At 62.2% G+C, this 55,980-nt stretch carries 53 protein-coding genes, 1 tRNA gene and 2 pseudogenes (2 of these 56 only partly in view); 27 read left to right on the forward strand and 29 right to left on the reverse strand.

Features of this window, described 5'->3' with window-relative positions:
* Positions 1-37, reverse strand: partial view of a recombinase family protein gene (locus tag QEG70_RS02845; RefSeq protein ID WP_308719265.1) — the start only. Its footprint begins 524 nt before the window's first position; 37 of the gene's 561 nt are visible here — the first part of the coding sequence; its start codon is at positions 35-37; its stop codon lies beyond the left edge, outside the window.
* 260 nt (positions 38-297) lie between these two features.
* Here QEG70_RS02845 and QEG70_RS02850 point away from each other — a divergent pair, with 260 nt between their 5' ends.
* From QEG70_RS02850 to QEG70_RS02865, 4 genes are all read left to right on the forward strand, one after another.
* On the forward strand, positions 298-987 hold the full coding sequence (locus QEG70_RS02850) for a hypothetical protein (RefSeq protein WP_308719266.1): 690 nt from the start codon (positions 298-300) through the stop codon (positions 985-987).
* A complete protein-coding gene (locus QEG70_RS02855; protein ID WP_308719267.1) occupies positions 987-3,647 on the forward strand; it encodes an EAL domain-containing protein in 2,661 nt (886 codons plus the stop codon). Before QEG70_RS02850 ends, QEG70_RS02855 begins: the two co-directional genes overlap by 1 nt.
* A gap of 48 nt (positions 3,648-3,695) precedes the next feature.
* Complete coding sequence (locus QEG70_RS02860) at positions 3,696-4,310, forward strand: hypothetical protein (RefSeq protein WP_308719268.1); 615 nt, start codon at positions 3,696-3,698, stop codon at positions 4,308-4,310.
* An 86-nt stretch (positions 4,311-4,396) separates the two neighbouring features.
* Positions 4,397-5,218 carry a 2OG-Fe(II) oxygenase gene (locus QEG70_RS02865; RefSeq protein WP_308719269.1) on the forward strand — a complete coding sequence of 274 codons (822 nt, stop codon included), beginning with the start codon at positions 4,397-4,399 and terminating at the stop codon, positions 5,216-5,218.
* A 708-nt stretch (positions 5,219-5,926) separates the two neighbouring features.
* Here the strand turns inward: QEG70_RS02865 and QEG70_RS02870 are convergent.
* From QEG70_RS02870 to QEG70_RS02880, 3 genes and pseudogenes are all read right to left on the reverse strand, one after another.
* Positions 5,927-6,595, reverse strand: coding sequence for an acyl-homoserine-lactone synthase (locus QEG70_RS02870; protein ID WP_308719270.1), 669 nt, complete (start codon positions 6,593-6,595; stop codon positions 5,927-5,929).
* A gap of 40 nt (positions 6,596-6,635) precedes the next feature.
* Positions 6,636-7,346 (reverse strand): autoinducer binding domain-containing protein, encoded by a 711-nt coding sequence (locus tag QEG70_RS02875; protein WP_308719271.1) that lies wholly within the window; start codon positions 7,344-7,346, stop codon positions 6,636-6,638.
* Between the two features lie 161 nt (positions 7,347-7,507).
* Positions 7,508-8,030, reverse strand: a pseudogene (locus QEG70_RS02880) (integrase core domain-containing protein); the annotation flags it as partial.
* Positions 8,031-8,101: 71 nt separating this feature from the next.
* Here QEG70_RS02880 and QEG70_RS02885 point away from each other — a divergent pair.
* A protein-coding gene (locus QEG70_RS02885; protein WP_308719272.1) for an IS5 family transposase occupies positions 8,102-8,862 on the forward strand; the annotation gives its coding sequence in 2 pieces (ribosomal slippage) (positions 8,102-8,435 and positions 8,435-8,862; 762 coding nt in all).
* Between the two features lie 120 nt (positions 8,863-8,982).
* Entirely contained in the window at positions 8,983-9,888 is a 906-nt protein-coding gene (locus QEG70_RS02890; protein ID WP_308719273.1) for a tyrosine-type recombinase/integrase, read from the forward strand.
* Between the two features lie 71 nt (positions 9,889-9,959).
* On the opposite strand, the gene QEG70_RS02895 is transcribed toward QEG70_RS02890, so the two are convergent.
* The 4 genes from QEG70_RS02895 to gatC all read right to left on the reverse strand — a co-directional run bounded on the left by QEG70_RS02895 (position 9,960) and on the right by gatC (position 13,370).
* A tRNA-Ser gene (locus QEG70_RS02895) sits at positions 9,960-10,052 on the reverse strand.
* Between the two features lie 99 nt (positions 10,053-10,151).
* Entirely contained in the window at positions 10,152-11,600 is a 1,449-nt protein-coding gene (gatB, locus tag QEG70_RS02900; RefSeq protein ID WP_308719274.1) for an Asp-tRNA(Asn)/Glu-tRNA(Gln) amidotransferase subunit GatB, read from the reverse strand.
* The gene (gatA, locus tag QEG70_RS02905; RefSeq protein WP_308719275.1) at positions 11,597-13,081 is read right to left on the reverse strand and encodes an Asp-tRNA(Asn)/Glu-tRNA(Gln) amidotransferase subunit GatA; all 1,485 of its coding nucleotides are present in this window, start codon (positions 13,079-13,081) and stop codon (positions 11,597-11,599) included. Before gatA ends, gatB begins: the two co-directional genes overlap by 4 nt.
* A 1-nt stretch (position 13,082) precedes the next feature.
* Positions 13,083-13,370 (reverse strand): Asp-tRNA(Asn)/Glu-tRNA(Gln) amidotransferase subunit GatC, encoded by a 288-nt coding sequence (gatC, locus tag QEG70_RS02910; RefSeq protein WP_061276141.1) that lies wholly within the window; start codon positions 13,368-13,370, stop codon positions 13,083-13,085.
* A 75-nt stretch (positions 13,371-13,445) separates the two neighbouring features.
* On the opposite strand from gatC, the gene ruvX reads away from it, so the two are divergent.
* The 3 genes from ruvX (at position 13,446) to QEG70_RS02925 (ending at position 16,766) form a co-directional block, all read left to right on the forward strand.
* Complete coding sequence (ruvX, locus tag QEG70_RS02915) at positions 13,446-13,916, forward strand: Holliday junction resolvase RuvX (protein ID WP_308719276.1); 471 nt, start codon at positions 13,446-13,448, stop codon at positions 13,914-13,916.
* A gap of 165 nt (positions 13,917-14,081) precedes the next feature.
* On the forward strand, positions 14,082-15,005 hold the full coding sequence (locus tag QEG70_RS02920) for an MIP/aquaporin family protein (RefSeq protein ID WP_308719277.1): 924 nt from the start codon (positions 14,082-14,084) through the stop codon (positions 15,003-15,005).
* A gap of 126 nt (positions 15,006-15,131) precedes the next feature.
* Positions 15,132-16,766, forward strand: coding sequence for a dihydroxyacetone kinase subunit DhaK (locus QEG70_RS02925; protein ID WP_308719278.1), 1,635 nt, complete (start codon positions 15,132-15,134; stop codon positions 16,764-16,766).
* Positions 16,767-16,842: 76 nt separating this feature from the next.
* On the opposite strand, the gene QEG70_RS02930 is transcribed toward QEG70_RS02925, so the two are convergent.
* From QEG70_RS02930 to QEG70_RS02940, 3 genes are all read right to left on the reverse strand, one after another.
* A complete protein-coding gene (locus tag QEG70_RS02930; protein WP_308719279.1) occupies positions 16,843-17,703 on the reverse strand; it encodes a hypothetical protein in 861 nt (286 codons plus the stop codon).
* Between the two features lie 116 nt (positions 17,704-17,819).
* Positions 17,820-18,173, reverse strand: coding sequence for a zinc ribbon domain-containing protein YjdM (locus QEG70_RS02935; RefSeq protein WP_308719280.1), 354 nt, complete (start codon positions 18,171-18,173; stop codon positions 17,820-17,822).
* 118 nt (positions 18,174-18,291) lie between these two features.
* On the reverse strand, positions 18,292-18,438 hold the full coding sequence (locus tag QEG70_RS02940) for a hypothetical protein (protein WP_165399117.1): 147 nt from the start codon (positions 18,436-18,438) through the stop codon (positions 18,292-18,294).
* On the opposite strand from QEG70_RS02940, the gene QEG70_RS02945 reads away from it, so the two are divergent.
* On the forward strand, positions 18,438-18,836 hold the full coding sequence (locus QEG70_RS02945) for a hypothetical protein (RefSeq protein ID WP_308719281.1): 399 nt from the start codon (positions 18,438-18,440) through the stop codon (positions 18,834-18,836). The genes QEG70_RS02940 and QEG70_RS02945 overlap by 1 nt on opposite strands.
* Before the next feature lie 284 nt (positions 18,837-19,120).
* Positions 19,121-19,615, forward strand: a complete 495-nt coding sequence (locus tag QEG70_RS02950) for a YaiI/YqxD family protein (protein ID WP_308719440.1) — start codon at positions 19,121-19,123, stop codon at positions 19,613-19,615.
* Positions 19,616-19,725: 110 nt separating this feature from the next.
* On the opposite strand, the gene pgm is transcribed toward QEG70_RS02950, so the two are convergent.
* Complete coding sequence (gene pgm / locus QEG70_RS02955) at positions 19,726-21,384, reverse strand: phosphoglucomutase (alpha-D-glucose-1,6-bisphosphate-dependent) (protein WP_308719282.1); 1,659 nt, start codon at positions 21,382-21,384, stop codon at positions 19,726-19,728.
* 265 nt (positions 21,385-21,649) lie between these two features.
* Between pgm and QEG70_RS02960 the strand changes: the two genes are divergently transcribed.
* Positions 21,650-22,048, forward strand: a complete 399-nt coding sequence (locus QEG70_RS02960; protein ID WP_308719283.1) for a hypothetical protein — start codon at positions 21,650-21,652, stop codon at positions 22,046-22,048.
* On the opposite strand, the gene QEG70_RS02965 is transcribed toward QEG70_RS02960, so the two are convergent.
* Genes QEG70_RS02965 through QEG70_RS02975 form a run of 3 tightly spaced genes read right to left on the reverse strand, consistent with a single transcriptional unit; the run spans position 21,993 to position 24,090 of the window.
* Positions 21,993-23,357 (reverse strand): sodium:solute symporter family protein, encoded by a 1,365-nt coding sequence (locus QEG70_RS02965; RefSeq protein ID WP_308719284.1) that lies wholly within the window; start codon positions 23,355-23,357, stop codon positions 21,993-21,995. The genes QEG70_RS02960 and QEG70_RS02965 overlap by 56 nt on opposite strands.
* On the reverse strand, positions 23,358-23,594 hold the full coding sequence (locus tag QEG70_RS02970) for a hypothetical protein (RefSeq protein ID WP_308719285.1): 237 nt from the start codon (positions 23,592-23,594) through the stop codon (positions 23,358-23,360).
* A 55-nt stretch (positions 23,595-23,649) separates the two neighbouring features.
* On the reverse strand, positions 23,650-24,090 hold the full coding sequence (locus QEG70_RS02975; RefSeq protein WP_308719286.1) for a Fur family transcriptional regulator: 441 nt from the start codon (positions 24,088-24,090) through the stop codon (positions 23,650-23,652).
* A gap of 148 nt (positions 24,091-24,238) precedes the next feature.
* On the opposite strand from QEG70_RS02975, the gene QEG70_RS02980 reads away from it, so the two are divergent.
* Positions 24,239-24,874: a hypothetical protein gene (locus QEG70_RS02980; RefSeq protein WP_308719287.1), complete on the forward strand. Its 636-nt coding sequence runs from the start codon at positions 24,239-24,241 to the stop codon at positions 24,872-24,874.
* Positions 24,875-24,928: 54 nt separating this feature from the next.
* A complete protein-coding gene (locus QEG70_RS02985; RefSeq protein WP_308719288.1) occupies positions 24,929-25,102 on the forward strand; it encodes a hypothetical protein in 174 nt (57 codons plus the stop codon).
* On the opposite strand, the gene bfr is transcribed toward QEG70_RS02985, so the two are convergent.
* A complete protein-coding gene (bfr, locus tag QEG70_RS02990; protein WP_078523985.1) occupies positions 25,071-25,559 on the reverse strand; it encodes a bacterioferritin in 489 nt (162 codons plus the stop codon). The genes QEG70_RS02985 and bfr overlap by 32 nt on opposite strands.
* Before the next feature lie 163 nt (positions 25,560-25,722).
* On the opposite strand from bfr, the gene mtnK reads away from it, so the two are divergent.
* Positions 25,723-26,955, forward strand: coding sequence for an S-methyl-5-thioribose kinase (gene mtnK, locus QEG70_RS02995; protein WP_308719289.1), 1,233 nt, complete (start codon positions 25,723-25,725; stop codon positions 26,953-26,955).
* Between the two features lies 1 nt (position 26,956).
* Here the strand turns inward: mtnK and QEG70_RS03000 are convergent, their stop codons facing one another.
* Together QEG70_RS03000 and QEG70_RS03005 are read right to left on the reverse strand one after the other, a co-directional pair.
* A complete protein-coding gene (locus tag QEG70_RS03000) occupies positions 26,957-28,561 on the reverse strand; it encodes a class I SAM-dependent DNA methyltransferase (protein ID WP_308719290.1) in 1,605 nt (534 codons plus the stop codon).
* 19 nt (positions 28,562-28,580) lie between these two features.
* Positions 28,581-29,630: an AI-2E family transporter gene (locus QEG70_RS03005; protein ID WP_308719291.1), complete on the reverse strand. Its 1,050-nt coding sequence runs from the start codon at positions 29,628-29,630 to the stop codon at positions 28,581-28,583.
* A gap of 210 nt (positions 29,631-29,840) precedes the next feature.
* Between QEG70_RS03005 and QEG70_RS16970 the strand changes: the two are divergent.
* Positions 29,841-30,302 (forward strand): annotated as a pseudogene (locus QEG70_RS16970) (metallophosphoesterase); the annotation flags it as partial.
* Positions 30,303-30,396: 94 nt separating this feature from the next.
* On the opposite strand, the gene QEG70_RS03015 reads toward QEG70_RS16970, so the two are convergent.
* Complete coding sequence (locus QEG70_RS03015; RefSeq protein WP_308719293.1) at positions 30,397-31,563, reverse strand: restriction endonuclease subunit S; 1,167 nt, start codon at positions 31,561-31,563, stop codon at positions 30,397-30,399.
* A 176-nt stretch (positions 31,564-31,739) separates the two neighbouring features.
* Here QEG70_RS03015 and QEG70_RS03020 point away from each other — a divergent pair, with 176 nt between their 5' ends.
* Positions 31,740-33,101, forward strand: coding sequence for an MATE family efflux transporter (locus tag QEG70_RS03020; RefSeq protein WP_308719294.1), 1,362 nt, complete (start codon positions 31,740-31,742; stop codon positions 33,099-33,101).
* A 157-nt stretch (positions 33,102-33,258) separates the two neighbouring features.
* Here the strand turns inward: QEG70_RS03020 and QEG70_RS03025 are convergent, their stop codons facing one another.
* Positions 33,259-33,765 carry a hypothetical protein gene (locus tag QEG70_RS03025; protein ID WP_308719295.1) on the reverse strand — a complete coding sequence of 169 codons (507 nt, stop codon included), beginning with the start codon at positions 33,763-33,765 and terminating at the stop codon, positions 33,259-33,261.
* 148 nt (positions 33,766-33,913) lie between these two features.
* Here QEG70_RS03025 and QEG70_RS03030 point away from each other — a divergent pair, with 148 nt between their 5' ends.
* Entirely contained in the window at positions 33,914-34,240 is a 327-nt protein-coding gene (locus tag QEG70_RS03030; RefSeq protein WP_308719296.1) for a superinfection immunity protein, read from the forward strand.
* Positions 34,241-34,586: 346 nt separating this feature from the next.
* Here the strand turns inward: QEG70_RS03030 and serA are convergent, their stop codons facing one another.
* From serA to QEG70_RS03045, 3 genes are all read right to left on the reverse strand, one after another.
* Positions 34,587-35,852: a phosphoglycerate dehydrogenase gene (gene serA, locus QEG70_RS03035; RefSeq protein WP_308719297.1), complete on the reverse strand. Its 1,266-nt coding sequence runs from the start codon at positions 35,850-35,852 to the stop codon at positions 34,587-34,589.
* A gap of 94 nt (positions 35,853-35,946) precedes the next feature.
* On the reverse strand, positions 35,947-36,756 hold the full coding sequence (locus tag QEG70_RS03040) for an inositol monophosphatase family protein (RefSeq protein ID WP_308719298.1): 810 nt from the start codon (positions 36,754-36,756) through the stop codon (positions 35,947-35,949).
* Positions 36,756-37,262 (reverse strand): c-type cytochrome, encoded by a 507-nt coding sequence (locus QEG70_RS03045; RefSeq protein WP_308719299.1) that lies wholly within the window; start codon positions 37,260-37,262, stop codon positions 36,756-36,758. The genes QEG70_RS03040 and QEG70_RS03045 overlap by 1 nt, the downstream gene beginning before the upstream one ends.
* Before the next feature lie 137 nt (positions 37,263-37,399).
* Between QEG70_RS03045 and QEG70_RS03050 the strand changes: the two genes are divergently transcribed.
* The 4 genes from QEG70_RS03050 (at position 37,400) to smpB (ending at position 40,513) form a co-directional block, all read left to right on the forward strand.
* Positions 37,400-38,143, forward strand: coding sequence for a 3-deoxy-manno-octulosonate cytidylyltransferase (locus tag QEG70_RS03050; RefSeq protein WP_308719300.1), 744 nt, complete (start codon positions 37,400-37,402; stop codon positions 38,141-38,143).
* Entirely contained in the window at positions 38,140-38,985 is an 846-nt protein-coding gene (locus tag QEG70_RS03055) for a prephenate dehydratase (RefSeq protein ID WP_308719301.1), read from the forward strand. The genes QEG70_RS03050 and QEG70_RS03055 overlap by 4 nt, the downstream gene beginning before the upstream one ends.
* A gap of 151 nt (positions 38,986-39,136) precedes the next feature.
* Complete coding sequence (dapA, locus tag QEG70_RS03060) at positions 39,137-40,015, forward strand: 4-hydroxy-tetrahydrodipicolinate synthase (RefSeq protein ID WP_374762532.1); 879 nt, start codon at positions 39,137-39,139, stop codon at positions 40,013-40,015.
* A 3-nt stretch (positions 40,016-40,018) separates the two neighbouring features.
* Positions 40,019-40,513 (forward strand): SsrA-binding protein SmpB, encoded by a 495-nt coding sequence (smpB, locus tag QEG70_RS03065; RefSeq protein WP_308719303.1) that lies wholly within the window; start codon positions 40,019-40,021, stop codon positions 40,511-40,513.
* Positions 40,514-40,657: 144 nt separating this feature from the next.
* Here smpB and QEG70_RS03070 read toward each other — a convergent pair whose 3' ends face one another.
* Entirely contained in the window at positions 40,658-41,344 is a 687-nt protein-coding gene (locus QEG70_RS03070) for a cold-shock protein (protein WP_308719304.1), read from the reverse strand.
* A 380-nt stretch (positions 41,345-41,724) separates the two neighbouring features.
* Between QEG70_RS03070 and acuR the strand changes: the two genes are divergently transcribed.
* Entirely contained in the window at positions 41,725-42,459 is a 735-nt protein-coding gene (gene acuR, locus QEG70_RS03075; RefSeq protein WP_475704680.1) for an acrylate utilization transcriptional regulator AcuR, read from the forward strand.
* On the opposite strand, the gene recG is transcribed toward acuR, so the two are convergent.
* Positions 42,398-44,545 carry an ATP-dependent DNA helicase RecG gene (gene recG, locus QEG70_RS03080; protein WP_308719441.1) on the reverse strand — a complete coding sequence of 716 codons (2,148 nt, stop codon included), beginning with the start codon at positions 44,543-44,545 and terminating at the stop codon, positions 42,398-42,400. The two genes, acuR and recG, sit on opposite strands and share 62 nt — an antisense overlap.
* A gap of 105 nt (positions 44,546-44,650) precedes the next feature.
* Here recG and QEG70_RS03085 point away from each other — a divergent pair, with 105 nt between their 5' ends.
* Both QEG70_RS03085 and mfd read left to right on the forward strand, forming a co-directional pair.
* Positions 44,651-44,962 (forward strand): succinate dehydrogenase assembly factor 2, encoded by a 312-nt coding sequence (locus tag QEG70_RS03085; protein ID WP_130730934.1) that lies wholly within the window; start codon positions 44,651-44,653, stop codon positions 44,960-44,962.
* Entirely contained in the window at positions 44,959-48,441 is a 3,483-nt protein-coding gene (mfd, locus tag QEG70_RS03090) for a transcription-repair coupling factor (protein ID WP_308719306.1), read from the forward strand. The genes QEG70_RS03085 and mfd overlap by 4 nt, the downstream gene beginning before the upstream one ends.
* A 160-nt stretch (positions 48,442-48,601) precedes the next feature.
* Here mfd and QEG70_RS03095 read toward each other — a convergent pair whose 3' ends face one another.
* Entirely contained in the window at positions 48,602-49,534 is a 933-nt protein-coding gene (locus QEG70_RS03095; RefSeq protein ID WP_308719307.1) for a hypothetical protein, read from the reverse strand.
* Positions 49,535-49,623: 89 nt separating this feature from the next.
* On the opposite strand from QEG70_RS03095, the gene QEG70_RS03100 reads away from it, so the two are divergent.
* Positions 49,624-50,577: a bile acid:sodium symporter family protein gene (locus tag QEG70_RS03100; protein ID WP_308719308.1), complete on the forward strand. Its 954-nt coding sequence runs from the start codon at positions 49,624-49,626 to the stop codon at positions 50,575-50,577.
* Positions 50,578-50,674: 97 nt separating this feature from the next.
* Complete coding sequence (locus QEG70_RS03105) at positions 50,675-52,108, forward strand: pyridoxal phosphate-dependent decarboxylase family protein (protein ID WP_308719442.1); 1,434 nt, start codon at positions 50,675-50,677, stop codon at positions 52,106-52,108.
* A 191-nt stretch (positions 52,109-52,299) separates the two neighbouring features.
* Here the strand turns inward: QEG70_RS03105 and cobT are convergent, their stop codons facing one another.
* The 3 genes from cobT to QEG70_RS03120 all read right to left on the reverse strand — a co-directional run.
* Entirely contained in the window at positions 52,300-54,195 is a 1,896-nt protein-coding gene (gene cobT, locus QEG70_RS03110) for a cobaltochelatase subunit CobT (protein ID WP_308719443.1), read from the reverse strand.
* Between the two features lie 17 nt (positions 54,196-54,212).
* Complete coding sequence (gene cobS, locus QEG70_RS03115; RefSeq protein ID WP_308719309.1) at positions 54,213-55,238, reverse strand: cobaltochelatase subunit CobS; 1,026 nt, start codon at positions 55,236-55,238, stop codon at positions 54,213-54,215.
* Between the two features lie 122 nt (positions 55,239-55,360).
* Positions 55,361-55,980, reverse strand: partial view of a J domain-containing protein gene (locus QEG70_RS03120; RefSeq protein ID WP_308719310.1) — the 3' portion only. Its footprint extends 10 nt past the window's final position; the window shows 620 of its 630 coding nt (coding positions 11-630); its start codon lies off the right edge, out of view — the gene reads right to left on this strand; its stop codon occupies positions 55,361-55,363.

A 55,980-nucleotide genomic window follows, 5' to 3' on the forward strand; every position in this document is an offset into this window, starting at 1 on the left:
CTTCCGCATTTTCGCGCGCGTACCCGATCAGCATCATATTCTTCGTTTATATTGGCACATTATCCTTATTTTATAGACGATTGCGCGAACGCATAGCCAGCATTTTTTTGGTTTTCAAATGACGGGTCTTATGCAAAAATAAATTCCGTTACGTCCTCATCACCTCCACCATCATGCGGCTTCACATCGGGCAGAAAGGTCACGCCACAAATATTTCATATTTTGGCCCAATAGCCAGCGGTCAGAAACCCCGAAACTTCCTTGCTGGTGCGAGTATTTTTGAGACAGGCGATACATATGAAGATGGCAACGGACAATAGCTGCTCCCTTGTAGTCCGCGCGGACGAGACCGCGGTCAGAAACGGCTTTTTCAACTGGAACAACGTGATTGAGGTTGTAAACAGATCACTTCCCCTTTCACGCAGGTCGGACCTGTCTTCCTATCGCTTCGTCATAGGATCACGGGCTTGGGTCCGCACGAACCTGATCGACCTGGCCCGGTGGAGCAGTTGGGAATACGTCCTGCAGGGGGGGACGCTGGAAATCGACAGTTTTGGTCCTTTTCAAGTTCTGTGGCTGCACCTGATTATTGATCAGGCGGGGGGAGAAATCATTTTCGGCCCCAAGCATTCCGAAGCCGGCCTTATCCTAATCGACATCACATTTGGCAGCCCGGACCGCGCCGCGCCATTCAGCCTGATATTCCGCGGCAACGAGACCCTGACGGCATCCTATGATTCCGATACCCGCATCACGCTGGTCGGACTGCTTGCGGGATGTGGGGCGGAACGGGACTGCGCGGCATGGGCGGTCGTACGTTGTGATGGGGACCCCTACGGGCTATCTCGTCCTGAAAACTGGCAGCAGGGGGAAGAAGGGATAGACACGTCCCCGCTTTTTCTCAAACGCTACCGGACACAGAACCCTGAGAACGGCGTCGTTATTCATTTACCCACCAGAACACAACAGACAGGCAGGCCAGACTAATGGGCGAACGACAGACCTATCCCATTCCGGACAAACTGCTGGAAAGCATCGATACGGGTATTCTGCTTGTCAGCAATGATAACACAATCATCTTTGCCAATGATAACGCGGCCCGTATCTGGGGTGGCCCCACTCCCGGGCTGGTCGGCCGGAAACTCGATATTCTCTTTCCCACCGGGACAGACATCCTGCCCTGTACCTTTGGTGAGAACCTGACGAATGTCGCGCTGTGCCCATCCGGCGTATCCGGGGGTAAGGTCTGTCGTTCCACTACAGAAAACCACCACCACCTGACCTTGCTGCGGCATGACGGTACAGCGTTTTCTGCCGAGATGTCCGTGGCACGGGTCGAGGGGGCGGGACAGCAGGTGTTTGTCATTTCCCTGCGCGACGTGACACGGGATCTGTCCCGACGGGAACAGGACCTTCAGTATGCCACCATCGTGCAACGCAATGCATGCGGCATCCTGATACTGGACAGCCAGTGCCGCATTACCTATGCCAATGCAGCGGCGGCCCGGTTTTCGGGCATCTGCGCCGAGGGTATGGAAGGGGCTGATTTCTCGGCCTTTCTGTCCGGGCAGCAGGGCGATCTTGCAACATTACAGGCCTTTCGCCGCCGTCTGCAGCGCTGTCGGCCCTTCGAACTGGAAATCTATTCCCGCACCGACACAGGCCAGGACATCTGGCTTCTGGCAACCGTAACGCCTTTATGCAGCCCCTATGAGGAACTGCACGAAGTGATCGTGGTGCTGAATGACATTACGGGCAGCGAGCAGATAAAGGCGCTGCATAAGGATATGATGGGGGCGCTGACCAGCAACCTGTCTTTCAACGAAATCCTCGGCTTGATGTGCCGCCAGATTGAACGTATCGCCCCGGATGTCGTAACACAGATCGTGGTCGTGGATGATGAACAGCGCATGCACCCTGTAGCGCGCGCACGGCTGCCCGCACAGATTGCCGAAGTCTGCGCTGACCTGCAGATAGGTCCTGAGGTCGGGTCATGCGGCACGGCACTGTTCACCGGTAGGGAAGTGGTTACACCAGACATTGAAGCCGATCCAAAATGGAAGGGGTTCTGGCAGTTTGTCATCCCGCATGGCCTCATGGCCTGCTGGTCGGTGCCGATCCTGCTACGTGACGGCCGGGTAGGTGGCAGCCTGGCTTTCTATTTCCGTGCCAAGCGCGCACCGGGCAGATGGCACCGGCGGATTGCCGATGCCTGCCTGCATCTGTGCGCGCTTGCCATCGAACAGCAGCGCTCGCGTGAGGATATCGCGCGGCTTACGCAGTATGACACACTGACGGGCCTGCCCAACCGGACCGGGCTGCGGCACGGTATCAGGCAGCGAGCCGCGCGCGCGCGGCATGAAAACCTGCTGGCCCTGATCATCAACCTAGATCGGTTCCGGGCCATCAATAACGGACTGGGACGCCCGGCAGGCAACATGCTGCTGGCTGCGTTGGCCCGGCGGCTATCCGGTCTCATTTCCAGTGATGATCTGCTGGCCCGCAGCGGGGGAGACGAATTCACCCTGATCACGACCGGTGGGGTGGAACGAGCCACGGCACTGGCCGATGCCGTCATGAAAGCCGTAGTGGAGCCGGTCGTGATTGACGAGGTTCCTGTTACCATTACGGCCAGTATCGGCATTGCGGATAATGACAGCGGCCGACGGGAGACGGAAATACTCATGCAGCAGGCGGAAACGGCCCTGTCGCAGGCAAAGAATGCCAACCGTAACTGCTACCGTTTCTTCAACGAGGAAATGAACCGGCAAGCGGCGGACCAGATCCTGCTGGCCAACGCGCTGAAGGAGGCGATCAGGAGGGACCAGCTCTATCTGGTATACCAGCCGCAGGTCCATGCCGCGACCGGCCGACTGGAAGGGGTGGAAGCCCTGGCGCGATGGACCGACCCAACCTTGGGCATGATATCACCGGGCCGTTTTATCCCCCTGGCGGAAGAAACCGGACAGATCGAAGCAATCGGGCTGTGGTCACTGCGGGCGGCCTGTCGACAGATGGCCCTATGGATGCAGGCAGGGGTGGACGTTCCGGTCGTATCGGTCAATATATCCGCGTTGCATTTCAGAAATCCCGACCTGCCACGCCTGATTGGCGAGATCCTGCACGAAAGCGGCATTTCCCCACAGCGTCTGACCATCGAACTGACGGAAAGTGCGATGATAGAAAATTACGATCAGACCCTCATCGCCGCTCAGGCGATCCGGGGCATGGGCATCGGACTTTCAATGGATGACTTCGGAACCGGTTTTTCCAGCCTGTCGAACCTTGCAAACCTGCCACTTAACGAACTCAAGATTGACCGGAGCTTCATGGATGGCTTTGAACCGACGGGCAAGATTCACTCTGTGGTCACGGCCATCATAGGTATCGGGCGGAGCCTGGGCATGACCGTGGTGGCGGAAGGGGTGGAAACGCAAGCGCAGCTTGACCTGCTCCGGCGGATCAACTGCGACGTGATACAGGGATATTTCTCTTCCAGACCCCTGGATGCGCGGGATCTTGAAGCATGGCTGAAGGCGCACCCCGATACCGGGTGTTCACCACAGTCCGGCAGGCAGCATGATGCGGACATGAATAACGGCGTGATGAAGGGGAGACGCTCCCCAGTTACCAATTCTTTACAATAAAAGCTTTCTTATCGGATTTGGAGCTTTATCTGTTGCAGGAGACCGGACATGACACGTGCGCACCGCAATCCAGATTTCCCTGCTGGCGGAGATGCCGCCCTGTGGCAGCAACTATGCGGACAGCCTGCCGCAGATGATCCCGTTGCGCAGATGCTTGTGGCAAGCGGCCTACCCGTAATGCATGGCATTACCCTACCACTTGGAACAGACGAACGTGTGGAGATTGACCACGTATTTGCCAGCGCAGACGGGTTGCATACTTTACATGCGAAACATTACATCGCGTGGATCAATGCGCCTTCTCCCGAAAAAGAAATCCGGTCACAGAGCAGGGCTGGAAATTTTGCCTATAATGATGATTTCCTGCGCGGTTTTCTGAAATTGACAGAGGCTGTCAGCACCATCATAAATGACCCGTTACCGCCACAGAAGGGGGGGAGCGTTCCCGTGACGGGTCATTTCCTGCTCCCTTACAAGGTGCCCCTGATGGCACCTCTGCAGAATCATGCCCTTCTGCTTGCGGAACTGGAAAGCATGTTGAATACCTTGGCCAGCCGGGGCACTATTCCTGCCGAGCATGGCAAGGCATGGTGCCATGTTGGAACAGTACATCATAAATACGCAATCGCGTCTTCACAGATACAGAAACGAAATCCCTTCTGAATTTTTCCGGCCTTCGACCAGATCAGATTTTCTACAAATAACCCGACACCCTGCCGCACCCGGAAAGACTATTGTTAGGATAGCAGATGTCGTACGTGCCCCTGTTAAAAAGAATGGACCGATCTGACTCTTCCCGGCTGGACAGTCTTGCGCAAGAGTTCAGGACAGCCAGGCCATTTCCACATCTGGTCATGGACGGAATGTTCTGTGATTCCCTGCTGAACGAAGCGTTGCAGGCTTTTAATCTCGATCATGTAAACAATATAAATGTATTCCAGAACCAGCTTCAGTCAAAGCGTTCGACCAGCACACAATCCGTCATGCCTACCGCAATACAACGGTATTTTGATATTGTGAACGGTGCACCGTTCCTCAGGCTGCTGACCAGATTGACAGGAATCACGAATCTGCTTCCCGACCCTTATCTTTATGGGGGCGGCATGCATGAAGTCGCGGGGCAGGGACATTTTCAGGTCCATACCGATTTTCGTTATCATCCCCATACGTGTCTGGAAAATCGCCTAGCTTTGCTGACTTACCTCAATCATGACTGGAAGCCGGAATATGGCGGCCTGCTGGAACTGTGGCAGAAAAATCCAACCCGGCCTGTCAGAAAAATTGTTCCCCGGTTCGGACGCAGCGTTCTCATGCTCCAGTCGCCTGTTTCATGGCATGGACACCCCCAAGCGGCGCGAACAGGGTATCTACGGCGGACACTCATTACATATTTTTATACGGCACCAAAAATAAAAGCTGACAGAACAGAACAAAGCACGATCTATCTATCCAACAGCGGACAATCGACCATGCAGAGAGCGGAAATCCTCATACGGAACATACTTCCGCATTTTGTTATTGATACAGCAAGATGGATACGGCACAGAAAACGTAAGCAAAACTTTAGATAAAATTTTAATTGAGAGCCATATCCTACAAATTATCGTTAAGCCTGTGATCATAGGATGGCTCGCTCGAACTGTCAGGTCGTTCAGAATGTGCCCAGCATATTCGCAATGCCGCCAGTAATTAAACTTGTAGCAGGTGGGACCGGATCGATCAGGCCGAGCCGGACAACCTGCTTGACAGGATGAAGGCGGTCCTGTTCCTGCTGAAGATCAAGAAGAACCGGGGCATCTGCCCTCGCGTCGATCAGGCGCGGCAGAACTAGCTGCGACGGAGACAGGTCATGTCGTTGAGGGCGAAGAAGATGAGGAAGCGTGAGTTGATCGCGTAGAAAACTAGGCGGCTCCAGGTGGAGCGATCTAACTTACACCGGATGCCAGCTTGACAATTGACGCCGGGCCATATCCATAAACTTTTCCTTTTCATCTTCTGTGGCGCCGCCGGATGTGAAATTCGACGTGACCTCCCATTTCCGAAATGGATAGCGTTGTGAAAACAATTTCTTTGCGAGGTATTCAATATCACCGTCGCGGATGAACAATTTATTACTCCTATTAAAATTTTATTTATTTATTTCAATATTTATTATTATTTCTGTGATGGAAAGCGAGTTATCAGTCTGTGTTAGACCGCACCTTCTTGCTTCTTCGCGCAGAAACGATAACGCGGCTTTAATATCGTTTGCTTTCGTTTTCGTATCTTCATTCATATTGTTATGCTGCATTCTGGTGCTCAATGCTGTCATTATTGAGAACGGCATAGTGGATATTTAGCTTTGCTCGCGCCTTATCAAGAATATCCTGCGAGACGGGCACTACGGCAGAAGCGACATCATGGCCTGATGGAAGCGTCTTTCTCATGTGAATATGGGCTTCTACACCGGCTCCGGGTACAATCCGCTTGAGAACGCCCCACGCGGTTAGGAACAGATAGGTGTCAATCCCATTCAGAACCGAAAACTCAATGCATGCCAGGATCAGTTCGGCCGAAATCTGCTTGCGCAGGGATAGCGACATGTTGCGCTCGACGCCAAAACGGGTGATTTCCCATACGTTCGGCCCAGAGAGAACAATCGGATTGGGCATCATATCGGGCCAGAGTGTTTCCAGCATGTAAGGCCGGTTTGTTGGCAGCAGACGGACCATACCCCTGACCACGCCAGCGACATCGCGCCACACAAGATAGACGGAGGCAGGAGTATCGAACTGGTCGTATTCCATACCTTTGTAGAAAGGAACTTCCCACTGCTCATTGGCCACAAAATGGCGGTAGCGAAACCTAAACTGCTCAGCGAGGGCTGTTCCGCACCAATGGGCGTTTTCAACGGTTACGACTTCTATCATGGATACGCCCTCTTGCTGTTGGGTAAGAGGATTATTCATGAAAATCGACAGTCAGGTTACCTGTCAGGTCTGACAGGTTTTACAGTTCAATCAGACCGGCGCAGATGGCCTTCACCACACCCATGATACGATTTGTACATTTCAGCTTCAGCAATGCATTGTTGATATGGAAATTAACGGTTCTCTCACTGACACCAACAATCATCCCGGTTTCCCATGAGCTTTTACCCTTGGCTGTCCATCTCAGACATTCTTTTTCACGCGGAGTAAGAATAGGGACCAACACATCTGCCGGTTCATCCAGCTTTTTATAACTGGTAATGAAAAAATTAGATAAGGCACGCAGATAAATTTCAACTTCTTGATCTAAGTTTTTGTCTGTAAATGCAAAACATATGGCATAAACCAATCTGTCATGTGTATGGAATGGTATTGTCATTCCCTTTTTTATACCAAATTCTGATACATCCCTGATTATCTTTTTTTCTTTTTTGTTTATATTGCGTATTTCATGCCAGAAATACGGATGACTCATAAATCTAGATTTTTTTATTATTGGATCAGAAATTATATAATTATTCTCAATATAAAAATTTACCCATTCCTCTGGATAGCCGACATGTATGAAATTTTCCTTAGGGTCTTCAGTCCTGTTTAATTCCACAATGGTTATATGGACGCCGCCAACGGTCAGGGCGGCGTCAAGGTAGGCAGTTAGAAGATCGTGTTTGGTGCTTGCGTTCTCGAAGTCATGCAGCTTCGATAGGAGGTCGATTGTCAATCCCGCCATCTATTGCGTTGCCCCATGATGCCATTCAAGGATAAACCTAAATTATATGATATCCTTATTCTATATATTTATGACCGCACTCACCATTATGGTAGTTTGGCTCGCTTTTGAGGCCGGAAACCAGATCATTCCATCCTGCCCCGGCGACACTGTGTTATGGTTCAACCAGAACACCCACTTTTATCACCTGCCGGGCTGACGTGCCCCCGAGACCCTTGTCTGGCGACCTGATCCGGTGTCCTGCTATTCAGTTGAGAATGTGGGCGTACCGTATTGTAGTCTTCCCGCCAGTCAGCCAGAATCCGGCGGGCATGCGTCAGGGACGTGAACAGCGTTTCATTGAGACATTCATCCCTGAGCCGACCATTGAAGCTTTCGACAAACCCGTTTTGCTGCGGCTTCCCCGGGGCGATATAATGCCATTCGATCTGCATCCCGTCGGCCCATTTCAAAATGGCATGGGATGTGAATTCCGTCCCGTTGTCGCTGACAATCATGAGGGGTTTGCCATATCGCTCCACCAGAGCTGTCAGTTCCCGCGCCACACGTGCGCCTGACAGCGATGTGTCGGCAACCAATGCCAGGTTTTTTCCGGCTGAAATCGTCGATAACAGCCAGAATGCGGAACCGGCGGCCACAGATCAGGGCGTCAGACACAAAATCCAGACTCCAGCGCTGCCTAGGCTCAGGACCTATTAATTTGTTGAACTGAGTAGGGCATTGTGATTCACAGGCTTACCGATGGAGGTGAGGCTGTGAGTGAGGTATTTTTACTATCTGAGAGCCAGATGGAGCGGATTGAGCCGTTTTTCCCTCTGGCGCACGGAGTGCCACGGGTGGATGACCGGCGTGTTCTGAGCGGGATCGTTTATGTGATCCGCAACGGCCTTCAGTGGAAAGACGCCCCGAAAGCGTATGGTCCGCACAAGACTTTGTATAATCGCTTCATCCGGTGGAGCCGCCTGGGTGTCTTTGACCGGATCTTCGTCGCCCTGACAGAACAGGCTGGCCGTTCGAAGCGCCTGATGATTGATGCAACACATCTCAAGGCGCACCGGACATCAGCCTCCCTGCTTAAAAAGGGGGTTTTCCCCGCCATATCGGACGCACGAAAGGCGGCCTGAACTCAAAACTCCATGCCGTGTGCGATGGTCTGGGTCGGCCTGTCCGTCTTCATCTGACTACGGGACAGATCAGTGACTTCAGAAGCGCAGATGTGCTTCTGGCCGATCTCCCCGACGAGACGGAAGAAGTCATCGGGAACAGAGGCTATGACAGCAACCGGATCAGGTTATCGCTTGCAGAACGCAATATCACTGCCTGTATTCCCCCGAAAAAGAACCGGAAAATAAAGCTGCCTTACAACTGGCATCTCTATAAAAAGCGTCACCTTATCGAAAACATGTTCGCAAAGCTGAAAGACTGGCGGCGTGTTGTGACCAGATACGACCGCTGTGCTCATACATTCATGTCTGCAATCCACATCGCAGCAAACTTCATCTTCTATCTCAAATAATGAGTCCTGAGCCTACGCACAACTGATGCGCGGGAAGCGGAAAGGCGGGTAAAGGCCTTCCGCCTCCGGCTCGAGCGCGCGGCCCTGGACGTGCCGGGCGAGTAATCATGGAAGGCTGCCGTGGTGCGCTGGTCGACCGAGGGGCTGGACGGCGTGAAGGACTCAGTCCGCACGCGCTACCTGTCGAGCATCCGCCGGTTTGACGAGCGCTTCGGCTCCCTGCTGGTGGCCTCCATCACCACGCGCGACATTGCCGACTGGATCAGCGACCGCAAGCGTATCGGCTCGGTCAGACTTCACGGGGAGGGAAAACAGATTTCCAACGCCTCCATCCAGCGCGACCTGACCGCGCTCTCGCGCCTGCTGAGCTTCTGCTGCTCGATCGGCTGGCGCACGGACAATCCGGTCCAGGCCTTCGACCGCACGATCATCCGCGAGCGGCGCGAGCCCAGGCGGCCACCCACGCGCCGGGAAATCCAGACCGCCATCGATGCGGCCCCACCCGGTATCGCGGGTATCCTGACCCTGCTGGCAGAGACCGGCATGCGGATGAACGAGGCGGTAATGCTCGAGCGCTGGCAGGTGGACAGCCCCAAGCGCCAGATCCTGCTGACCAAAACCAAGACCAGCAGGCCGCGCACCATCAGCTGGCACACGCCCGGCGGCAACGCCACCGGGGCACTGGAGCAGGGGGCAGCAACTGGCTTTCTCTATACGAGCAGCACCACAGGCAAGCCGTTCGCCAATTTCTCATCCAACCACGCCCAGATCATGCGGCGCATCCAGCGCGACAATCCACTGTTTAGGCGCTTCGGGGTGCATGACCTGCGGCATGCCTTCGCGGTGCGCTGGCTGAAGGAAGGAGGGAATATCTATCGCCTGTCCCGCCACCTTGGACACAGTTCCGTGAAGGTAACAGAACAGAACTATCTGGGGTTCCTGACCGTGGAGGAACAGGAGCGGGTCCAGTTCCAGGCAGAGCAGATTTTTGCGGCAGGTACCACAATTGCTACCACACCGGCCTGAAAAACCGTCCAGAAACGACCAAAGCGCCCCGTGGGGCGCTTGGCAATTTCCTGTTTATTTACAAGAAGTTCTGGCGGAGGGGAAGGGATTCGAACCCTCGATACGACTTGACATCGTATAACGGTTTAGCAAACCGCCGCCTTCAGCCACTCGGCCACCCCTCCGCCGAAGAGCGCGCATTATAAGTAACACGGCGTTTGCAGGGCTGCTTCTATCGTGTTGCGGCAACCCTGCATAGCCCTAAAATGCGTTAAAGCCCGTTTTTACAAAACTTTTTTCAGGGCTTCATTCACCATGGCCGGATTGGCCTTGCCCGCCATGGCTTTCATCACCTGGCCAACAAAAAAGCCGAACAGCCGGTCCTTGCCGCCACGGTATTCTTCCACCTTGTCGGCATTACGCGCCATCACGTCAGCTACAGCAGCATCAATCGCGCCGGTGTCGGTCACCTGCTTCAGGCCCTTGCGCTCCACAATGGCGGCGGCGCTGTCGCCGGTTTCGAGCATGTCCTCGAACACTTCCTTGGCGATCTTGCCATTGATGGTCTTGTCCGACACCAGATCCAGCATGCCACCAAGTGCCGCAGCCGAGATCGGGCTATCGGTAATGGTGCGGCCGGTGCGGTTGAGCGCGCCAAACAGGTCGCCCGTTACCCAGTTAGCAGCAAGGCGGGCATCGCGGCCCTTGGCCACTTCCTCGTAATAATCGGCAATGGCCTGCTCGGCCACCAGCACGCTGGCATCGTAGCGGGGGATGCCATATTCCTTGATGAAGCGGTCGCGCTTGTCATCCGGCAGTTCGGGCAGGGCACGCTCCAGTTCGTCCACCCATTCCTGCTCCACCACCAGCGGCAGCAGGTCAGGGTCGGGGAAGTAACGGTAATCGTGCGCGTCTTCCTTGCTGCGCAGCGAGCGGGTCTCGTTACGCGAGGGGTCGAACAGGCGCGTTTCCTGATCCACTTCGCCGCCATCTTCCCACACCTCGATCTGCCGGGTGGCCTCGACCTCGATGGCGTGCATGACATAACGGATCGAGTTGACGTTCTTGATCTCGCAGCGCGTGCGGAACGGCTCGCCCGCCTTGCGCACCGACACGTTCACATCGGCACGCATGGACCCTTCCTCCATGTTGCCATCGCACGTGCCCAGGTAACGCAGGATCTGGCGCAGCTTGCGCAGGTAGGCGCCAGCCTCCTCGGGGCAGCGGATGTCCGGCTCGCTCACGATCTCCATCAGCGCCACGCCAGCGCGGTTGAGGTCGATGAAGGAGCGGGCGGGGTCCTGGTCATGCATGGACTTGCCCGCATCCTGCTCCATGTGCAGGCGCGTGATGCCGATATGGCGCACGGTGCCATCGGCCAGTTCGATCTCGACCGTGCCTTCACCCACGATCGGGTGGGTGAACTGGCTGATCTGGTAGCCCGTGGGCAGGTCGGCATAGAAGTAGTTCTTGCGGTCGAACCGGCTTTCCAGATTGATGCGCGCGCGCAGGCCGAGGCCCGTGCGGATGGCCTGGGCCACACATTCCTGGTTCAGCACCGGCAGCATGCCCGGAAAGCCCGCATCGACCAGGCTCACATGCGTGTTCGGCTCACCGCCATAGGACGCCGATGCCCCGGAGAACAGCTTGGAATGGCTGATGACCTGCGCATGAACCTCAAGGCCCACCACGATTTCCCAAGCGCCGGTCTTGCCTTCGATCGTGTAGGTCATTTCGCGGCCTCCGCACGGATGGCAGGACGGTGGGTGAAGCCTGCGGCCTGTTCCAGCGCGCTGCCGGTGGCCAGCAGGGTTTCCTCATCAAACGGGCGGCCGATGAGTTGCAGCCCCAGCGGCAGGCCGGTCGCACCCAGCCCCACGGGCACGGACATGGCGGGCATGCCAGCCATGGAGGCCGGCACGGTGAAAATATCGTTCAGGTACATCTGGACCGGATCATCACTCTGTTCGCCCTGCGCGAAAGCAGGGGTGGGTGCTGTGGGGGTGAGCAGCACATCCACCTTCTGAAACGCCTCGGTAAAGTCGCGGCGGATGAGGGTGCGCACCTTCTGGGCCTTCAGGTAATAGGCATCGTAATAGCCAGCCGAGAGCACATAGGTGCCCATCATGATGCGGCGACGCACCTCGGGGCCAAAGCCCGCGCGGCGGGTGGCTTCATACATGGCGTCGAGCGTATCACCGGGCACGCGCTCGCCAAAGCGCAGGCCGTCATAGCGGGCGAGGTTGGATGAACATTCGGCAGGGGCCACGATGTAATAGGTGGCAAGGCCGTATTTCGTGTGGGGCAGGGACACATCCACGATCTCGCAGCCTGCGGCCTTGAGCCATTCAATGCCCTGCTGCCACGCTGCCGCGATCTCGGCGGAGAGGCCCTCGGCGCGGTATTCGGCGGGAATGCCCACTTTCAGCCCCTTGAGGCTCCGGCCCACGGCGGCGGAATAATCCGGCACATCGCAGTTGACGCTGGTGCTGTCACGCTCGTCAAAACCGGCCATGGACTGGAGCATGATGGCGCAGTCGCGCACGCTGCGCGCCATGGGGCCTGCCTGATCGAGCGATGAGGCATAGGCAATGGTGCCAAACCGGCTGCACCTTCCATAGGTGGGCTTGAGCCCCACGATGCCGCAATAGGCGGCGGGCTGGCGGATGGACCCGCCGGTATCGGTGCCGGTCGCCCCCATGGCCAGCCCGGCGGCCACGGCGGCAGCCGACCCGCCAGACGAGCCACCGGGCACCAGCGCCGCGTCATCGCCGTTACGCTTCCACGGGTTTTCAACCGGGCCGAAGGCGGAGGTGATGTTGGCCGACCCCATGGCGAATTCATCAAGATTGGTCTTGCCCACAAACACCGCGCCATCACGCAGCAGGTTGGCCGTGACCGTGCTTTCATAGGGGGGCACGAAATTCTTGAGGATGTTGCTCGCCGCCGTAGTCCGCACGCCATTGGTGCAGAACAGGTCCTTGATGCCCAGCGGAATGCCGGTCAGGCTGCGGGCCTCGCCCTTGGCCAGAACCTCGTCAGCCTGCTGCGCCGCCTTGAGCGCTTCATCGGCGGTGGTGGTGATGTAGGCGTTCAGGCGCGGGTTGAGGGCGGCGATGGCGTCGGTATGCGCGCGCACCAGTTCCACGGCGCTGAATTTGCGCGCACGCAGGCCGCTTGCGGCATCGGCAATTGTCAGTTCGGTCAGGCTCATCTTATTCAACAACCTTGGGCACGGTATAGAAGGGGCCAACGCCATCGGGCGCGTTGGACAGCACGGCATCACGGCAGTTGCCATCGGTCACCACGTCCGGGCGCGTGCGCAGGGCGGCATGGCCCGTGCCGACCATGGGGGGCACCCCCTCGACATCGACCTCGTTCAACTGCTCGACCCAGCCGAGGATCCCGTTAAGCTCCCCTTGCAGGGCGGGAACATCAGACTCGTCAATACCAATCCGTGCCAGTCTGGCAATGCGGCGGACGGTCGCGGGATCAAGCGACATGAAGCAATAACTTTCCATCAGAACAGGGGCAGAATATCCTGCGGCGCAGGACCGCTGAGGAACATACCCCCGACCATGCCCCTGTTCAACATATCCGATCTCCGTGCTGGCCTGCGCCGCGACCAGCGCCTGCTTGGCCTTGACCCTGGCAAAAAGACAATCGGCATCGCGCTGTCAGATGTGGGGCTGATGCTGGCCTCCCCGCATATAGGGCTCAAGCGCGCAAAACTGTCGGTCAATGCCGCCGAAATCAGTAAAATTGCCCGTGCGCAGGATGTGGGCGGCCTGGTGGTGGGCCTGCCGCTCTCGCTTGATGGCAGCTTCGGCCCCGCCGCCCAGGCAGCACGCGACTGGACGCTCAACCTGTCCGACATGACCGGCCTGCCTGCCGCCATGTGGGATGAACGGCTGTCATCCTCCGCCGTGAACCGCTTCCTCATTGCCGAGGCCGACATGACGCGCCAGCGCCGGGGCGAGGTGGTGGACCAGATGGCGGCGGCCTACATTTTGCAGGCCGCCCTTGATGCATCGATCCCGCAGGAGTAGGGGCACTTTCGAATTCGTGATGGCATGACTGGATTGTGCCAAAACCGGACCCCGGCGGTGCGGGGGCTGCTATGCTGGCTCCCACCACCGGCGCGCACCGGGACGTGACCCCTCCCAAACGCTTCTTTCGCCGGACCCATGTTGCATAAACAAGGATGCCCGGCCATGCGCCTGCCACACCTGCCGTACCTTCATATCCATGTGCATGACCGCCCGCTGGCAGGCGACCCGCACCCGCACAACCTGTTTCACTGGAAGCTGTATTTCTGCGAGGCGATCGCCACCGCCATCCTCATGATCCTCGGGCTGAGTGCGGTCATCCTGCTCAGCGCGCCCGCCAGTCCACTCGGGGGGGTGCTCATGCACCATCCCTATATCCAGACCGCGTTGTGCGGGCTGTGCTTTGGCCTGTCGGGCACGGCGGCGGCCATGACGCCGTTCGGCAAGGTCAGCGGGGCGCATATCAACCCCTCCGTCACCCTGGCATTCTCGCTGGCCAAGCGCATCGGCGGGGTGGATGCGCTGAACTACATGATCGCGCAGGTCATCGGTGCCTTTATCGGCACGGCGGTAGTGTATGAAGCGGGCAGGCTGATTGCGTGGTGGGGCAACATGGCCGTGGCGGTGCATTATGGCGCGACCGTGCCCTACGGCCAGATTTCAATCTGGTGGGCCATGTGGTCGGAAATGTTCGTGACTGCGGCGCTGATCGCCATGCTGTACTGGCTGGCCGCCCACCCACGGTGGAAGTTCATCACGCCCTGGTCGGGCGGGCTGTTCTTTCTCGTGCTTAACCCCATTACGGCGTGGCTTTCGGGCAATAGCGTCAATTTTGCGCGCACGCTGGCCCCGGCACTGTTTGCCGGGCAATGGTCGGGGCTGTGGGTTTACGTGGTGGGTCCATTTGCCGGGGCATCGCTTGCGGTCATGGCCATTCGCATGAACCTTCTGGGCAAGCTGCACCTGCTTGAGGCGCGCCTGGTCAATTTTGGCCACCATGGCCGCGTGCCGGGGCTTGATGACCCGCACCGCAAGCTCAACCACCCCGATGATCCCGACCATGTGCCCCCCGGCGCAGGACCGGCCTGAACCGGCAGGCCCGCGCAAGGCGCAACCCACACGTGACATATTCCGTTATTTTGCTACGGGGGAATTAGAGGCCATAGTGCCGCGCCGCCATGCCTGCCATGAGCTGCCGAGGGAGAGTGCATAAGAATGAAGCGTTTTTTCAACACGCGCGAAACCGTTGTAACCGAAGCGCTGGACGGGTTCCTGCGCTCAAGCGCGGGCCACCATTTGTGCCGCCTGGATGGCTACCCCGATACCTGCGTGATCATGCGCCGCGAAATCGACCGCCGCGAGGTTTCGGTCATTTCGGGTGGCGGGTCGGGGCATGAGCCTGCGCATGCGGGCTTTGTCGGCCATGGCATGCTGACGGCTGCAGTGTGTGGCGCGCTGTTTGCCTCTCCCTGCGTTGATGCGATCCTTGCCGCGATCCTGGCCACGACGGGGGAGGCGGGCTGCCTGCTGGTGGTCAAGAACTATACCGGCGACCGGCTGAACTTCGGCCTCGCCGCCGAGCGCGCCCGCGCGCTGGGCAAGAAGGTGGAAATGGTGACCGTGGGCGATGACATCGCCCTACCGGGTTCGGCCACGCCGCGCGGTGTTGCGGGCACGGTGCTTGCGCACAAGCTGGCGGGCTATGGCGCGGCACAGGGCTGGTCGCTCGAGCATGTGACCGAGTTCGTGCGCGACGGCACGAAACGCATGCGCACCATCGGCATGGCGCTGGAAGACTGCAACCCCTATGAGCCCGCCCGCGCCAGCCGCCTGGCCGCCGATCAGGCCGAACTTGGCCTTGGCATTCATGGCGAGCCGGGAGCGCAGCGCATTGCCGTGGCCGGTGCGAATGACCTGATGGCGCTGGCCGCCAGCACGCTTGAGGCCAGCCTGCCCACCACCGTGCGCAATACCCGCTTTGCCCTCGTGCTCAACAACCTTGGCACCGTGCCGGAAGTGGAAATGGCGCTGTTGCTGGAATCCTTCAGCCACACGCCGCTCGCCCGCCGCATCTCGCACGTGATTGGCCCGGCACCGCTCATGACGGCGCTGGACATGAACGGCTTCTCGCTCACCCTGATCGAGCTTGACGCGGCCACCACCGCCGCCCTGCAGGCCCCGGCCCAGCCAAGTGCGTGGCCCGGCATCACTACATTCGGCAGCCCCAGCGTGGCCCCCATGCCCGCCATGCCTGATGCCTTTCCCTTCACGCCCAGCCACAATGCGGCTGTTGCCAGCCTGCTGGCGCGGGGGGCTGACATACTGATGGCCAACGAGGCGGCGCTGAACGAACTTGACGGCAAGATCGGCGATGGCGATGCAGGCTCCACCTTTGCAAGCGCTGCGCGTGACATCACTGCCGTGCGCGACCGCCTGCCCATGAACGACCCGCACCAGCTCATGGCCACCATCGGCAATATCCTGACCCAGCATGCCGGTGGCTCGAGCGGGGTGCTTTTTGCCATCATGTTCTCGGCGGCAGGCCACAGCAAACAGCCCTGGCAGCAGGCCCTGCGTGAAGGGCTGGCCCATATGATGGAATGCGGTGGCGCCAAACCGGGCGACCGCACCATGATCGACGCGCTCCACCCCGCCCTTGAAGTGCTGGCCACCGGCGGCACGCTACAGCAGGCTGCCAAAGCCGCGCGCAAGGGTGCGGATGCCACCACCACCATGGACAGCGCCCGCGCAGGCCGCGCCGCCTACGTGCCCAGCGAACATGTGCGCAACGTGCCCGATCCCGGCGCCGAGGCCGTGGCCCGCCTGCTCGAAGGGCTGGCGGCGGGCTGAACACCATGCGGAACAGCCGCTGGCTGGTGGCTGTTCCGCGCGGGCAAGGGCAGGGGAGCGAAGCAGGCCGAGCCACCTATGTCCGTGCGGCGCTGACACTCTCTTCATCAAGCACCGTGTCAGCATTCAAAAGGCACATCCGCTCAGGATCAAAGGGCTGGCCTGAAGCAAACAGGGCGCTTGTCGTATCCGCAGCCAGTGCGTGGCTTACATCAAAACCATCATGCTGCGCATGGCCTGCCTGGAGCAGAACTGGAACAAGATCGGCCCAGGACAGGCAGGCGACCTGCGTCTCACCATCGTCCTGCCTGCGTGCCATCAGCACATAATCCACACGCGGCAGCATGATGGGCATGCCATCGACCCAGATGGCGGCGGTAAGTATCTTTTCATCCAGCGCAAAGGAGGACATTTTGGGAATGGCCTTGGCATCACCCAACCTTTGCTGGCGGCCATCAAGCGTATCGTTCCACTCCCAACAGCGCATGAGCGTGGCACGAGGCAGTACATACCTGAAAGGATCATGACGGGACAATATGCGGATGGCGGCAATATTGCCCGCGTTCCACCCCTTGAGCAGGCCGGCAGGCGTATAGGGGCCTGACCCCATGCCATCCATCTGCGGGTCATTAATGCGGGCAGGGAAGCGGGCCAGAAGAGCCGTGATTTCCCGTGCCATTTCAACAGCGAAAAAACTTGGCCTGCAATAGTTCAGATTGCAGAGCACGCTTGTTATTTCAGTTTTATTTTCATTATTTTTATCTTCTTCATCATTTCCATCACAATCCGTGAAAATGGTAAAATAGACGCCGGTCGTATCATTCTGGTACCCGAAATCGTCACCATCCATGAAGTAATGTTTCCGGCTTTGCAGAAAATTCCAGAAATCCGTTTTTTCTACTGGCAACTCAAATTCAATGTCCAGATCATAGCTCATGCCCGGTTCTTCCTTAATATAGGTAAATAAGTATAATTATATCAGGAAGAAGCGGAAAATCCATCCATGCCAAAAGGGGTAGCGCATCATGACAGATGGCTACCCCGGCAAGAAAATCAGGCTTTACGGACGAATTCGGATTTCAGGTTGATGGCGCCAATACCTGCAATCTTGCAGGCAATATTGTGCCCGTCCGTGCCATCGACCAGACGGATGCCCTTCACCTTGGTGCCACCCTTGATAACGGATGAGGCCCCCTTGATCTTGAGGTCCTTGATCACCGTAACACTATCGCCATCAGCGAGCACGTTGCCATTGGCATCGCGGATCTCGCCGGGGCCATCGGCGGCAGCACCGGCCGCATTGTCCTTCGGGTTCCATTCACACCCGCACTCCGGGCAGGTCCACAGGCTGCCATCGGGGTAGACATGTTCGCACCCGCATTCGGGGCATTTGAGGTCGTTTTCCATAATGATCCTTAACTGTCAGGGCCTACGCCCATAAACCACGCAGGCCCCGACAGAAAGGATATGGATCATGCAGGGGTCATTTTCTGGCCGCAGCCAGCCCCATCAGGGCACGTGTCCCTTACTGCTGGGGCGCCGTGCCGCCATGGGTGCTCACGCCGGGGCCACCGCCATCATCGGAGCCACCACCGGCGGGCTTGGGTTTGTCGCACCCGGCAAGGCAGGTCAGGACGGCCGCGGCCATCATCATCCGCGCAAGGTTTCGCATTGGTTTTCTCCTCTCCAGCTATTCTGGCTTTCAAGAGGGGTAAACCGCCGGACCGCGCCACGGTTGCGTATGAAAACAGGGCAGCGCTGCGCCAGCAGGCCTGCGGCGCACATCTCGCGCATGCGCATGCAGCAACGATGGCGGTGCTGGAGGGAAGGATATTCCATCCGGTGCCTGTCCGTCTGTTCGGGGCCGCCCTAGCGGACGGCCTGCTTGCGGAAAAAACGCTCGACAGCCAGCATGCCAAGCAACAGCGCGACGCCAAAGCCTTCGCGTGTATGGTCGATGAGGTAACGCATAACGGCCTCCTCCATTTGGCTTGTCAGATTCATACTGACGCATCATTCACGCCAGCGGAAGTCAAAACGCCCATATCGCTCTTCACGATATGGAACTGATCGCACAGGCCAGCCGGGTGTTGCGCATTCATGGCCGTTTTTTTATTTTCCCTCCGCCCAAGTTTAAAAAAAGCCAATTAAAGACGTTTTTGGTGAAGCTTTTTTCAAAAAGCATCAAAAGACACCGCCTGTCCGAAAGCAGGACGTTTTTAAGAACGTGTCAGGACATAACCTTGCCAGCGCCCCGCACGACGGCATAGGAAAAAGGTCATGTCATGCTCCCTACCGCACAGACCCACCCGCTCCATGCGCCCTTCCGCCCGCCACAGGGCAGGGGACATGCCATGACGCGCATTTTCATTGATGCCGATGCCTGCCCGGTGCGCGACGAGACCTATCGCGTCGCACTGCGCTATGGGCTGCACACCTTTGTCGTCTCGAACAGCCTGCTGGCCGTGCCGGCCTCGCCGCTGATCGAGCGCGTGGTGGTGACACAGGGCATGGACGTGGCTGATGACTGGATTGCCGAGCATGCGGCCGCGCATGACATTGTCATATCAGCCGATATTCCGCTGGCCGCGCGCTGTGTCGCGCGCGGGGCCTGCGTGCTCGACCCCAAGGGCCGCATTCTTGATGATAACGCCATCGGCATGGCGCTGGCCGTGCGCAACCTCATGACCGACCTGCGTGATACCGGTGTCGTGACCCAGAGCAATCACGGCTTTACCCGCGCTGACCGCTCCACGTTTCTCTCAGCCCTTGATACCGCCGTGGTCAAGGCCCGCAAACGCGCGGCAGGGCACGGGCGACCGCTGCCTATTGTGCCACCCACGGCATAAGGGAGGCTGCAACACAAAAATGCCGCCCGCTCCAAGGGGAACGGACGGCACGAAGGTTGGGAACGCCGCCTTTTTGAAAAAAGGCGGCACCCGGAAACCTTTCCCTGAACTTACTTCTGCGCAGCCTTGGCAAACAGGGCCGAGATGGCATCCTGCGCCTCGGTCTGGATGGCCTTGAGGTGGGCCTCGCTCTTGAAGCTCTCGGCATAGATTTTATAGACATTTTCCGTGCCGGAGGGGCGGGCGGCAAACCAGCCATCCCTGGCCGAGACCTTCAGCCCCCCGATGGCCGCGCCATTGCCCGGCGCGTTGGTCAGCGTGCTGACAATCGGCTCGCCCGCAAGCTCGCTCATGCCGATCTGCTCGGGCGAGAGGCTTTTCAGGATTGCCTTCTGCGCCGGATCGGCAGGCGCGTCGATGCGGGCATAGTACGGCGTGCCAAGGCGCTTGGTCATGGCCTCGTATGCTGCGCCGGGGGTCTGCTTGGTGCGGGCCGTGATCTCGGCGGCGAGCAGGCCAAGGATGATGCCGTCCTTGTCCGTGCTCCACACCGTGCCATCGCGGCGCAGGAAGGAAGCGCCTGCGCTTTCCTCACCACCAAAGCCGAGCGTGCCGTTATACAGGCCATCGACAAACCACTTGAAGCCAACCGGCACTTCCACCAGCTTGCGGCCGATTTCCTTGGCCACGCGGTCGATCATGCTGCTGCTGACCACCGTCTTGCCCACGCCGGCTGCGGGGTTCCAGTTGGCGCGGTTGTTGAACAGGAACTCGATGGCGGTGGCAAGGTAGTGGTTGGGGTTCATCAGCCCGTATTTGCCCGACACGATGCCATGACGGTCGGCATCGGTATCGTTGGCGAAGGCTATGTCAAAGCGGTCCTTCATCTGCACCAGGCGCGCCATGGCGTAGGGCGACGAGCAGTCCATGCGGATCTGGCCATCCCAGTCGGCGGTCATGAAGCGGAAGGTGGGGTCGACTTCCTTGCTCACGATGGTGGCGTTGATGCCGTATTTGTCAATGATCGGCTGCCAGTAATCCACCGCTGCCCCGCCAAGCGGGTCGATGCCGATGGAAATGCCGGATTCACGGATGATGTCCATGTCCACCACGGCGGCAAGGTCATCCACATACGGGTTGATGTAGTCATGCCGCTTTGTGGTAGGGGCCGCAAGCGCCTGCTCGAACGGCACGCGGGCTACACCCTGCATGCCCTTGGCCATGTAGTCGTTCGCGGCGTTCTCGATGACCTTGGTGATGTCGGTATCAGCCGGGCCGCCATGCGGCGGGTTGTATTTGAAGCCACCATCCTCGGGCGGGTTGTGCGAGGGCGTAATCACCACACCATCAGCAAGGTCGCTGTTGCGGCCACGGTTGCACGTCAGGATGGCATGCGAGATGACGGGGGTGGGGGTGTAGCCGTCCTTGTCATCAATGCGCACTTCAATGCCGTTGGCGGCAAAGACTTCAAGGGCTGACTTCAGCGCCGGGCGCGAGAGCGCATGCGTGTCGATGCCGATGAACAGCGGCCCGGTAATGCCCGCGTTCTTGCGGTAGTCAGCAATGGCCTGGCTGATCGAGAGGATATGGTTTTCATTGAAGCTGGTGTGCAGCGATGAGCCCCGGTGCCCCGAGGTGCCAAACGCCACCCGCTGCGTTGCAATGGCGGGATCAGGCTTGCGGGTATAATAGGCATCAAGCAGGGCATCGATATTGACAAGACGGTCCGGATCGACCGGCTTGCCGGCAAAAGGGCTTACGCTGGGCATTGACTGCTCCCGAAATACATTATGAAAAAGCGCATATTCCAACAAATTTCCTTACAGCCCGCCCCGGCAGGCGTCCAGCCCGCACAGGGCAGGAAAATGAACCGGAAGCAGCAAGGAAACGCATCATGCCACGACACTGGCGCGCGCTTTGGGGGAATGACATTGAACTATATCAAAATCCGGACCTTTTTCGTTTCCTTGTCCGCCCATCACGTTCCCGCGCGGACAGGTTGCGTGGGGCAGGGGGCATCCCCACCCTAAGCGCATGAACACACTCTCATCACCCGATCATGCCGAACACCTGCGCCGCGACCGGCTGGAGCGCCTGCTGAAGCGCCTGCCCGCACGGGGCGAACAGGCCATGCGCTGGCTGCTTCAGCCCGAAAGGGTCGTATTGCGCGGCATCATGGGCGGATTGCTGATCGTGGGGGGCGTATTCAGCTTCCTGCCGGTGCTGGGGTTATGGATGCTGCCGCTGGGCATTATCCTGCTGGCGGAGGACGTGCCTTTCCTGCGCAGGCTGAGTGCGCGCATGCTGGAGTGGATCGAAACCCGCCACCCGGCCTGGCTGGCGCCAGCCCCCGCAGCGGGGCAGGAGAAAGGTGATCTTACCGCGCACGGGGCGGCCGACGCAGCCCCGCGGTCGCCACGATCAGGGTATTGACCGCAAGCCCGATCAGGCCGGGATTGATCCCTTCAGGCATGAGGCCCGCCGAGTACAGCCCCACCGCCAGCCCGTCACCCGCCACAAGCCCCGCTGCAATGGCCAGGGCGGGCACGCGCCACCCGCACAGCGCCACCAGCAGCCCGGGTGCGATCTGGATCATGCCCAGATAATACAGGTTGTTGAGCGTGACCATGATGCTGCCCAGCCCCGCCGCTCCGGCGGCACAAAGCAGCAGATAGATGCCAATCACCACCTGCGCGCCCACGCGCTGGCCCCTGTCGGACAGGCCATGGAGCATGTTGCGCGAGACCAGCGGCCCGATGGCAAGGCATACGCCCGCCAGGATGACCAGCGCCGAGACCGCGCACCCGCCCGCAACAATGCCCTGCATCCATGGCGGCAGCGTGGTGGTGATGCCAAGCATGAACACGTCATTGGCCGATGGCACAGCCAGCCCGCGCCTGCGCACGTATTCCGCGATCATGTACAGGAAGGGGAACATGAGCATGTAAAGCGGCATGAGGATCTGGTTGCGGCGCACCATCCGCGCCGAGCGCGCGGTAAACACGAAGGCCACCGCCTGCGGTGTCATGCACAGCCCCAGCGACTGGAGCACGATGGTGGAGACCACGAACATGTCCTGCCGCGCAGGCACGGCGGGGGCCGGGGCTGCCACATACGCAGCGGGCAGGCCCGTGGCCAGCAGGGCAGCACTCCCTCCGGCCACGATGGCCAGCACCAGCAGCACATCCTTCAGCACCGATACATAGGCCGGTGCGCGCACGCCCGCCAGCGCCACCCAGCCAAAGGTCATGCCCGCGCCAGCGCCTGCCAGCACGGCAGGGGTTACATGCCAGTGCAGGCTGCGCATGACCGATATCAGGCCGGTAAACTGCATCTGCCCCAACGGCAGCAAAAAGGCGACGGCGTTGGCCGCCACCACGACTTCAAGCAGGCGACTGCTGAAATGCGCGCGAAAAATATCGGCCAGCGTCATGCTGCCCGTCCTGCGCCCCAACTGCCATAACAGCGGCGCAAGCACGAACCCCACAGGGTAGGACAGCAGGATATACCCCATGAACCACCCGGCAAACGCCGCGCCATGCAGGTAAACGCCGGTGGAAAAGCCTAGCACGCTGCCAATGCTGTAGGTCTCGCCAATGGTCAGGAAAAAGACCAGCAGCCCCCCGAGCTGCCCGGACGCCACAAAGAAATCACGCGCGTTGCCGCTGCCACGCCGCATCCGCGCATACACCGCCAGGGCAATGGAGGCGGCAATGACCATGCCAAAGCTGAGAAATTCCATCTACGGCGCCCGTGCCCGGCCCAGCCACCATGCAACTGCCATGCAGCAGGGCACCAGCACCATGCAGGCAAACAGCCATGCCACCGCTGGCGGAAAACCAAAGACCACGCCGTCAACATGCTCAAACAGCAGGAAACCCCCAATAACCAACGCATAAGGCAGCCCCAGACCCACAACCAGCGTAAGGGGCGTGGTGGCAGATCGTGGTTCATGGGCGTTATCGGGGGTATCCGGCACGCGCGTCAGGTCCTGAAAGCAGGGAGGCGGGTGGCAGGCAGGCGAAATGCCGCTTTCAGCGCGGCTTCGCCTTTTTGCGGCCCACAACCGAGAGGCGGGTGGTGACAAGGTCATACCCCATCCCGCGCACGATATTGTCCAGCAGGGCATCAAGCTCGGGGTTTTCAAACTCGATCACCTTGCCGCTATCGGCGTCGATCAGGTGGTAATGATCGCCATGATCGCCATCGGCCACTTCATAACGCGCCCGACCGCCGCCAAAGTCACGGCGCTGGAGAATGCCGTTTTCCTCGAACAGGCGCACGGTACGATACACCGTGGCAATGGAAATGCGTGGATCGACTTCCACCGCGCGGCGGTACAGTTCCTCCACATCCGGGTGGTCGTCACTATCCGACAGGACGAAGGCAATCGTCCTGCGCTGGCCCGTCAGTTTCAGGCCGCGTTCACGGCACAGGTCGGCCAGGGGAGAATCGGGAAAAGTCGGCTCTTTCATCGCCTCATAGCATAATGCATACAGACCGCCCCGGTCCAGTAGGGATAAGCGGTTCGGGCTGTCGATTTTAATTGCAAATGATAATCTTTCTCATTAATAAGGTCTCACGAACACATTCAGGGAGCGGGTCACGCCATGGCCCGAGCGGATGATGACCAACACCACAGTTTTCATGAATGATCTTTCATCAAGCGAACGCCTGCTGGTCTGGTGCGTGCGCCGCCTGAGCGGGCAGGGTGACGCCACGCGCGGCACGCCGGGGCTGGCGCTACCATGCTTCCGGGCTGATTTTGCCGCCGTGATCGAGGCATTCCACATGGCCATGAACCGCCTGCGTGCCTACCAGCGCGCGCCGGTGGATGTGGCGATCTGCTCGGCCACGCACCTGACCGGCACGGAAAACCGCTTTCTGCTCGCCGCCACCGCCGCACAGGAGGGGCGCGAGGGCGAGGTGCGGCGCATGCTCCGGCCCATTTTCGTTCACCACCATGTGCTTTCGCCCTTTGCCGCCGCCATTACGCAACTCGGCGCATGCCTTGCAGGGGCGGGGTACTGGCTGCCACGGCGGGGCAACATGCTCGCCGCCTCCAACCGGGTGCCTGTAGCAACCCCACACCAGATGAAGGCCGTTACGGCGCAACCCGCACCCCGGCCCCATGCCCCCCAGGACCAGCCCGTGGGCGCGGGCTGCCTTGCGGCCATGCGCTGGCACCATGGTGATATGGGCCGCGCGCAGGTCATGTGGCCAAGCCCTGCCGCGGGCGTGCAGACGGGCGGGCTCTAAAAACACCACAGGGGCCACACGGTCGTGCGGCCCCCACAGGGCGGGATGACAGCAATGCCACCCATCGTATCGATCCGGCGGGCGCGCCGGTTCATGGAAAATGCTTTCCTCGACCTGCTCGACATCCTTGCCTGGCAGGAAGGCGCGCCACCCGCCACCAGCCATGAGCAGCCGGTGGACCCGCATTGTGGCGGGATTATTCCTGATCGGGGGCAGGGGCGGAGTTGAGCTTGATGTATTGCGGCAGGCCAAGCTGCTTGATGAGGTCGAACTGGCGGTCGAGGAAATCCTCGTGCTCTTCCTCGTTCACAAGGATGCGCAGCAGCAGGTCGCGCGATACGTAGTCACGCACGCTCTCGCAATAGGCAATGCCTTCGCGGAGGTCGCCAATCGCCTTTTCTTCCAGCTTCAGGTCGCATTTGAGGATTTCCTCAACGTCCTGGCCCACGAGAATGGTGTTGTAGCGCTGCACGTTGGGCAGGCCACCGAGGTAGAGGATACGCTCGATCAGCCAGTCGGCGTGCTTCATCTCCTCGATGGATTCCTCATATTCCTTCTTGCCCAGCAGGGTCACGCCCCAATGGCGCAGCGTGCGGGCGTGAAGGTAATACTGGTTGATTGCGGTCAGCTCGTTGGTGAGCTGGGTGTTCAGGTGCTCGATGACCTTGGGATCCTTGATGGGCATGTCCGTCTTCCTGTCTTGCAAATTATTATACCCCTCACGGGTTACTGCGTGGCAGGCGGCAACGCAATTACAAAAAAGCGTTGCATAACCATGCCCTGCGCGCGACCCTGCGCCCACGCCGCACACAGGGCACGGCCACCACGCAGGGCAGGGGGTATGCCACATGGACCAGACCAGCTACCGCACACTTGATGCAGGCGGCATCCGCGCATTCCTTGCCGGTCTGCCCGCCATTGCCACCCGCCTTGGCGGCCCGCCCGAACAGTGGCAGGTGCGCGAGGTCAGCGATGGCAACCTCAACAACGTATTCCTCATCACCGGGCCTGCGGGGGAAGTGTGCCTCAAGCAGTCGCTGCCCCATGTGCGTGTGGACCCGAACTGGAAGATGCCGCTCGACCGCACGTATTTCGAGGCCGCATGGCTTGCCGCCATCGGCCCGCTGGTGGGGGGGCTGACCACCGAATACCTGCATTTCGACCCCGAGCTTTATGTGCTGGTGGTCGAGAGCCTGTCCGGCCACACCGTGCTGCGCACGGCGCTGATGGAAGGAGCGGACTGGCCGGAGGTCGCGCCCCGCATTGGCACGTTCGTGGCCCGGGCCTGTTTTGGCACCTCGCTGCTCGCCCGCCCGTTCGAGGATGTGTTTGACGCCCGCCGCCTGTTTGCCGCCAACAAGGCCCTGACCCGCATCACGCTCGACCTGGTGTTTGACGACCCGTACCGCGATCACCCGCGCAACCACTGGCATGACCAGGCCCTGAGCCCCATAGTACAGGATATCCGCACCAGTGCGGCAGCCCTTCTGGCGGTAGAAAACCTGCGGCGGCGCTTCCTGTCGCAACCACAGGCGCTGCTGCATGGCGACCTGCATACAGGCTCGATCATGAGCACGGCGGATGATACGCGCGTGATCGATGGCGAGTTCGCGCTGTATGGCCCCATCGGGTTTGACTGCGGCATGTTCGTGGGCAATCTCGTGCTGCATTTCTTCGCAACACCCGACCCTGCGGCCCGGCAGGCGGTGCTGCGCGATATTGACGGCTTCTGGCGCAGCTTTCATGCGCAGTTCATGGCGCTGTGGAACGCCGATGACGCCCCGCCGCCTGGCACCCTGCGCCCGCTGGCCTATGGCCCGGCCGCCCATGTGGCGCAGCAGGCGTTCGTGGATGAGGTGATGGGCGACACCATCGGCTTTGCCGCCATCGAGATCATCCGCCGCATCATCGGCTACGCCCACACGGCGGATTTCGACACCATTACCGATCCGCACCAGCGCGCCACCTGCCGCGCGGGCGCGCTGGCCTTTGCCTATTACGTACTCGACCATCTGGCGGACATGTGCACGATTGCGGATTTCCTGTCCTGCCTGGGCGAGAATGAGCGCAAGGGCCTGTAAATCAGGGCATGAGGGCCGCCAGCCGGGCCATGGCGGCGCGCAAATCGGCCTCGATTTCAGGCAGGGCGCGACAGGGGATGGATGTATCGAAATACCGGGCAAATGAAATGGCGCATCCAATGCCCGCCCGCGCCACATCCAGCCGGGCCGTGGGGTCATGGGGGGCGATCAGGCGGTCAAACCAGTCCTGCGGGTCGGTTTCCATGCTGGTGGTAAACGCCGTGCGGGTGGGTGCGCCCGCGTGATCCGCACAGCTCACGCTCAGGCTGCGATATAAAAACGCCCGCGCCGGTACCTGGCGTGAAAAACCGGTGCGCCGCCCCGGATTCATGCCCCCTTCATGTGGCGTAAGACGCCATGAATCCGGCGCGCCATCCGGGCTGGTGCGCACCTCGAGGTCCAGCACCGCACCATCAAGGGCTGCCTGCACGACAGCAGCCACATGGGCCTGCGTCATCTCACGCCGTTTCTCGCCATGGCTGCGGTCGCACCGCCGCCACAGCCCCGCTGCATTGATCAGGCTGACCAGACCCCGGCGGGCAGCAGGCTTGCTGTTATCCAGCACCCACACATAGGTGCCGATGCCAGTGTTGATGAACATATCCTGTGGCAGGGCAATGACCGTATCGATCAGGTCATGCTCGACAAGATAGCGGCGAATGGCGGACTCGCCGCTTTCCACCCCGCCACCATTCAGGGCGGCGCCATGCGTCACCACGCCAATCCGGCTGCCGCCATGGCGGGGCGCACGCATCTTGGCCAGCAGGTGCAGCATGAACAGCATCGACCCATCCGACACGCGCGGCAGACCCGGCCCGAAGCGCCCCCGCGCGCCCTGCGCGTGTTCCGCCTGTATGGATGCGCGAATGGCACGCCAGTCCAGCCCGAAAGGCGGATTGGCCAGCATGCGGCCAAAACGCTGCCGGGCATGGCCATCGGCCAGCAGCGTATCGCCCTGCACCATCTGCCGGGACTTCTGCCCACGCAGCAGCAGGTCGGCACGCGCAAGCGCACAGGACTGACCGTTAAGCTCCTGCCCGTACAGGTCCGCCGTGATACCGCGTGCGTGCAGCCGGTCAGCCGCCCGGGCAAGCAGGGCACCGGTACCGGCGGCGGGGTCATAGAGCGCAAGAGGGGTGCCGGGCCGATCCGCGGCGCAGACGAGATCAACCATCAGGTCCGTAACCTCCGGCGGCGTGTAATGCGTGCCGGTGCCCTGCGTGGTAGTGAAATGGCTGACCAGTTCCTCAAACAGCCGGGCCATGGCTTCGCTGCCATACAGAGCAGGCGAAAGGTCAAGGGCGGCAAAATGCGCGGCCAGCGGACCCAGCATGTCAACCGCAGCCAGCTTGCGCGCCAGCCGCTCGACCTCAAGCTGCGCCATGATGTCGCGCATGGCGGCGGGCAGGCGCGCAAGCTGCCCCGCCAGCACCCCGAGCGGATCGGCCGCGCAGGCAATGGTCGCAAGCCCTCCACGCGCGGGCGGCCGCGCCTGCTCAAACCGCCGCAACACGGTAAAGGCCAGTATGGCAGGCCCGTATTCAACCGGCGGCAACACGCGGCGCAACTGGCCCGCAATGCGCCATATGTCAGTTGCTGACAGCAAGGGCGCAGTCATGGGCGGGTTAACGGGCGCGTTCTTCCGCCGCCGCCGTGCGCCACAGCGACAGGGCAACGGCAATGACCGCAGGCCCGATGAACAGCCCGAGCAGGCCAAACACATGCAGGCCACCCAGAATGGCCGTCAGCACCGCAAGGAAGGGAATGCTGGTGCTGCCGCTGATCAGCTTGGGCCGCACGAAGTGGTCGCCCGCGCCATAGGCAATGGTGCCGATCACGCCCACGATCACCGCCTGCATCACGCCATTGGCAGCAAAGGTCATGAGCGTGGTCACGCATAGCAGGATCGGACCACAAAACGGGATGACACTGACCACTGCGGTGACCAGCGTGAGCAGGGCGGGGTGCGGAGTACCTGCAATGAAGTAGCCAATGCCCACCAGCACGCCCTGGCCCAGCCCCACAAGCACCAGCCCCGCCACCGTGCCGCGCACCGCGCCCACGGTGTTGCGGATCACGTCACGCGCGCGCCCACCCAGAAAACGCTGCCCCACCGCGCGGATATCGGCAATGAGCGTTTGCGAGGCATGGAGATAGAAATAGACCGACAGCGTGGCGATGACGAAGGTTTCGGTCATTTCCATCAGGCGGTGCGGCAGTTCGCGGCCATCGCCGGTGGCCACCATGCGCGATACGACCCCGGTCCAGTGCCGCAGTTCATCGGGGTCGGACAGGTAGTGCTGCCACAGCCCGGCCAGCCTTGGGCCAATGCGCGGAATTTCATTGACCTGCGGCGAGACGGGAATGCCATCATGCAACGCGGCGCGCCCCCACGCCATGAGCGAGGGAATTTCCAGCCCCGCCCGCACGGCCATGGCGATCATGGGCACCGCCAGCAGCGCGAAGATGCCTGCCGCGATCAGCCCTGCCGCCGCCCCACGGCCCATGCCGCGCCCGACCAGCCGGGTATAGAGTGGAAAGGTGGTGATGGTGAGAATACCCCCCCACACGAAGGCAAACAGGAATGACTGTTCGATCCATGCGGAAAACAGCAGGACCGCGCATACAAATATGAAGGTGCCGATATACTGGGTCCGGTTCCGGTTTTCTTCCATATGGTGTGTTCTATCCTGCTGGGGTTCGTGAAAGGTTGTCATATCATGCCATGACAGGCAGGCCTTACGTTCTGGCAGATGGCCTGCATCGTTGTTGTCATGTCAGCACAGGGTAAAGGTCCGGTTTACAAAAAGACATCATCCATCTTGCTCCCGCAGGCGCAAGCTGGTCCATTCCCCGCCCATTCTCCCTAATAGCCCTGACGCGACATGCCCCGCCGCCCAAAGACCTTTTTTACCGCCGACACCCATTTCGGCCATGCCAATATCATCCGCTACACAAAGCGCCCCTTTGAAACGGTGGCGGAGATGGATGCAACCCTGGTCAGCAACTGGAACGCCACCGTCGGCCCTGATGATGACGTGTGGCACCTTGGCGACGTGGCGCACGGCACGCAGCGGGCCGAAGCGATCCTGCCCCTGCTGAATGGCCGCAAGCACCTGATCTGGGGCAACCACGATAGCGAGGCCATGCGGACCTGGCCGGGCTGGGCGTCATCGCAGGCCTATGCGGAACTCAAGCTCGATGGCCGCAGGGTGGTGCTGTTTCATTATCCCATCGCGGAATGGAATGGCTTCTGGCACGACAGCCTTTTTATGGTCATGACAGGTTCACACCCACCAGCCTGTCCTGTGACGTGGGGGTGGACGTGTGGGATTACCGGCCCGCGAAATTCAATGACATCGTTGAAACCATCAGCGCTCTGGCTCCGCCCGCATGCCCCGCCTGAGGCCACATGCTCCGGCTGCCCGCCGGTGGGCCGCATCATGCCTCAGGCCCCGCGCCCATGGCTGCCCGCCGGACGGCAACGCGATATTCATGCAGCAGCCCCTCCAGTCGCACCCGTTCAGCAGCCTGTGCCGCAACCTGCTCCAGCTGTGTCCAGACCACCTGCGCCACCCTGCGCTGGCTTGCCAGCGGCGGCATGATCAGTTCCAGCGAGGCCAGCGTGAGCGTATCCACCTCGGGGAAGACGCTGCCCCCCGCGCGGCGGCGCAGTTCCGGCCCTGCCGCCCATAACGCCAGCGCCGCGTAGCGCCGGTCCACCGCATGCCCGCGTGGCACCAGCGCCTTGCACCCCTGGCTGACCGCAAGCGGGCCACACCCCAGTCCCACCCGGCCCACAGGGGCGCGGGTTGATACCACAAGTGCCCCCGAAGGCACCATGATGGCCCGGCACGCCGTCAGCCCCGCTGCCGAAAGGCTGCGCTGCCCCCGCGTTACCCAGCCGGGTGGGCCGGGCGGCAGGTCCGCCGGTGTCAGCCACGTTACGTCATCACCCCAGTAGGCGGCCCGGGTCGTGGCGGGTGTGCCACCGCCGGTAATGTCAAACACATGCCCCAGCAGTCGTCGCGTGCCGCATGCCGCCCCCATGGCCTGCGCGATGATGGCCTGGACCTGCTCGCGTGCCAGTTCGTCAAGCCTGTCGAGCAGGCGCACCTGCCCGTCAATGCGTTGCAGGCTCACGTCCAGCCGGTCGGCCACAAGGCGCTGGCAGGCCAGGGAAGGGCAGGGAACAGGCAGGCTGTTCATGCGCGCGCGCGTCAGTTTGGGGCGGGTGGAGCCCTCCACATGCGGGCCGTAGGGCAGGGTATTGAGGGCATGCGCCACGAAGCGCCCATCCACGCCTGCGCGCGGGCGCAGCACATGCACATGGTTACCCGCCCATAGCGGCCCTTCATGAAAGAACGCGACATCACGCGTGGGGTCGGCAAAAGGCGCGCCATCCTCGCCAAGCAGCACGAGCGCGCCGTCAAACAGCGCCTGATCGACATGCCCGGTCACGCCACTGGCCCCATGATAGGGCACCGGCCCCGGACGCTGCGCGCGTTGCGCGCGGTTAAGGGGCACGCGGCCTGCATCAAGGCATTCAACCAGCGCGCCGAGCGGCACCACGGGCCATGACGGAGGCAGGCTGTCATCGCACTTCATGCCCCCTCCTTACTGTTGGCCGTGACGGAGCCGCCATATAAAAATACATCATAACAGGCATTTGCGCCTCATGGCTGCTGGCCGTGCGCTATCGGCTCGTATAAACCCCACCCCAAGCACCATACCGCATGCCGCACACGATCATGCTCCGGGGGTATGGGTGAAGCAGGGGGTTCATGACGCGTCCAACCACATCCTTCGGGGCGGAATTCCGCTCCATCCTTGCCATCGCCGGGCCAATGGGCCTGTCACAGTTCGCCCAGATGCTGATGGGGCTGACCGATGACGTGCTGCTCGGCAGCCTTGGGGCGGCAGCCCTGGCCATTGGCGGACTGGCCACAGGCACGTTCTTCACGCTCAACGCCATCCTTGCCGCCATGATCGAGGCCGGTGGCATCCTGCTCTCGCAGGCGCGCGGGCGGCAGGACCATGCAAGCCTTGGCACCACCATCACCTCCATGCTCGTGGTGGCCATCGCGCTATGCGGGCCGGAACTGTTCTGCCTGTACCATATCGACCGGCTTCTGGCATGGCTGCACGAGCCCGAGGCCATTCGCGCGCCCGTAACCGGTTTCGTGCATATCCTGATGTGGGCGGTGCCGCCTGCGCTACTTGGGCAGGGCGTGCTGACCACGGCGCTGCCGGTCATGGGCGCGCAGGGCATTCTCATGCGGGTGATGCCCTGCATTACGGTGGTGAACGGCGTGCTGAACGCAGCGCTCATTCATGGCTGGCTTGGCCTGCCCGCGCTGGGGCTGCATGGCTCGGCGATAGCGACAGTCATCACCCTGTGGTGCATGCCCCTCATCATGCTGGCCTTCATGGCGCGCAGGCCCGAACTGCGCACGGCGCTGCGCCCGCGCATGCATGACTGGAAGCATACGGGCGCCCTGCTGCACACCGGCCTGCCCATGCTGGCCGCCGCGATGGCGGAGGTCACGCTGTTCCAGGCCAACAGCTTCGAGGCCGCCCGGCTGGGCAATGCGGGGCTTGCGGCATTCCAGATCATGCTTGGCATCGGCATGCAGTGCTTCGTGCTGTATCTGGCCATGGCGCAGGCCAGCAACATACGCGTGGGCTACTGGACGGGCCGCAACGACCCCGCCATGGTCCGCCGTGCCGCCAGTGCGGGCATGATGCTGGGCATGGGGGTAGCCTGCGTGACCACGCTCATCCTGGCGCTGGAGCGGCAGACCATCATCGGCTTCTATCTCGATGCGGCCCTGCCGGAAAACGCGCAGGCGGTGCATCTGGCACTTGCACTCCTGCTGATCGGCGCGGCCTTTCAGGTGCCTGATGCCCTGCAGGCCATCGCCACGGGTATCCTGCGCGGGCAGGGTGATACCACCATCCCCATGGTTCTGGCCGTTATCGGCTACTGGGGGCTTGGCTTTCCTGCTGGCATATTTCTTGCCTTTGAGCGGGGCATGGGCGTGCAGGGCCTGTGGTACGGCATTGGCATCGGGCTGGTGGCGGTGTTCGTGCTCCATGGCACGCGCATCGTGTGGCGCATGAAGCGAGTGGCGCGAACAGGGTAGGAAAAGCCCCGCCCGGTCGCGCCGGTTTTGAAATGAATCATTAGAAAAAATAAAAAGTTTTCGGGTGCCCCTTTTTTCAAGAATACAGCGTTCTTTGAAGCTTTTTGAAAAAAGCTTCACCAGAAACTTCTTTTAATTCCAAAGCGCCATCATGCCCTTACAGGCGCTTGTGCATTTCCTCGCGGATGGAATTGCATTTCTTGGTAAATACGCCTGCCTGAGACGCAGTCATGAAGTTGATCAGGAACGCGCCAAGCAGCGAACAGAAGGACAGGATGATCAGCACCTGCCCCATGAGCGAGATCACCCCGCTATAATGCACCGCCGAATACCATAACAGGCCGAGGCTCAGCACGGCGCCGAACACGCCGAGCACGCCGGTGGAGCGGATGAGGGATTCCTCCTCGCGGATGAAGGTGGAGGATTCCTGCCATAACATGAAAAGCTTGCGGTCCATTTCCTGCACGGCGGCGACATAGTCCTCCGTATCATCAGGATGCTGGTGGTCGGTGCCACTGCGATGCAGTTCAAGCTCCTGCCGGGCCTTGGCGAAGACGCGCCTGCGTTCCTTTATGGCGGGCAGGCTGATATCGACAAAGCTGAGAATGGCCACGTTCAGCCCAGCCGATAGCTGGATGACCGCTTGGAAATCACCCCAGATCACAGGTTACCCCCTGCGGGTCCACATAACCGTGCACTGTAGCAAACCCTGACAAATACAAAGCCTTACAGCATGCAAGGGCTGCATGCCAGTTCCCAACGTGCCATGCAATATGGCGGCACGCCTGCCTTTAGGGTTAGCATGAAGCGTGATGAATATCCATGTTCCCTCCACCTATGAGATCTACCGTGGCTGGCAGTCCATACAGGGCACCGGGCTGGAGATCGGCTCGCCCCTGCTTGTCGGCGCCGTGCTGGTGCTGGCCTGCGGCATGGTGGTGTTCCTGCTGCCCACCTTCATCGCGTGCCGCCGCAGGGTGCATAACACGGCAGTGGTAGCGGTGGTGAACTGCACCCTGGGCATGACCGGGGTAGGGTGGGTGATTGCGCTGCTCATGGCCTGCCTGCTCGAGACCGATACCAGCCGCCACGCACGCCTGCGCCGGAGCGAACCGGCCACGTTCCTGACCGTGCCATAAGGGTGCCGGGGGAAGGGCCTGTCCTTGCCTGCCACCGAAGGTCCATGAAGAATATGACCTCAGCACCCCTGAAGCCGCACGGAGCTTTCTTTACGGCCCCGATGCCGGGGCCATCTTCCGCCTGATCGAGCCTGTGGTGAAGGCTTACCCGCCCTGCGCAAAAGGCAGCGTTGAAATCAGGCCCGGCGATGAGGAAATCAGGAGCCGCATCGTCCAGCTTCCCTGATTACATGCCGCCCTCATGAAAAAAGGGAGCCTGCCGTCTGGCGTGCTCCCTTCAACCTGCCATTTTTTCAAAAGCCTGAAGGCATGCCGCCTTTTTGAAAAAAGGCGGCACAACGCTTGCTTACTGCTGCTTGTACAGCAGGCGGGCACGCAGCGTGCCCTTGAGTTCGCGCAGACGGTCAAGGATGCGGTTGTCCTTTTCCACATCACGCCCGGTATCGGCCTCGACCACCACATAGCCCAGCTCGCCCGCCGTCTGCAGGTACTGCGCGGTGACGTTGCAGGATTCACGGGAGAAGATCTCGTTGATCTGCAGCATGATGCCCGGCACGTTGCGGTGCACGTGCATGAAGCGCGTGCCGTGCGGGTTTTCAGGCAACTGCACGGTGGGGAAGTTCACAGCACCCAGCGTGGAACCGATATCGGAGTATTCCACCAGCTTGCGGGCCACTTCCACGCCAATGCGCTCCTGCGCTTCCGCCGTGGAGCCACCGATATGCGGCGTCAGGATCACGTTATCCAGCCCGCGCAGCGGGGTCTCAAGCGGCTCGCCTGCCTGCTTGGGCTCCTTGGGGAACACGTCGATGGCTGCGCCAAGCAGGTGGCCATCCTTCAGGGCAGCGGCCAGCGCATCGAGGTCCACCACGTTGCCGCGCGCGTTGTTGATGAGGAAGGAGCCCTTCTTCATCGCGCGGATCTGCGCCTCGCCAATCATGCCCGCGGTCTCGGGGGTCTGGGGCACGTGCAGGCTGACCACGTCGCTCTGGGCCAGCAGGGTTTCGAGCGTATCGACCGGGGTTGCGTTGCCGTGCACCAGCTTGTCGATCACGTCATAATAGAACACGCGCATGCCAAAAGCTTCGGCCAGCACGGAAAGCTGCGAGCCAATCGAGCCGTAACCCACGATGCCCAGCGTCTTGCCGCGCACTTCCCAGCTATTGGTGGCGGACTTCTTCCAGATACCCGCATTGCATTCCTGCGACTTGGGGAAGATGCGGCGCATCAGCATCACGATCTCGCCCATGACCAGTTCGGCCACCGAGCGGGTGTTGCTGTAAGGCGCGTTGAAGACGGGAATGCCAGCCTCGCGCGCGGCATCGAGATCGACCTGGTTGGTGCCGATGCAGAAGCAGCCGATGGCGATCAGGCGGTCGGCCTTCTCGATCACCTCGCGCGTAAGCTGCGTGCGCGAGCGGATGCCAACGATATGCACGCCTTCCAGCGCCTTTTGCAGCGCTTCGCCTTCCAGCGCCGTCTTGAGGCGGGTGACGTTCTCGTATCCGTTTTCCTTCAGCAGGTTGACGGCACTGTCATGGATGCCCTCAAGCAGCAGGATGCGGATCTTGTCCTTGGGAAGGGAAAGGTGGCCGGTGGATGGGCTGGTCATGTCGCGTGCTCCCGCTCTGGATACGGTCAAGAAGGTAGGTCGTCCCTATCCGATTGGCCGCGCCATCGCTAGGGGGAAAGATGAATTCGTGTCCTCAGCCCGCGCCCAGCACGAGCAGGCCGCTCACATGCGCCAGCAGGCCAGCGTCACCCAGCGCAAGCACCGTGCCGTCGCCATCGGCGCGCAGGGGCTGACCCGCCCAGTCGGTCATGGAGCCGCCAGCGCCTTCCACAACCGGCACGAGGGCGGCCCAGTCCCATATCTTCATGGTGCATTCGGCAATGATGTCGATCTGCCCGAGTGCGAGCAGGCCGTAAGCGTAGCAGTCGCCGCCCCAGCTTGTGCGCCGGACTGCCGCCGCCAGCGCATCAAAACCGGGGCGATGCGGGGCATCAAGGATTTCAGGCGCCGTGCAGGACAGTTCGGCCTGGCCCACCCCAGCGCAGCCCCGCGTGCGCGGCGTGCCGGGCAGGGTGGAGATGAAGCGCGTCGCCTCGCCCCGCAGGCCAATCCAGCGCTCGCCCGTAACCGGCTGGTCGATAATGCCAAGCAGCGGCACATCATTATGCAGCAGCGCGATGAGCGTGCCAAAAGTGGGCCGACCGGTCAGGAAGGCGCGGGTGCCATCAATCGGGTCGATGACCCAGCGATACGGGCTTTCCTCCCCTTCAAGGCCGAATTCCTCGCCCATGATGCCAAAGCCGGGCAGGCGCTCGGACAGGACCGCCCGAATCGCGCGCTCCGCCGTGCGGTCGGCAATGGTGACGGGGCTGGCATCGGCCTTGTCATGGGCCATGACCCCGCGGCGGAAGAAGGGCAGCACCACGCTGCGGGCCACATCGGCGGCGGCAAGGGCGGCTTCAAGCACCGCATCACGCGGGAACCCGGCGGGCAGGGCGCTCATCAGGGCGTCTCCGGCTTGAGCGAGCGTAGATAGGCGATCACATCCGCGCGGTCGGTCTCGGAGGCAATGCCGGGGAAGGACATCTTGGTGCCTGATGCGTAATCGGCAGGCCCCTTGAGCCAGGCGGACAGGGTGGCGTTGGTCCAGGTCTCGTCCTTGTGTGCCTTGAGCGCATCCGAGAAGTCATAGCCGGGAATATCGCCCACATGCGTGCCGAACACGCCAAACAGGTCCGGCCCGATGATGGAGGGGCCATTGGGCGCCATGCTGTGGCACATGGCGCACTGCCTGTCGGCCAGGGCATGGCCCTTTTCCACGTTGGCTTTGGCCACGAGGTCATCAATGGAGGCGCCTGGCGCGGGGGCGGCCGGGTGCGGTATGGCCACGCCAGCCTTCACGGGCAGGGGTTCGGGCACGGCCGTGTGGGCAATGCCCCAGCTTGCGCCGAGCACCCCCACGGCAATGAGGCAGGCAACCCCGATCTGGTTAAGGCGTGTACTGTCCATGAAGTCGGGCGTCCTTCCCACGGTTGCATGTAAACCGCTCCTTACCTAGACTGCCGCGCGCCCTGTGTGAAGCATGCACGGGCGGCGGGCGGCCCGTGCCGCCGCGACAGATTACGGATGGCCCAGACCCAGACCCCATGAACCCTATTGTCCTGATTCCGGCCCGGATGGCCTCGACCCGTCTGCCGGGCAAACCGCTTGCCGATATCGCGGGCCGCCCCATGATCGTGCATGTGCTCGAGCGCGCGCAGGCCGCCTGCATCGGCCCGGTTGCCGTCGCCACCGCCGACCGCGCCATTGCCGATGTGGTGGAACACGCGGGCGGCACCGCCATCCTCACCGACCCGGACCTGCCTTCCGGCTCGGACCGCATCTGGCAGGCTCTCGGCGCGCTTGACCCGAGCGGCAGGCATGACACCATCATCAACCTGCAGGGCGACCTGCCGGGCATCGAGCCGGACTGCCTGCGCGCCGTGCTCCGACCGCTGGCTGATGGCGCGGTCGATATCGCAACCCTCGTGGCCCCCGTGCGCGATGAGGCGGAAGCCAAAGCGGCCTCGGTGGTGAAAGTGGCCTGCGCCTTTGGCAGCGACGGACCAGATGAAGTGACGCGCGCGCTGTATTTTTCACGCATGCCCATACCGTGGGGGCAGGGACCGCTATGGCACCATGTGGGGCTGTACGCCTATCGCCGCGCGGCCCTAGCCCGTTTTGTCAGCCTGCCCGAAAGCGGGCTGGAACAGCGCGAAAAGCTCGAACAGCTCCGCGCGCTCGAGGCTGGCATGACCATTGGCTGCACCCGCGTGCCCGCAGCCCCCTTTGGCGTTGACACCCCCGCCGATCTTGAACGCGCGCGCCAGTTGCTGGGAGCCGTCGCATGAGTGCAGAACGCATCATTGCCTTCCAGGGCCGCCCCGGCGCCTATTCCGACCTGGCCTGCCGCACCGCCCGGCCCGGCTGGACCACGCTGCCGTGCCAGACCTTTGCCCAGACCATTGCCGCCGTGCATGACGGGCAGGCCGAACTGGCCATGCTGGCCTGCGAGAACAGCCTTGCAGGCCGCGTGCCCGATATTCACGCCCTGCTGCCACAGGCGGGGCTGTTCATCGTGGGCGAACATTTCCAGCGCGTGGAGCATTGCCTGCTGGGCATTCCCGGCACGAAGCTGGGCGATGCACGGCGGTTGCACACCCACCCGGTCGCCATGGCGCAGGTGCGCGGCGTGATAACCGAGCTGGGGCTGGAGCCGGTTGTGGAGTTTGATACCGCGGGTGCTGCCGAGATGGTGCGGGACTGGGGCCGCAGGGAAGACGTGGCCGTGGCATCCGAACTGGCAGCCGAACTCAACGGGCTTGAAATCCTGCGCCGCAACGTGGAGGACGCCGCCCACAACACCACGCGCTTCTACATTGCATCGCGCAGGCCCGACACGCTGCCGCCACCAAGCCCCGACTTCATGACCACGCTGCTGTTCAGGATCACCAACCAGCCCGGCGCGCTGTACAAGGCGCTGGGCGGGCTGGCCACGACGGGCGTGAACCTGACCCGGCTGGAAAGCTACATGCTGGAAGGCTCGTTCTCGGCCACACAGTTCCTGATGGATGTGGAGGGCCACCCCGAAGCGCCCCCGCTGGCGGAAGCCCTGCGCGAGCTTTCATTCTTTTCGGAACGCCAGGAAATTCTGGGCGTCTATCCCGCATCTCCCTTCCGGCGGGGGGCGTAAAGGGCAGGGCGGGCATGTTTTGCCCCCCGCGCCGCATTGCCTGTATGATACCCTGCCTGCCCGCGCCGGGGCCGGGCGCATGAAAACGATGGTGCCGGACAACCAACCGGCGCACGCATAGCCAAGACACAGGATCCAGGTGGAAACAACCATGTTCAAGGGTTCCATGACCGCCCTTATTACCCCCATGAATACGGATGGGTCGCTTGACCTGCCGTCCATGGGCCGCTTCATCGACTGGCAGATCCAGCAGGGCGCTGCCGCACTCATACCCGTTGGCACCACGGGCGAAAGCCCGACCCTGACGCATGATGAACATGCCAAAGTCGTTGAATTCACCATAAAATCCGCAGCCGGGCGCGTGCCGGTCATTGCAGGCGCCGGCTCCAACAGCACGGCCGAAGCGGTGGAGATGGCCCAGCAGGCGCAAAAGGCCGGGGCCTCGGCCGTGCTGGTGGTCACGCCCTATTACAACAAGCCCACGCAGGAAGGGGTGTACCGCCACTTCATGGCCGTGGCCGATGCCATCAGCATTCCCGTCATCCTGTACAATATTCCGGGCCGTTCGGTCATCGACATCTCGGTCGAGACCATGGCGCGGCTGGCGCTGCACCCCAACATCATCGGGGTCAAGGATTCCACGGGCGACCTGCTGCGCCCGCTGCTCGTGCGCCGCGCGGTAAAGAAGCCGTTCAACCAGATCTCGGGCGAGGATGGCACCGCGGTCTCGTTTCTCGCCGCGGGTGGCGATGGCTGCATCAGCGTTACCGCCAATGTCGCCCCGGCACTGTGCGCGCAGGTGCAGCAGAGCTGGAATGATGGCAACGTGATGGATGCCATGGAACTGCAGGACCGGCTGCTGCCACTGCATGACGCCCTGTTCTGTGAAAGCAACCCCGTGCCGGTCAAGTTCGCCGCAAGCGTATTGGGACTGATGGGCGAGACCTGCCGCCTGCCTCTGGCACCGCTGACCGATGCCAGCCGCGCAAAGGTGAAGGCAGCGCTCGATGCTGTCGGGCTGCTGGACTGAACCATGGCCAGCAAGAACAAGGGCAGCGGCATGATCTCGACCGGGATCGCAGCCCAGAACCGCAAGGGTCGCTTCAACTACTCCATCCTTGAAACGGTGGAAGCGGGGCTGGTGCTCAAGGGACCGGAAGTCAAAAGCCTGCGCATGGGGCGCGCCACCATCAACGAGGCCTATGCCGGTGAACGCGATGGGGAATTGTGGCTGATCAACAGCTACATTCCCGAATATCAGGGTGGCGTGCTGTCACGTTTCGAGCCACGCGCGCCGCGCAAGCTGCTCCTGCACAAGAAACAGGTGGACAAGCTGCTCGGTGAGACCGCGCGTAACGGCGTGACCCTGGTGCCGCTGGACATTCACTTCAACAGCCGCGGCCTTGCCAAGCTGACGCTGGGCGTGGGCCAAGGCCGCAAGAAGGAAGACAAGCGCCACGCCATAGCCGACCGCGACTGGGCCCGCGACAAGGCCCGCCTGCTGCGCAACAAGGGCCGCGAAGACTAAAAAACCAGTTTAAAGTGGGCGTGATCCGAACACGCCTGACACAAGGCACAAAAAAAACAGGGCCATTCCTTGCGGGATGGCCCTGTTTCTATTCATTCACCCAACCACGCCAGCCTCAGGCTGGCGTGGGGCAGGGGAAAGTATTCAGTCAACCGACAGGGCGGCGGCTTCGGGGCCTTTCTGGCCTTCAACAACCTGCACGTTTGCCGTCTGGCCTTCCGTCAGGCCGGACAGGCCCGAACGCTCAAGGGCGGAAGCGTGGACAAAGATGTCCTTGCCGCCGTTCTCGGGCGTGATGAAGCCGAAGCCCTTGGTCGCGTTGTACCACTTGACCGTGCCGCGCATGTCCTGCGCGTGCGACAGGTCAGGGGCGGGGCGACCGGAGCGCGAGAAGCCGGCGCGCGCACCGGGTGCCGCGCCAAAGCCACCGCCACGGGGGCGCTCGGGCTGTGCCGTGCTTTCATCAACGGAAAGGACGCTGGCGACCTGGCGGCCCTTGGGGCCCTGACCGATCTGCACAACCAGCGTGGTGCCCGGCGCAACCGTGGCATGCCCGGTGGGGTTCAGGGCATTGGCGTGCAGAAACACGTCACCCGAACCATCGGACAGCTCAACGAAGCCGAAGCCCTTTTCGCTATTGAACCACTTTACGGTGGCGCTGATCTCTGGCCCGGATGCGACGATCTGGGGACCACCACCTCCACCACCAAAGGAGCGGCGCGGCGGCGGCGCGGAGGCGCGGTCACCAAATGAAGGCGACGACATGAAATCATCGTCAAACCCGCCGCGGCGCGGGGAGCGGGAGCTGCGGTCGGTCCTGTTACTTCTCAACGGTCGTAATCCCGAGGTCTAGGTGGCGGATGTCCCGTTGTGGAACACCACCGAATGAAAGCACGTTTGCAGGATGGAGACTGGCCTGCCCTGGCCTTGGACCGGGGTTTAGGCGGCGGCGGCTCAGGAAAACTTTTTCCATCCTACGGTGACCCTAGCATAAATCGCATCGGCATCAACAACACCAAAGCATATTCCCACCTTTGGTTGCCACACGAATTTTCATCCTGACCAGTTTGTGAGGGGCAGGAATGCAAAAAGGGGGGAACGCAAAGATATAAATTAAATGCACGATTGTACTTGATTTCTAGACGCAGTCGCACATTATCGCCACAAATCCCTGATTCAATTGCCCCCTTGCAGAGATAAGAAAAAACGCCATGCCCGATACATCTCCCCCCCGGCGCGGTCGGGGCCGACCGCCAAAAAACGCCCGTGCACCCGAGGGTACACGCGCCATGCTGGTTCGCGCAGGTGTTGATTTACTGACGGAAAAAGGCTTTTCCGCCACCTGCGTGGATGACGTGCTGAACGCCACGGGCATCTCGAAGGGGTCTTTTTATTACTGCTTCAGCAGCAAGGAAGATTTCGGGCAGGTCCTGATCGAGGACTACGCCAGATCTTTCAACGCCAGGCTGGACCTGTGGCTGCAGGAGCCGGACACGGCCCCGCTGCAGCGCCTGCTCAACTTCGTGCATGACGTGCGCGCGAACATGCAGCATCACGGTTTTCACCGGGGCTGCCTGATCGGCAATCTCGGGCAGGAAATCGACATGCTGCCCGATTCGTTCCACGGCCTCCTGCTCACCATCATGCACGGGTGGGAAAAGCGCGTGAACGCCTGCCTGCTCGCAGGCTTTGACACGCGCGCCACCGCCGCGCAGAAGCGCACCTGCATGCAACTCGCCCGCTATTTCTGGATCGGGTGGGAAGGGGCGGTGCTGCGGTCCCGCATGGAACACACGCCCGAACCGCTGGACCTGTTCACCACATTCTACATGGCGCAGGCGGCAGCGGCCCTGGGGGTCAAGCCACCTGCGTGCCAGCCACCGGCTACCCCGCGCGTATCGCCCGCACGGCCTGCGCCCGCGCAAACAGTTCAAGCAGCAAACTGACCGCCTGCCTGCGCCCGCGCAGGGCGGGGGGCGCCTTATCGGGCGGGGTATCGACCAGCCTGCGGGCATCCTGCGCTGCAAGCCTGAGCAGCATGTCAACATGCAGCGGGCTGGCCAGCCGCAGGTCGGGCAGGCCGGACTGGCGCCTGCCGGTCAGGTCGCCACCGCCACGCAGGCGAAAATCCTCATCGGCAATCAGGAAGCCGTCTTCCGTCTCGCGCAATAGCGCCAGCCTGCGCCGCGCGGTCTGGCCGAGCGCGCTGTCATGCAGCAGGAGGCAGTAGGATTCCGCCTGCCCACGCCCCACGCGCCCGCGCAACTGGTGCAGTTGCGCCAGGCCAAAGCGCTCGGCATGCTCGATCACCATCACCGTGGCATCGGGAATATCCACCCCCACCTCGATCACGGTGGTGGCAACGAGGATGCGCGTGCGCCCGGCGGCAAAATCGGCAATGGCCTGCTCGCGCAGCGTAATATCCTGCTGGCCGTGCGCCAGCCCCACGGCATCAGGCCCAAAATGGGCGGCAAGGGCATGATGCCGGGCCTCGGCTGCGGCAATGTCAACGGTTTCGCTCTCGCTTACCAGCGGGCACACCCAGAATATCCGCGCCCCGCGCGCCAGCGCCCGTTCCATCCCCGCCAGCAGGTCATCCATGGCTGAGAGCGCATGCAACGAGGTACGCACCGGCTTGCGGCCCGCAGGCTTTACATCCAGCCGACTGACCAGCATGTCGCCCCATTGGGTCAGCAGCAGCGAGCGGGGGATGGGGGTGGCGGTCATGACCAGCACGTCGGTCTGGCGGCCTTTCTCGCCCAGCATGGCGCGCTGCTCCACGCCAAAACGGTGCTGCTCGTCAATCACCGCCAGGGCAAGATCCTCAAACACCACGCTTTCCTGAAACAGGGCATGCGTGCCGATCACCAGCCGGGCCGTGCCATCGGCAATGCGGGCCAGCGCCTCGCGCCGGGCCTTGCCCTTTACGCTGCCGCTAAGGAACGCCACCGGCACGGGGGAGAGTTTTTCAAACGTGGCCAGATGCTGGCGGGCCAGAATTTCGGTCGGCGCCATAAGGGCTGCCTGATGGCCTGCCTCCACCGCGCCGAGCATGGCCAGCAGCGCCACCAGCGTCTTGCCCGCCCCCACATCGCCCTGCAGCAGGCGCGTCATCTGGCGGGGGGCGGCAAGATCGGCATCGATTTCCGACAGCGTGCGGGTCTGGGCCGTGGTGGGTTCATGGCCAAAGCGCGACAGCGCCACCGCGCGCAAACTGCCATCACTCACGATGCTGCGCCCCGGCCGCAGGCGGTTGAGCCTGCGCGCCTGCGCCATGGAAACCTGCTGGGCCAGCAGGTCATCACACGCAAGCCGCGCCCGCGCCCGCTCGGATGCCCCGATCAGGGCCTCGCCCTCCATCAGCTCGGGAAAGTCGCATGGGCGGTGCAGCGTGCGCAGTGCCTGCTCGAAGCCGGGCCATTTGCGCTGCGCCAGCACGCTGGCATCCTGCCATTCCGGCAGGGCGGGAAACACATCGAACGCCGCCCGCATGGCGCTGCGCACCTGGCTTGGAAACAGCCCCGCCGTCAGCGGCCAGACCGGGTCGAGCAGCGGAATTTCAGCAAGCCTGGCCTGCGGCACCAGATAGTCGGGGTGCGCCATGCTCAGCCGCTCCCCAAAGCGCTCCAGCGTGCCCGACACGGCAATATCCTGCCCGGCCTCAAGCCTGCGCACCTGATGGGGGGAGAAGAACACCAGTTCCGCCTCCGCCGTGCCATCACTCACCACCACGCGCCACGGCCGCCTGCCACGCCCGCCGCCCGGCGCTGGCGGCACCACGCGCGTGATCGTGACCAGCAGCGTGCACACCCGCCCGGTTTCCGCCTCGCGCAGGGCAGGGCGGTAACGCCGGTCCACCACCGATTCCGGCAGGTGGAACAGCAGGTCGATCACCCGCCTGCCTCCGGCCACCCGCGCCAGAAGCTTCGCCGTTGCCGGTTTCACGCCCTTCAGGCTTTCAACCCCCGCAAGCAGCGGGGCAAGAAGGGAACAGGCGGGGAGGGTGGTGGTATCGAACACGCGGCGGTTCATCCTGCGGGGTGGCATGCTTGTCATGCGGGCTGACATATGCCCGCATGAGGGCTATAGGACACCTGCGTTACGGAACAAAACACAACCATACAGGGGTGGAACGCAATGGAAGCCAGAACGCCTGATCTCTCCCGTCTCGATACGCGGCGGCGCAAGATCTATTACCGCGCCACGCATCGCGGCACGCATGAAACCGACGTGCTGATTGGCGGGTTCGTCGCCCCCCGGCTCGAGGGCATGACCGAAGCCGAGCTTGACGCGCTCGAAGCCGTGATGGACCTGCCCGATGCCGACCTGGCCGACTGGCTGAGCGGCCGCCGCCCGGTGCCGCCCGAACTCAATACGCCCATGATGCAGCAGATCATGGCCGATGCCACCGATCCCGCCCGCCTTGCTGCGATCCGGGGCGGAAAATGACCGATACGGCAGGTTTCTCGCTCGCACCCGGCACCCCCGTTCCCGTATGGGGCGTGCCGGATGGGTATGACGCCTTCCTGCTCGCCCGCCGCCTGGGCGAGAACGAAGGCCCCGTGCTGCATGTGTGCCGTGATGATGCCTCCATGGCGCGCATTGCAGACCAGCTGGCCTTTGTCGCACCCAAAGCGGAAATCCTCCGCTTTCCGGGCTGGGACTGCCTGCCGTATGACCGCGTATCGCCCAACCCCGCCATCATCGCGGAGCGGGTGGCGACCCTGACCCGCCTGCTGGAAAAGGCGACCACGCCCCGCATCGTGCTGACCACGGTGATGGGCGCCATCCAGCGCGTGGCCCCGCGCGCCGCCTTTGCCGGGCAGTCCATCACCATAAAGACCGGTGAAAGCCTTGATGCGCCTTTCCTGATGGAACTGCTCATCGCCCACGGCTACAACCGCACCGACACGGTGATGGAGCAGGGCGAGTTCGCCACCCGTGGCGGCATTTTCGATATTTTCCCCGCAGGCGAGGCCGAACCCGTGCGGCTTGACCTGTTTGGCGACGAGGTGGAGAACATCCGCCGCTTCGATCCCGGCACCCAGCGCTCGACCGCAAAGATCGACAGCCTGACCATGCGCCCGGTGGCCGATTTCAGCCTCGACCCGGCCTCCATCTCGCGCTTTCGCACCGGCTGGCGCGACCTGTTTGGCCCCGCTGCGGCCAATGACCCGCTCTACCAGCACATATCGGATGGCAGGCGGCATGCGGGCATGGAGCACTGGCTGCCCCTGTTCCATGAACAGATGGAAACGCTGGTGGACTACCTGCCCGGCGTCACCATCTCGCTCGCCAACCAGGCCGGGGAGGTGCTGGCCACAAGGCTTGAAATGATTGCCGACCACTACGACGCCCGCAAGCAGCCCACGCGGGAAGGCGAGGTGCCTTACCGCCCGCTGCCACCGCACCTGATGTATCTCGACCGCAAGGGGTGGGATGCGATGATTGCGGGCAAAAAGGCCGTGGTGTTCATGCCCTTCGCCCAGCCCGATGGCGCGCCGGGCATGGATGCGGGCGGCAGGCCGGGCCAGATGTTCGCCAAGACCGTGACCGAAGGGCGCGAGAACGTCTTTCCCATGCTGCATGCACGCGTTGAGGAATGGGCGCAGACCGGCAGGCGCGCCTATGTCACGGCCTGGACGCGCGGCTCGTGCGAGCGCATTGGCGTGCTGCTGCGCGAATACCGCCTGCCGGTGCAGACCTTTGCCACATGGAAAGAGGCGCAGAAGCTCAAGCCCGGCACGGTGGGGCTGCTCACGCTGGGGCTGGAACGCGGGTTTGTTGCCGACAACTTCGCCTTCATCTCCGAGCAGGACCTGCTCGGCGAGCGGATCTCGCGCCCGCCGCGGCGGCGCAAGAAGGCCGACCAGTTCATATCCGAGGCTTCCGAGATCGCGGAAGGCGACCTGATCGTCCATCAGGATTACGGCATTGGCCGGTATGACGGGCTGGAGACCATTGGCGTGGGCACCGCGCCGCATGACTGCCTGCGCCTGATCTATGATGGCAACGAGAAGCTGTTCCTGCCGGTCGAGAACATCGAACTGCTCAGCCGCTTCGGCTCCGACCAGGCGCATGTGGCGCTCGACAAGCTGGGTGGGGTGTCGTGGCAGTCGCGCAAGGCGAAGATGAAGCAGCGCATCCGCGACATGGCGGGCGAGCTCATCCGCACAGCCGCCGCGCGCGCCCTGCGTGAAGCCCCGGCGCTGACGCCCGAAGAAGGGCTGTGGGATGAATTCTGCGCCCGCTTCCCCTTCATCGAGACCGAGGACCAGTCCCGCGCCATTGCCGATGTGCTCGACGACATGGCATCAGGCAAGCCGATGGACCGGCTGGTGTGTGGCGATGTGGGCTTTGGCAAGACGGAAGTGGCGCTGCGCGCCGCCTTCGTTGCCGCCATGTCAGGCGCGCAGGTGGCGGTGGTGGTGCCAACCACGCTGCTGGCCCGCCAGCATTACCGCACGTTCTCCGCCCGCTTTGCCGGGCTGCCGGTCAATGTGGCGCAGCTTTCACGCATGGTCACGGGCAAGGAGGCCACCGCCGTGCGCAAGGGCCTGGCCGATGGCACGGTCAATATCGTGATCGGCACCCATGCCCTGCTGGCCAAGACGGTGAAGTTTGCCGACCTTGGCCTGCTGATCGTGGATGAAGAGCAGCATTTTGGTGTGGCCCACAAGGAAAAGCTCAAGGCCCTGCGCGAGGACGTGCATGTGCTCACGCTCTCGGCCACGCCGTTGCCGCGCACGCTGCAACTCGCCCTGACCGGCGTGCGCGAGATGAGCCTGATCGCAACCCCGCCCACCGACCGGCTGGCGGTGCGCACCTTCATCATGCCGTTCGACAGCGTGGTGATCCGCGAGGCGATCCAGCGCGAGCGCTTCCGCGGCGGGCAGGTGTTCTGCGTGGTGCCGCGCATCGAGGATCTCGACCGCATGGCCGCCCGCCTGCACGAGATCGTGCCCGACGCCAGGCTGGTGCAGGCCCATGGCCGCCTGACACCAACCGAGCTGGAACGGGTGATGACCGAGTTCAGCGATGGCAAATACGACATCCTGCTCTCCACCAACATCGTGGAAAGCGGGCTGGACATGCCTGCGGTCAACACGCTCATCATCCACCGCGCCGACATGTTTGGCCTGGGCCAGCTCTACCAGTTGCGCGGGCGCGTGGGGCGCGGCAAGCAGCGTGGCTATGCCTACCTGACCTGGCCACAGACACATGTGCTCTCGGCCGCAGCCCAGAAGCGGCTGGAAGTCATGCAGACACTCGACACGCTAGGCGCGGGCTTCACGCTGGCCTCGCACGACCTTGACCTGCGTGGGGCGGGCAACCTGCTGGGTGATGAGCAGTCGGGTCATATCCGCGAAGTGGGCATCGAGCTGTACCAGCAGATGCTCGAAGATGCCGTGGCCGACCTGCGCACCGAAAAGGGGCGGCGCAAGCTGCAGGACCGGGACTGGACGCCCAACATCATCCTTGGCCTGCCGGTGCTCATACCCGACAGCTACGTGACCGACCTGCCGGTGCGCCTTGGCCTGTACCGCCGCATCGCGGCCCTGGCCAATGATGCGGAGGTCGAGGCGATGGAAGCCGAACTGGTTGACCGCTTCGGCACGCTGCCCGATGAGGTGCGCAACCTGCTGGACGTTGTAACACTCAAGCGCCTGTGCCGCGAGGCGGGCGTGGAACGGCTCGAAGCAGGCCCCAAGGGCATGGTCATCCAGTTCCGGGGCAACACCTTTGCCAACCCGGCAGGGCTGGTGGCATGGATTGCCCGGCAGAAGGAAGCCAATGTGCGCCTGAGGCCCGACCACAAGCTTGCGATCATACGCGAGATGACCAACGCCCAGCGCATCACGCAGGCGCGCAAGGTGCTCGGCGCGCTGGTGCGCATGGTGCATGAGGAGGCAGGCGTTTCGGCCTGAAAACGGGGGGTGCCTTTTTCTTATAAAGGCACCCCTCTCTGAAGCTTTTAGAAAAAAGCTTCACCAGACACTTCTTTCAGTCGGTGTCCGTTCACAAAAAAACCTGAAAGGCCAATGCAGCCTGTCAGGTTTCTGATCCATTTAAGGGGCTGGATGCCCTTCAGCGAATGGGCAGCGGAATGTGATTGACGGTCATGACGCCACCCTCCCAACTGACATCCCATCCCGTTCCGCCTGAGGCCGATTTATGGCCAAACAGCTTGGCCAGAATCAGGGCGGCGCTTGCACGGGTCTGACCCGCGTTGCGCAGGGTCTCGATCACGGCATCAAGGTTCTGTACCTGAATATGGCCATTGGCGGATGACGCATCGGTATTGCCTGTCAGGCTGGCGTCGCCATTGCCGGTAATCTGCATGGCGCCGCGCTGGGCGGTGAGTGACGAGACATGCAGCGGCACCATGACAGCCTCGGTCGGGTGGCCGGTAATGGCAGCGGCAAGCGGCACGAGCGATGCGCTGGGCACCGAGGCATTGGCCGTGGCCTGCTGGGGCAGGGCATTGACCAGAAGCGTGTTGTGCGAGCCGGTTATGCCAATGCCCTGCGTATCGAGCGTAAGGGTGGCGGGGGCGGTGTCGCCCTTGGCGCCAGCAAGATGCAGATGCGCGCGGTGGAAGGAGAGCTTCGTCTCCCCGCTGCTCAGCAGCCCGTCCTGCCAGATCAGGTCATAGCTGCGGCCCGCGCGCAGCCCGTCCATGATGGGCGTTGCGGCGGAGACGAAATAATCCTGCGCGCAGCCCTGCGAGTGGTGGCCCGTCAGGGTGGCGAGCAGCACGAGGGAGGCCACGTCCTCCATGTCGCGCAGGGCCTGCGGCTCCAGCCCCGTGCCGCTGGCAGCAATATCGCCCGCGTGAAAGGTCTGGTGCACGTTGCCCGCCAGGGCCAGGTCGTAATTATGGCCGGCCAGTGTATTGCTGCCATGCGGCTGGCTACTGGCAAGCTGTGCGCTGGCGCAGGTGCCTGGCAGGGCCGTCGCCTGCGCCGTACCCATGCACGACAGGGCGGCGAGGACCGTGGTGAGAAATATTTTTTTCATTTGCAGTACAAGGTGGCGTGAATAGGCAGCGGATGCAATCGGGTATAATCTCCGCCGTCTCCTCATAGCATCAGGCTACCGCCTTCACCATGCTCCGCAGACTTGATTCCTTCCTGCTGTGCCTGCTGGCTACCGTTGGCATGGCCAGCGTGCTGCCCTGTAGGGGGATGGGGGTGAGGGTGTTCAATATCCTCGCCATCATCATGATTGCGAACATGTTTTTCCTCCAGGGCGCGCGCCTGTCGCGCCGGGCGGTAGTGGAGGGAGTGACCGGGTGGCGCATCCATCTCGCCATCGTGCTCTGCACGTTCACCATGTTTCCGCTGCTGGGCATGGGCCTGCATGCGGCCTTTCCACGCCTGCTTGATGGCCCGATGTGGACGGGCCTGCTGTTCCTGTGCTGCCTGCCCTCCACCGTGCAGTCCTCCATCGCGTTCACCTCGATTGCACGCGGCAACGTGGCGGCGGCCATCTGTTCGGCAACGCTGTCCAACATACTGGGTATTTTCATAACACCCGTACTGGTGGGCATCGTGCTCAGCCGCCATGCCAGCGGGGGCGGCGGGGGGATCATGCCCATCGTGGGGCAACTGCTCGTGCCCTTCATTGCGGGGCAGGCGCTTCAGCCCTGGATCGGGGGCTGGGCGCACCGGCACAAGAAGCTGCTTTCCTTCTCTGATCGGGGGTCGATCCTGGTGGTGGTCTATACCGCCTTCAGCGAGGCCGTGACCCAGGGGCTGTGGCACCGCCTGCCAGCAAGCCAGCTTGGCCGCGTGGCATTGGCCGATGCGGGATTGCTGGCGCTGGTGCTGGGGCTGACCCTGCTGGTGGGGCGCATGGGCGGCTTTGCGCGGGCGGACCGGATTGCCATCGTGTTCTGTGGTTCCAAGAAGTCTCTGGCATCAGGCGTGCCGATTGCCAGCGTGCTGTTTGCACCCACCGAGGTGGGGCTGATCGTGCTGCCACTCATGATCTACCACCAGATCCAGCTTTTTGCCTGTGCCACGCTGGCACGGCGTTTTGGTGCGGCGCAGGCGGATTGACCCCATCTTCCCCCTCGCGCATGGCGGCCCGGCCCGGTATGTAGGCAGGCCGACAATGCCCGCCGGGCATGACAACCGCACGAAATGGTGGAGAGAGATGACAGGACTGGACCCGGATAACTGGGATGCGCTGCGGGCCTTGGGCCACCAGATGGTCGATGACATGATGGACCGCCTGTCCACCCTGCGCGAGCGCCCGGTGTGGCAGCCCATGCCGACCGCCCTGCGCGCGCAGTTGCGCACCGGCCTGCCGCACGCGCCCACCCCGCCGGAAGAACTGTACGCCCGCTTTCGCGAACTGGTCGAACCTTATTCCACCGGCAACGTGCATCCCGGCTTCATGGGCTGGGTGCATGGCGGCGGCACGGCGGTGGGCATGCTGTCGGAACTGCTGGTGGGGGGACTGAACGCCAATTGCGGCGGCCGCGACCATGCGCCCATCGAGGTCGAGCGCGAGGTGATCCGCTGGGGTGCCGAGATGTGCGGCTTCCCGGCTGAAACCACGGGGCTGCTGGTCACCGGCTCCTCCATGGCCAACATGATTGCCGTCATCACCGCCAGTCGCGCCGTGCCTGATGGGCTGAAGATGCGGGCTGCTGGCGTGGGCAGCCGCAAACTAGTGGGCTACGCCGCCGCCACCGCGCATGGCTGCATTTCGCGCGCATTCGACCTGACCGGGCTGGGCACGGACAGCCTGCGCGTGATCCCGGTGGATGAACACAACCGCATGGTCCTGCCCGCACTCGAGCAGGCCATCGCGCGCGACCGCGCGGCGGGGCTTGAGCCGTTTATCGTGATCGGCACGGCTGGCACGGTGGATACCGGCGCGATTGATGACCTGAACACCCTGGCCGACATCGCCGCACGTGAGGACATCTGGTTCCATGTCGATGGCGCATTCGGCGCGCTGGCCATGCTATCCGACACGCTGCGGCCAGGGCTGCGTGGGCTGGAGCGCGCCGATAGCGTGGCGTTTGATTTCCATAAATGGGCGCAGGTGCAGTACGATGCAGGCTGCATCCTCGTCCGCCGCCCCGGCGCGCAAATTGATGCCTTCGCCCAGTCCCGCGCCTATCTGGCGCGTGAGGACCGGGGCCTTGCCACCAATGGCCCGTGGTACTGCGATCTCGGCCCCGACCTGTCACGCGGGTTCAGGGCGCTGAAGGTGTGGATGACGCTGGGCACCTATGGCGCCGATGGCATGGGCGACATGATCGCCAACTGCTGCGCCATCGCCCGCCACCTTGCCGCCCGGGTGGAGGCCAACCCCCGGCTGGAACTGCTGGCTCCCGTGACCCTGAACATCGTGTGCTTCCGCATCATCGCCCCCGTGGAGGATCTGGACCTCTTCAATGGCGAGGTGGTGAAAGACCTGCATGAAAGCGGGATTGCCGCACCATCCACCACCATCATCAACGGCCACAAGGCCGTGCGGGCAGCCATCGTCAACCACCGCACCACCACTGCGGATGTTGACCGCATGCTCGACGCGCTGCTCGAACTTGCCGACCGCAGGCTGGTCGCAGCCTGAAACACTGTTTGAAAACAACACATTGATAAAAAACGACAAAAGTTTTTGAGTGCCGCCTTTTTTCAAAAAGGCGGCGTTCTTTGAAAAAAACTTTCTTATGATGTCTGGATGTTTTCGGGCTGACTTTTCAGGCAGTCTCTAAAAAAGCCCCGCGCCAATGACATGGCGCGGGGCAGGGAAGCGGGAAGCCGTCAGCGGCTGCGTCGCGCCCCCCGCGCTGATTCCTCGCCAAACAGCTCGGACAGCTTTTTCATCATCGTGCCGCCAAGTTCCTCGGGGTCGGTAATGGTCACGGCGCGCCGGTAATAGCGCGTCACGTCATGGCCGATGCCAATGGCCAGCAGTTCGGTCGTGGTCCGCGTCTCGATATGGGCGATCACCTCGCGCAGGTGGTTCTCGAGGTAGGAACCGGGATTGGCTGACAGCGTGCTGTCATCCACCGGCGCGCCATCGGAGATCACCATCAGGATGCGCCTGCCTTCAGGGCGGGCGGCAAGCCGGCGCTGGGCCCAGAGCAGGGCCTCGCCATCAATGTTTTCCTTAAGCAGCCCCTCGCGCAGCATCAGGCCAAGGTTGCGCCGCGCACGCCGCCACGGCATGTCGGCCGCCTTGTAGATGATATGGCGCAGGTCATTCAGCCGACCCGGATTTTCAGGCTTGCCCGCCTGCACCCATTCCTCGCGGCTACGGCCACCTTTCCAGGCACGGGTGGTAAAGCCGAGCACTTCGACCTTCACCGCGCAGCGTTCGAGCGTACGGGCCAGGATATCGCCGCACATGGCGGCCACCGAGATGGGGCGGCCACGCATGGAGCCCGAATTGTCGATCAGGAGCGTTACCACCGTATCGCGGAAATCCGTATCACGCTCGCGCTTGTAAGACAGCGAGAGCATGGGATTGACCACGATGCGCGAAAGCCGCCCGGCATCGAGCATGCCTTCCTCGAGGTCGAACTCCCACGCGCGCGTCTGCTGCGCCATGAGCTTGCGCTGCAGGCGGTTGGCCAGCTTGGAGACCACGCCCTGCATGCTGACAAGCTGCTGGTCGAGCGTCTGGCGCAGGCGGAACAGTTCTTCCGCGTCGCACAGGTCCTCGGCGGCGATTTCCTCATCAAAAACGGTGGTAAAGGCATGGTAGCCGCGTTGTGGCTCCGCTTCCTCCGCATCACCCTCGGCTGGTCCACCGGCTTCTTCCGACCCGCTGGCCGAGCCACCCTGCTCGCCATCATCGGGTTCGTCATCACTGGCACCGGTGCCCTGCGACATCTGCATGGGCTGGTTGTTGTCATCCTCCTCCGGGCCGTCCTCCTGGGCGTCGGGGGTGGTGTCGTCCGAGGGTTCCTCGTCTTCGCTGTTCGCGGCCTCGGCATCATTCGTGCCGTCATCCGCCTCTTCCTCCGGCGTGGTTTCCTGCTGGAGCAGGTCGCACGCCATGAGCAGACTGCGCGCGGCCTGGGCGAATTCCTGCTGGCTGTCCTGCCGTGCCGCCATCTCGTCAAGGGCGCGGCGGGCGGCGGGCGGCAGGTCATCGGCCCAGCGCGCCATGAGTGCGCGCATGGAGTGCGGCACCGGATGGCCAGACATGTGCTCGCGCGCCAGCAGGCCCAGCGCGAAGGGCGTAGGCAGCTTTGTGTGGCTGGGCAGGCGGTCAAGGCCCATATCGGCGCATTCCTGCGCCAGGCGGGCATCAAGATTGGCGGCCACCCCGGCCATGTGCCGCGCGCCCAGGCTTTCCACCCGGGCCTGCTCGAGCATGTCATACACTTCGCGCGCTTCACCCGCGGGGGGGCGGGCACTTTCATGCAGGGGCGCGTTGTGGTGGCGCAGGCGCAGGGCGGCAGCATCGGCTGCACCGCGCATGCGGGTCATTTCCGCCTCGGTCATGCGCCGCGAGGGGTGGGGCAGGCGCACATGGGTGCCGGTAACCGACACGCCGGAAGGCACGGGACCATTGAGGAACGAGACCTCGGTCTGCGCCTGCCCGCCCACGGCCCGCACGGCGCCAACCGTGGCACGCTTGAAGTGCTCGGCGGCGCGGGCTTCATCCTCGGCCTGCGGGGAGGGGGTCTTTTTCCGGTTCTCGTGCATGCGTGCCTGCCCTGTCATCAGCCCCGTGGCGCCAGCGGGCTGGCGTTGAAGCAACGCTGGTAATACTCCGCCACCGTGGGCCGCTCCGCCTCATCGCACTTGTTGAGGAACGTAACGCGGAAGGCGAAGGCAAGATCATTGAAAATACGGAAGTTTTCTGCCCAGCTTATGACCGTGCGCGGCGACATGACGGTGGAAATGTCACCCGCAATGAAGCCCGAGCGCGTAAGGTCCGCCAGCGCCACCATGCTTTCCACCCGCTTGCGGCCGGCTTCGTCCTTTTTGGGGTCGATGCCCATCTTGGCCAGCACGATGGCGGTTTCCTGCGCGTGGGGCAGGTAGTTGAGCGTGGTCACGATGTTCCAGCGGTCCATCTGGCCCTGGTTGATCTGCTGCGTGCCATGATACAGGCCGGTCGTATCGCCCAGACCCACCGTGTTGGCCGTGGCGAACAGGCGGAAGAAGGGGTGCGGGCGGATCACGCGGTTCTGGTCGAGCAGCGTCAGGTGACCTTCCACCTCCAGCACGCGCTGGATCACGAACATCACGTCGGGCCGGCCGGCGTCATATTCATCAAACACCAGTGCGCAGGGGTGCTGCAGGCCCCACGGCAGCAGCCCCTCGCGGAATTCGGTGATCTGCTGGCCATCCTTGAGCACGATCGCGTCCTTGCCGATCAGGTCGATGCGCGAGATGTGGCTGTCGAGGTTGATGCGCACGCTCGGCCAGTTGAGGCGGGCGGCGACCTGCTCGATATGCGATGACTTGCCGGTGCCATGATAGCCCTGCACCATCACGCGGCGGTTGAAGGCGAAGCCCGCCAGGATGGCCAGCGTGGTGTCATGGTCGAATTTATATGACGGGTCGATATCGGGCACATGATCCGTGCGCACCGAGAAGGCGGACACCTTCATGTCGCTGTCGATGCCGAACACATCACGTGCCGAAACCTGCAGGTCAGGCGCATTGACGGCCGAAATGGCGGGAAGTGGCGTGCCGTTGGCATCCACAGCGGCAGTTGTCAGGTCTGCTGGTTCGTTCATCTGCTTTATCTCGTCCGTCACTTCGTCTGTTAAGGCCCACCATGACAGCGCAGGGCGGCATATCGGGTCCTGAGTATAAACATATCTGTAACAGATCGGCCATAATGATGGCGCGACCGGTTTCAGGCGCGCCGGGCCACGTCCTCGCGCGCGCTGGTGGCCACCAGGTGGGCGCGCACGGTGGTGTAGGCGATGTTGATGCCCTTGAAGCGCTCTTCGGCCTTGCGGTCGCCGCCATTCGCATCGGGGTGATGCTGGCGGGCGAGCTGTTTGTAGCGGGTCTTGAGCTCTTCCATCGACACGGGCCAGCCCAGGTCGAGCACGCCAAGCGGGTAGCGCAGCGCAGGCGGCGCGTCGGCCCGGCGGTCCTCGTCCTGCTGGCGGCGGGTGCGGGTGCGCGCGCGCGCCTTGGCAGCCCCCTTGAGCAGGTCGAGCGGGTCGATCACGTCATCCTCGCTGAACGCGCGGGCGGCACTGCCCTGGCCCAGCTTCCATGAAGGACGGTCCCATGAGGCATCGGCGCGGATATGCGCCTCGATCTGGCCGGGTGACATGCCGCGATAATAGTCCCACCGTGAATTGTATTCACGCACATGTTCAAGGCAGAACCAGAAATACTTGTTCAGCGCATCACGCGAGCGCGGGGCCCGGTAGCCTGCGGGCTGGTCGCAGCCATGCATGTCGCAGCAGCGGTCCGGCGCATCGGGATCGGGGTCAAAGGCGCGGTGCCGGGTGTTCCTTC

This window comes from Komagataeibacter xylinus (genome assembly GCF_031081985.1).
Classification (GTDB): Bacteria; Pseudomonadota; Alphaproteobacteria; order Acetobacterales; family Acetobacteraceae; genus Komagataeibacter; species Komagataeibacter xylinus_E.

What these genes read in the sequence shown, in the direction of transcription:
- QEG70_RS02850 (WP_308719266.1), top strand. Translation starts at nt 298, where the DNA reads ATGAAGATGGCAACGGACAATAGCTGCTCCCTTGTAGTCCGCGCGGAC.
- QEG70_RS02855 (WP_308719267.1), top strand. Translation starts at nt 987, where the DNA reads ATGGGCGAACGACAGACCTATCCCATTCCGGACAAACTGCTGGAAAGC.
- QEG70_RS02860 (WP_308719268.1), top strand. Translation starts at nt 3,696, where the DNA reads ATGACACGTGCGCACCGCAATCCAGATTTCCCTGCTGGCGGAGATGCC.
- QEG70_RS02865 (WP_308719269.1), top strand. Translation starts at nt 4,397, where the DNA reads ATGTCGTACGTGCCCCTGTTAAAAAGAATGGACCGATCTGACTCTTCC.
- QEG70_RS02870 (WP_308719270.1), bottom strand. Translation starts at nt 6,595, where the DNA reads ATGAATAATCCTCTTACCCAACAGCAAGAGGGCGTATCCATGATAGAA.
- QEG70_RS02875 (WP_308719271.1), bottom strand. Translation starts at nt 7,346, where the DNA reads ATGGCGGGATTGACAATCGACCTCCTATCGAAGCTGCATGACTTCGAG.
- gatB (WP_308719274.1), bottom strand. Translation starts at nt 11,600, where the DNA reads ATGACCTACACGATCGAAGGCAAGACCGGCGCTTGGGAAATCGTGGTG.
- gatA (WP_308719275.1), bottom strand. Translation starts at nt 13,081, where the DNA reads ATGAGCCTGACCGAACTGACAATTGCCGATGCCGCAAGCGGCCTGCGT.
- gatC (WP_061276141.1), bottom strand. Translation starts at nt 13,370, where the DNA reads ATGTCGCTTGATCCCGCGACCGTCCGCCGCATTGCCAGACTGGCACGG.
- ruvX (WP_308719276.1), top strand. Translation starts at nt 13,446, where the DNA reads ATGCCCCTGTTCAACATATCCGATCTCCGTGCTGGCCTGCGCCGCGAC.
- QEG70_RS02920 (WP_308719277.1), top strand. Translation starts at nt 14,082, where the DNA reads ATGCGCCTGCCACACCTGCCGTACCTTCATATCCATGTGCATGACCGC.
- QEG70_RS02925 (WP_308719278.1), top strand. Translation starts at nt 15,132, where the DNA reads ATGAAGCGTTTTTTCAACACGCGCGAAACCGTTGTAACCGAAGCGCTG.
- QEG70_RS02930 (WP_308719279.1), bottom strand. Translation starts at nt 17,703, where the DNA reads ATGAGCTATGATCTGGACATTGAATTTGAGTTGCCAGTAGAAAAAACG.
- QEG70_RS02935 (WP_308719280.1), bottom strand. Translation starts at nt 18,173, where the DNA reads ATGGAAAACGACCTCAAATGCCCCGAATGCGGGTGCGAACATGTCTAC.
- QEG70_RS02940 (WP_165399117.1), bottom strand. Translation starts at nt 18,438, where the DNA reads ATGCGAAACCTTGCGCGGATGATGATGGCCGCGGCCGTCCTGACCTGC.
- QEG70_RS02950 (WP_308719440.1), top strand. Translation starts at nt 19,121, where the DNA reads ATGACGCGCATTTTCATTGATGCCGATGCCTGCCCGGTGCGCGACGAG.
- pgm (WP_308719282.1), bottom strand. Translation starts at nt 21,384, where the DNA reads ATGCCCAGCGTAAGCCCTTTTGCCGGCAAGCCGGTCGATCCGGACCGT.
- QEG70_RS02960 (WP_308719283.1), top strand. Translation starts at nt 21,650, where the DNA reads ATGAACACACTCTCATCACCCGATCATGCCGAACACCTGCGCCGCGAC.
- QEG70_RS02965 (WP_308719284.1), bottom strand. Translation starts at nt 23,357, where the DNA reads ATGGAATTTCTCAGCTTTGGCATGGTCATTGCCGCCTCCATTGCCCTG.
- QEG70_RS02975 (WP_308719286.1), bottom strand. Translation starts at nt 24,090, where the DNA reads ATGAAAGAGCCGACTTTTCCCGATTCTCCCCTGGCCGACCTGTGCCGT.
- QEG70_RS02980 (WP_308719287.1), top strand. Translation starts at nt 24,239, where the DNA reads ATGATGACCAACACCACAGTTTTCATGAATGATCTTTCATCAAGCGAA.
- QEG70_RS02985 (WP_308719288.1), top strand. Translation starts at nt 24,929, where the DNA reads ATGCCACCCATCGTATCGATCCGGCGGGCGCGCCGGTTCATGGAAAAT.
- bfr (WP_078523985.1), bottom strand. Translation starts at nt 25,559, where the DNA reads ATGCCCATCAAGGATCCCAAGGTCATCGAGCACCTGAACACCCAGCTC.
- mtnK (WP_308719289.1), top strand. Translation starts at nt 25,723, where the DNA reads ATGGACCAGACCAGCTACCGCACACTTGATGCAGGCGGCATCCGCGCA.
- QEG70_RS03005 (WP_308719291.1), bottom strand. Translation starts at nt 29,630, where the DNA reads ATGGAAGAAAACCGGAACCGGACCCAGTATATCGGCACCTTCATATTT.
- QEG70_RS03015 (WP_308719293.1), bottom strand. Translation starts at nt 31,563, where the DNA reads ATGAAGTGCGATGACAGCCTGCCTCCGTCATGGCCCGTGGTGCCGCTC.
- QEG70_RS03020 (WP_308719294.1), top strand. Translation starts at nt 31,740, where the DNA reads ATGACGCGTCCAACCACATCCTTCGGGGCGGAATTCCGCTCCATCCTT.
- QEG70_RS03030 (WP_308719296.1), top strand. Translation starts at nt 33,914, where the DNA reads ATGAATATCCATGTTCCCTCCACCTATGAGATCTACCGTGGCTGGCAG.
- serA (WP_308719297.1), bottom strand. Translation starts at nt 35,852, where the DNA reads ATGACCAGCCCATCCACCGGCCACCTTTCCCTTCCCAAGGACAAGATC.
- QEG70_RS03040 (WP_308719298.1), bottom strand. Translation starts at nt 36,756, where the DNA reads ATGAGCGCCCTGCCCGCCGGGTTCCCGCGTGATGCGGTGCTTGAAGCC.
- QEG70_RS03045 (WP_308719299.1), bottom strand. Translation starts at nt 37,262, where the DNA reads ATGGACAGTACACGCCTTAACCAGATCGGGGTTGCCTGCCTCATTGCC.
- QEG70_RS03050 (WP_308719300.1), top strand. Translation starts at nt 37,400, where the DNA reads ATGAACCCTATTGTCCTGATTCCGGCCCGGATGGCCTCGACCCGTCTG.
- QEG70_RS03055 (WP_308719301.1), top strand. Translation starts at nt 38,140, where the DNA reads ATGAGTGCAGAACGCATCATTGCCTTCCAGGGCCGCCCCGGCGCCTAT.
- dapA (WP_374762532.1), top strand. Translation starts at nt 39,137, where the DNA reads ATGTTCAAGGGTTCCATGACCGCCCTTATTACCCCCATGAATACGGAT.
- smpB (WP_308719303.1), top strand. Translation starts at nt 40,019, where the DNA reads ATGGCCAGCAAGAACAAGGGCAGCGGCATGATCTCGACCGGGATCGCA.
- acuR (WP_475704680.1), top strand. Translation starts at nt 41,725, where the DNA reads ATGCCCGATACATCTCCCCCCCGGCGCGGTCGGGGCCGACCGCCAAAA.
- recG (WP_308719441.1), bottom strand. Translation starts at nt 44,545, where the DNA reads ATGAACCGCCGCGTGTTCGATACCACCACCCTCCCCGCCTGTTCCCTT.
- QEG70_RS03085 (WP_130730934.1), top strand. Translation starts at nt 44,651, where the DNA reads ATGGAAGCCAGAACGCCTGATCTCTCCCGTCTCGATACGCGGCGGCGC.
- mfd (WP_308719306.1), top strand. Translation starts at nt 44,959, where the DNA reads ATGACCGATACGGCAGGTTTCTCGCTCGCACCCGGCACCCCCGTTCCC.
- QEG70_RS03095 (WP_308719307.1), bottom strand. Translation starts at nt 49,534, where the DNA reads ATGAAAAAAATATTTCTCACCACGGTCCTCGCCGCCCTGTCGTGCATG.
- QEG70_RS03100 (WP_308719308.1), top strand. Translation starts at nt 49,624, where the DNA reads ATGCTCCGCAGACTTGATTCCTTCCTGCTGTGCCTGCTGGCTACCGTT.
- QEG70_RS03105 (WP_308719442.1), top strand. Translation starts at nt 50,675, where the DNA reads ATGACAGGACTGGACCCGGATAACTGGGATGCGCTGCGGGCCTTGGGC.
- cobT (WP_308719443.1), bottom strand. Translation starts at nt 54,195, where the DNA reads ATGCACGAGAACCGGAAAAAGACCCCCTCCCCGCAGGCCGAGGATGAA.
- cobS (WP_308719309.1), bottom strand. Translation starts at nt 55,238, where the DNA reads ATGAACGAACCAGCAGACCTGACAACTGCCGCTGTGGATGCCAACGGC.